Here is a 47,584-nt window from a genome sequence, read left to right as displayed (position 1 = left end):
AGGCCCTGGCCGCGATCGAGGAAGCCATCACGATCCGCCGCCGGCTGGCCGCCGACCGGCCCGACACCTACCTCCCCGACCTCGCCACGTCGCTGAACAACCAGTCGAACCGGTTGGGGGCTTTGGGGCGTCCGGAGCAGGCCCTGGCCGCGATCGAGGAAGCCGCCACGCTCTACCGCCGGCTGGCCGCCGACCGGCCCGACACCTACCTCCCCAACCTCGCCACGTCGCTGAACAACCAGTCGATCCGGTTGAGGGATGTGGGGCGTCCGGAGCAGGCCCTGGCCGCGATCGAGGAAGCCATCACGATCCGCCGCCGGCTGGCCGCCGACCGGCCCGACACCTACCTCCCCAACCTCGCCATGTCGCTGAACAACCAGTCGAACCAGTTGGGGGCTTTGGGACGTCCGGAGCAGGCCCTGGCCGCGATCGAGGAAGCCATCACGATCCGCCGCCGGCTGGCCGCCGACCGGCCCGCCGTCCATCTCACCGGCCTCACCCAGTCGCTGAACAACCAGTCGGATCTACTCCGCGCCATGGGCAGGCACGCCCAGGCACAGACGATCGACGACGAACGAGACCGCATCACCCACCCCGATCAATGATCAGAGGAGCGTTCGCGGAACACAGCGGCCAGCCACCAGACATGGACAGACCAGGCCAACTGGCTCTGCCAGCAAAGATCAACGCATTGCCCGGAACAGGCCGGGGCCATCCGGCGGGGACGAACGCCCAGCTCAGCGCGTGGTGTATGAGACATGGATGGGAGACGCTGGCGGGAAGGTGGAACCAGGCCAGCGGAGGCACCGACGCCGCGGCGGCCGATGCCCGCTCACACCGCCGCGATGACGGTGGCAGCGCTGCGGCCGAACGTCGGCAGCGGCGGCCACCCGTGACGGGTTCCGCACGAACCGCCACCGGAGGAGGAGCCGGCGCAGGTCTTCGTGGGCGCGGGCACTCTACTCGCCGTTGGCCTGACCGTCGACATGACCGGCTGGAGCGTCGCCCGGCCGGTCGGCTTCGTCGTCGGTTTGGTCGTCGGCTTGCCGGTTGGTTTGCTGGTCGGTTTGGTCGTGGGGGGCGCCGACGACGGCGACGGCGGATCGGGATCGGGTGAGCGGGTCTCACCAGGCGGCGTACGCGTCGGTTCGGGCGGCGCGGACGTCACGGACGGATGTGGTGCGTCTGCCGAGGGCGTCAGGCCAGGAGCCGGTTTCTGGCTGCCCGGCCCAGCGGGACCGGCCGAGCGTCCGGTGCCGCCGGGAACAGTGCGGCCGTCAGTCGAGGTGCCCAGTCCCCTGGGTCCAGCGGGACCGCTCACGGCTCCCGGGCCGCCGGGGACGACCCCCGATCCCGATCCCGATCCCGGCGGCGCGGGGGTGACGTCCGGGCTGATCCCACGGACCTGCGAGGCCGGCTCGCGCGACGGCGAGGAATCCCCGCGGCTGCCGGCCACGACCGCGACGACAACGGCGATCACGATCGCCAGCACCAACCCGATCACCCCGGCCAACACCCGGCCACGGCCCTCGCCGTGACCGGCGGACGGTGCGCGGTGGCCACCGCCGCCGCTCCTCGCCCACGACCCACGCCCACCACCCCTGCTGGGAGCACCACCCCCACCCCGAGCAACACCTGCACCGGGAGCGCCACCCGCACCGACGGCGCTGACGGGCCCGCCTGTGCCCGCCGTGACCGGCTTGTCCCCGGCCGGGCCGTCAGCGCCAGCGTGCCGACCGGCAGCGGGGGCGTCCGCGGTGCGTGGACGAGACGGGGCGATGATCGTCTGCTCGGAACCGGGCCGCACCGTCGCCGCGGATCCGGGCTCGCTCCCGCGTTCAGCCCGGCCATGTGCCCGCCCGGCCGGCCGGTGCGCCCCCGACCCGGTGATCCGGCCAGCGGGCATGGGCACAGGCACGGGCACCAGCTCGGTGTGCTCGGTGGGCGCGGTGTCCTCTCCCGACACCGGGAGGATCGGCACCGACGTCGGCGTGGTGATCGGCTCCTCGGGGCTGGACCAGGATTCGTCCGTCGACGCTCCCCCGATTCCCGCCTCGGCGCGTGGCGCCGCGCCCGCGGATCCACCGGACGGAAGCACCGGCGCCCGGATGGCCACCGGTGTGGTCACCGGCTCCTCGAAGGCGTATCCCGCATTGCCGGCACCGCCCGCACCGCCGGCACCGCCCGCGCCGCCCGCGCCGGCCCGGGACGTCGGTGGCTGTCGCGCGCCTTCCCGCGGCGGGGCCGGACGGTCTGCGCCTTCTCCGCTGCCCGCGCCCGCCCGGTCGGCTGCGTCTGCTCCTTCGGCCCCGCCCGCCCGTTGCCTCGGGCCCGCTCCGTCGGCCGCGCCCGCTCTGTCAGCTCCGCCTGCCCTACCTCTCCCGGTCCCTTCGCCGCCTGGCGTCGGCGGCGGCGGCGTCAGCAGCGCGGCAGCGGCCTCGCCCGGGATCGGCCGTGCCAGCCGCCAGGAGCCGACGGCCGGACGGGCCCGCGTCGGCTCGATCTCCACGCGCGGACCGGGCGCAAGCCGGAACGACGATGCGGATGCCGGTGCGGATGCATATGCATACGCAGAAGCGGGGACGGGAACAGCGGCCGGGACGGGAACGGCGGCGGCGGACAGGGAGCGAAGGCGGCTCGACGCCGGTGGCTCGTCCAGCCCGGGGCCGGCAGCGATACCCGTGAGGCTCGGCAGCAGCGACCTCAGCCGGTCGATGTCGGGCCGCTCCCGCGGATCCTTGGCCAGCATGGCGGCAAGCACCGCCCACAGGTCATCCGGGATGCCTGGCGGTCGCCCGGGGGCAAGGTCAGCATGCGCCCGCAGGATCGACAGCATCTCGCGCCCGGCGAACGGGGCGACACCGCAGAGCATCTCGAAGAGCATCGTGCCGGCGGCATAGACGTCCGCGGCCGGACCGACGATGCCGCCGTCGACGCTTTCCGGCGCCATGTACAGGGGCGTGCCGAGCATGCCTCCGGGCACGGTCAGGCGGGTCGCCGAGGCGCACAGCCCGGCGATGCCGAAATCGGAGACCTTGGGCCGAGACGTGCCGCCCTGACGGTCCAGCAGGACGTTCTCGGGCTTGAGGTCCCGGTGGACGATGCCGAGTCGGTGGGCGGTCGCGAGCCCGGTGAGGATGTCGACGATCAGCCCGACCGCCTCGGCGGGTGGGAGCGTGCGGCGGCGATACAGTTCCTGACGCAGGTCCGAGCCCTCGACGTACTCCATCACGATGGCCAGCTCGCCGCGTTCGGCGACCAGGTCGTGAATGGCCACGACGAACGGCGACTGGACCCGGATCAGGATTGCGCGCTCCCGCATGAACCGGGCGACGACGCCGGGGTCGGCGGTGAAATGCGGCAGTAGCAGCTTGAAGGCGAGGATGTTGCCCGCCTCGTCGTGGCCGCGCCACACCTCGCCCATGCCGCCCCGGCCGATCGGCGACTGCAGGACGTAGGAACTTCCCAGCCTTCTCACCACTGGCGTGCCATCACCACCTCGCTGCGGGGTTCCCCTTCGCTGGGGATCGGGGTCGATCCGTTCGGATCCACCCGGCCGGTCCGGTCGGCCTCACGACCACGTCACGGCCACTTCACGGCCGCATCACGGCCAACTTCACGGCCGTGTCACGGCAGCGGCCCAGCGCGGGCCGCATCCGGTCTCCCGTGTTCCGCGCACGCTCGTCGCCTCCCGCGTCAGCGTCGGCGGACGTCCTCCCGGCGTCCGGCGGCCATGGGCACCGGCCATGGACACTGACGGGTGCCCCTCGGTCCCAGGTGCGGTTCCGAGGTCAGGATGCCGGACGCCGCCGGCCGCGCGGGCCGGCACGGATATGGGTTTCATCACCGGGGGTGAGCGGCATCCTCCGGGCCACGAGAGGATGACCCGGACGGCGGCCCGCCGACGAACGGCGCGGCCGGTGGCCGCGGTGTGCCCACCCGGTCCGGCCCTGTCTTCCAGCGGTTTGAGCCCCGGCTCACCCGGTCTCGACGACCGTGCCCCGCAGGCGGCCGGGAACGGCGGGAGCGTGGCCGTGGCCGCGAGGGTGCGGGTGCGAGTGCCCCCGCATGCCGCGGCAACCCGAACGGGCGACCCACGAACGGGCTGCCACGCTCGGATCGCCGCGGGGGTGAGGCGTCCCGGCGGGAGGCGGTCAGGCCATCGACGAGCGCAGGTCGGCGGCCAGCCGCAGGGTTCGGGCCTGTTCCCGCGGGTCGCCGACCGGGCTGACGAGCAGTTCGGTCGCGCCCGCGTCCCGGTAGCGACGCACGGCCCGCGCGACGGCCGCCTCGTCGCCGGCCACGATCGTCTCGTGCACGCCGGTGAGGCCCTCACGTTCGAGAATCGCCCGGTAGGCGGGCAGCGTCCCGGCGAAGCCGAGTCGCTCGGCCACCGCGGCACGTACCCGGTCCGGGTTCTCGGTCACGCACAGGCCGACCGCGCTGACCACCCGCGGCGCGGGCCGGCCCGCGGCGTTCGCCGCTTTGGTGACGGCGGGCACTATGTGGTCGGCCACGGTCGCCGCACCCGTCCACACCGTCACTGTTCCGTCGGCGAGCTCACCGGCGGCCTGGAGCATCGTCGGCCCGAGCGCCGAGAGCAGCAGCGACGGCTCGCGGGTGGGGGGCACGTCGAGCCGGCCGGCCGCGGTGAGCGTCTGCCCCCGGACCTCGGCCGCCTGTCCGCGCAGCAGCGGACGCAGCGCGGTGAGGTACTCGCGGATGTGCCGCACGGGCCGGTCGTAGCGGTATCCGAAGACCCCCTCGATCAGCACCCTGTGGCTGGGTCCCACTCCCAGGGTGAGCTGCCGCGAGGTCACGGCCTGGACGGTGAGGGCCTGCCCGGCGAGCACGACGGGATGCCGCGGGTAGGTCGGGACGACGGCGGTGCCAAGCGCCATGTCGGGCACCGCCGCCGCACCGAGCGCGAGCAGTGTCAGCGAGTCCCAGCCGGTCAGCTGGCTGAGGAAGACGCTGTCGAGGCGGGCGTCGGCCGCCGCCCGGACCCGCTCGACGATGGTGTCCGGACTGGGCGGGTTGCCCAGGTACAGCCCGATCTTCATGATTACTCCAGAGGGGTCAGTGGTGACGCATGGTGGCGCGCCGCAGCTCACCAGCCTCGGGCCTGCGCGATGAATCCACGCTCAGCCGGTCGTGGCCCCGTCATGGGCGCCGATCCGAGCGCCCCAGTGCTCCGCGTGCAGGACCTCGGCAAGCGGACGGCGGGCGGCCCAGCCATGCCGCTCCAGATCGGGGCGGTCCTCCAGGTGGGTCACCGGGCCGAGGCACAGCCAGGCGACCGGACGGACCCGCGCCGGGATGCCGAGCAGCTCACGGACGAACGGCTCACGGTAGAAGGACACCCAGCCGACGCCGAGTCCCTCCGCGGTCGCCGCCAGCCAGAGGTTCTCGACGGCCAGGCACACCGAGTACAGACCGGCGTCGGCGATCGCGTGCCGGCCGAGGACCGCCGGTCCCCCGCGCGCCGCGTCATAGGTCACGACAAGTGACACCGACGACGTCAGCACACCCTCGATCCGGATTCCGGCGAACCGCCGCGAGCGCGACGCGTCCAGCGTCGCATCGAACACCGCCCGTTCGTGCCGCACGTGCGCGGCGAACTCCTCGCGGGCCCGGCGCCCGGTGACGACCACGAAGTCCCACGGCTGGCTCAGCCCGACGCTGGGAGCGGCGTGGGCGGCGGCGAGCACCCGGTCCAGGACATCCGGCGCGATCGGCGCTCCGGTGAACTCGCCCCGCACGTCCCGGCGTCGCTGGACCAGGTCGTAGAGCACGCGCGCGCCGGGCGGAGCGCCCCCGCCGGCCGGATCGGCACCGCCGGCCGGATCGGCACCGCCGGCCGGATCCCTGGTGCCACCGCCGGGCACCTCGGGTGTGCTGAGAACATCGGGTGTGCTGAGAACATCGGGGTTGTTGGACACGTCAGGCTCCCGCTGCCGGGCCGCCGGTGAGGGCGGCGCTGTGGCGGGGCCGGTCTTCGGACTCCCGGATCAACGCCGTGCCGTCCGCCTTCCCAGGCCAGCAGGACCCAGTGGCTGCGTGAGGACGCGTGGACGGCTGCTCCCCGGTCACCGCGGCGGGCCCGTGCCGGACTCCCACCGGCTTCCCGATTCTCCCCGGTGGCCCGGGGCACCCCGCTTACGTTGCCAGGGCGGACGCTACCAAGCGCTCGGCCACGGGCAGGCTTCCCCTCACCCGACCGGGCCGGCACCGGTGCGGACCGGACGCGGACCGGCCGGATGCGGTCCGGCTGGAATTGCCGATTTCGCACAGGCAGGTCTATCCTGCGGTCACTTTTCGCTCCGGTATGGTTCCTTCGAGCAGCCGGACCCACGGAGCGCGACTGGTCGGATAACGTCGGACGGGAGCAGCGTGACGGGCAGCCCGGGATTCCCGGCAGGGGGGTGCCACGTGTCGGGGGACGCGCCGAGAAACACGGGCAACGATCGGCCGTGCGCAGCCAGCCACGACGGGAACGCGGCCGCGGGTCACGCCCGTCACCTGATCGCGCGCCGACGGCGGATGCGATGACGTACCCGCGCGACCTGCCCGGACGGCCGATTCGCGCCCAGGATCCGGATGAGATCGGCCCGTACCGGTTGCGGCGGATCCTCGGCGAGGGCGGGATGGGCACCGTCTACTTCGCCGTACGTGACAACGACCCGCCCGTGGCCGTCAAAGTCATCCGGGCCAAGTACGCCTCCGCGCCCGGATTCCGCGCACGTTTTCTCCGGGAAATCCACAACGCCCAGCAGGTCCAACCGTTCTGCACGGCGGCCGTGCTGGACTATGACGACGGTCCGACGCCCTACCTGGTGACGGAGTATGTCGACGGCCCGGACCTTTGCCGCCAGATCACCTCGGGCGAGCCTCTGTCGGGAAACGACGTCAAACGGTTCGCGATCGGCGTCGCCAACGCGCTGAGCGCCATCCACAACGCCGGTGTCGTACATCGCGATCTCAAACCGGCGAACGTTCTGCTGGCGAGGTTCGGCCCGCGGGTCATCGACTTCGGCGTGGCCGCCGCCCTGGCCGGCCCCGACAACGCCCGCGACACCGGCGACCCCGACGAGTGGCTGACCCCGGCGTTCATGGCACCCGAACAGGCCCAGCGAGCCCGCCACCACGGCCGGTTCGACATCGCCCAACCCGCCGACGTGTTCGCCTGGGGCGGTGTGGTTCTGTACGCGGCGACCGGCCGGGCACCGTTCGGCGAGGGCACCTTCGCGGAGCTGTTCGACAAGGTCGTCTACGAGGACCCCAACCTCACCGGCCTGCCCTCCGACCTCGAGGCCATCGTCCGCCGGGCACTGACCAAGAACCAGTACCGCCGCCCCGACGCCCGCCAGCTGATCGCCAGCCTCCTCGGCGACGGCTCCGACCCCTTCGAGGAGAACAGCCCCGACAAGGACCGTAGCTGGGAGACGACGATCATCGCCCCGCCCCACGAGCGTCCTCCCCCCGAGACCGGCCCGGAGGTGAAGAAGTCGATACCGGTCGAGCCCCGCCGCCGGCGGCGCACGGTCGTCGTCCTGACGGGGGCCGCCGTGGCGATCGTGGGCCTGCTGGCCGTGCTGCTGCCCTCGTCGCCCACCTCGCCATGGCATCCGTCGGCACGGCTCGGGGCGTGCCCGACGGTCACCGTCTACACCGGTCAGCACGACACTCCTTACGACGCCTACGGCAAGGCCCTGGCCGCCCGGATCGAGGACCGTTACCCCGGGACCACCGTGAACGTGCTGTCCACCAACGGCACCGGCGACAACCTGCTGCGCCTGCAGGACCCGGCCGGCGCGACCTGCGCGATGGCCGTCGCCCAGCTCAACACCACGGTGGACGCCCGCTTCGGCGTCAGCCAGTTCGACAATGCGCCGCTGTCCGGCCTGCGCACCGTGGGGCCGCTCTGGTTCGACCTGCTCCATGTCCTCGTGCAGGCCGACTCCCAGATCACGGACGCGGCCCAGCTGTGCACCAGGACGATCTCCGCCGGGCTGAACATCTCCGGCACCGCGCAGCTCGGCAAGGTGCTGTTCAACAACGTGCTCGGCTGCGCACCGGCACAGGTGCCCAACGACCTGACCCATGGCCTGGCGGACCTGCGGTCAGGTCGGATCGACGGCCTGGTGTGGGCCGGAGGCGCGCCGACACCGCAGATCGTGCAGGCCCTCGGAACAGGGCTGCGGGTACGGATCCTGCCGCTGACGAAGTATCTCCAGCCGATGCAGGCCAACTGGGATGCCTTCTACCGGCCCCGTCTCGGCGACAGGTTCGTGACCGGGCAGGTGTACGAGCCGGTGGCCGTCACCTCCCGCGACTACTCCGGCGTACCCGCGGTGGACACCATCGGTGTGCCCAACGGGCTGGTGGTCGACCGCAGCGCCGACCCCGACCTGGTCACCTTCACCGCCCGCGCCCTGGTCGACGACCGCGCCGCCTTCGAGACGGCCCTGTGGGGCGCCGACAGCGGGCGCGGGTTCCGCACCGCCCGCGAGGCCATCTCGACCAGCTCGCTGTACTGCCTGATTCCCCTCGCCCCGGCGGCGCAGAGGTACTACGCGGACATCGGCGTGCGACCCGCCTGCGCCAAGCCCTGACCCAACGCACCGTCACCCAGCGAACGCCCGGGTGGTTCCCCACCGCCTGCCACCGTTGTGTGCTGGTGGGTGCTGGATGGTCCCGTTCGCGGCGCGTCACCCTGGTGGGGTATGCGACACTTGTGCCGCGGCCTTGACCTTCTGCCCTGTTGGTGACGCTTCGGCCGCCGGTTTCCGGCCACCGAGCGGAAGCCGTCGGGGACGAACGGGAGCGTCATGGTTGACTCCGCCCCAGGGTTACGGCTCGCCGACGTACGTGGGCTGAGCCTCGACAGGCTCCGGGACAGCATGGACAGCGCTCTCCGCGCGGGTGTCGAACATGTGCTCAGCGACCTGGGCCCCTGCTGTGTCCGAGCGTCGCGGGACACGGGGGACGGCGGCGGCGGCAGGCGACGGCTGCACTGATGCCCGCCGCGCCGCCCGGCCGTACACCCGACGGCTCGGAGGTCGGCCTGCATCGGCTGTCCGTCCTCGACGTCGACTCCCTGGCCCTGGGCGGGCTCGACCCCGCCGTCGTGCGGCGGCTGATGGCCGCCGAGACCAGCTACCGGCGGATCGCGGTCCGCGCCGCACTCGAGCTCCTGCGGGAGCAGCCCGCGACGCCAGGACCGCTCGCACCGGTGGACGAGGCCTGGGAGATCCTCGTCGCCGCCGAGCGCCGCGACCCCGCGGCGGTACGCACCGTCCTCGACCGACCGTTCACCGGGGCCTGGGCCGCCCGGCTGCTGCGCCGGCTGCGCGACCCGACGCCGGCCGCCGCTCCACTGTGGGTGGAGGTCGGGTACCTGCACACGCTGGCCGTGGCCGCCACGGTGCGCGCCGGGTGTGTCAGCACGCTCGCCGTCCCCGCCCGGCGTGGCGTCGTCCACCTTCCCTCACTCGGCCACGCCCACCTGGCGGGCCTCGAACCCTGGGACACCGCCACGGTCGTGTCGACGCGGACGCGGGTGCGGATCGTCGGCCCCCACGGTGACGTGGCCGTCCCGGTCCCCGACCACCCGACCACCCCGGGCGTCCCAGGTTCACCCGGCGACGCGCGCGGCCCGGATCCTCGGCCCGAACCGGATGATTCACGTGACCCGGATGATGCGCTCGGCCCGGACCGTTCGGCCGGTGCCGGGCCCGACCCGCCGGGCGAGCCGGATCCGACGCGGGGATGGCAGCCGACCCGTACCGTCGCCCCCGGCGTCGTCGTCGAGGATGCCGACCCGTACCGCGTGGCGAGCGGCGCCGCCGGGCCGGTGCGGCTGCCCGCCGCGGCGGTCGCGCGCTGGCAAGGCCAGCTCAGCGCGGCCCGGCAGGTACTGCGCGCGGGCCACCCCCGGACCGCGGCGGCCGTCGAGACGGCGATCACCGCGATCGTGCCCTTCCCGGCCGCGGCACGTTTTCGCTCGTTCAGCGCCACCTCGGGCGATGCCATCGGCAGCATCGAGATGTCCGTGCCGCATGACGCCGTGGACGGCGCGGCGACCCTGGCCCACGAGCTGCGCCACACCCTGCTCGGTGCCCTGTCGCATCTCGGTGCCCTCGTCGACCCCGCGGCCCCGCCCGAGCTGCTGCGCGCCCCCTGGCGGGACGACCCGCGCCCCGCTCGCGGCGTGCTGGAGGGGCTGTACGCCTACTTCGGCGTCACCGACTTCTGGCGGACGCGACGCCGTCGGTCCAGCGCCGGCGAGGCGATGCTCGCGCACTTCGAGTTCGCCCTGTGGCGCCGCGCGGTGGGCGAGACCGCCGTCGAGTTGCTGCGAACCGGTCCGCTCACGGCCTTGGGCCGCCGGTTCGTGACCGGCATCGCCACCACGGTGCACGGCTGGCTCGCCGAGCCCGTGCCGGCGCACGCCCGCCACCTCGCGGACCTCGCGGCGGCGGACACCCACGCGCTGTGGAACTCGCACCATCTCGGCGTGCCGATCCCGGTCGCGCGTCGCCTCGCCGCCGCCTGGACCTCAGGGGGGCGGATCGGGCTGGAGCCGGCCGCGACGGCGAGCCGCCTCGCGCCCGATCCGGCCGCTCGCCGGCTTGACACTCGGGCGTGCCTGGCTCGGCTGTGGCTCTCCGACCGCGATGCCCTGCGCCGCGTCGAGCGGGACGATCCCGGCCGCGTCTACCGTGGCGCGAGTGCCGCGGACTGCGCGCTGGTGCGCGGCGACCATGCCAGTGCCCGGGAGCTGTACCTCGCGCACCTGCGCCGGCCTGGCGAGAACCGACGGGCACTGGTGGGGCTGGCCCTTGCCGGCACGGGAGATCCGGCCGCGCAGCGGGTACTGCGGATGCGGCCGGAGCTGGTTCTCGCGGTCGCTCGCGAGGTCACGCGCCAGGGCGGCCCGGTCAGTTTCCCCGAGCTCGCCGCATGGCTCGTCCCGCTCGTCCCGGCCCCCTCCCCGCCCACAGACGGCACGGGCACAGACGGCCGGACGGGCATGGGCGGGACGAGCATGGGCGGCGGGGCTGGCCCCGGCGACGGCCCGCGACGCGCCTCGCCGACCGCGCCGCACGTGCCGGCGCCCAGGTAGTCCGTCGCCCCGGCACGGACCAGCCCGAGCCGGTCGCCGGCCCACAGTGGCCGGCGGTCAGCGCCGGCCGGGCGGTTCAGATCGGCATCGGGTCGATGTCGCAGTCCAGCCGGATCCAGGCGACGACCTGGCGGGTGGCCGGATGGTCCCGGCCGAGCACCGCGTCGATGCGGCTCAGCGTGGTGGCCTGTCGCTCGAGTGCGTCGTCGGTGCGTTCCAGCGCACGCAGGTCCGTCGCCAGGTTCGCCGCGATCGCCAGGGCCGTGGGGTGGCGCTCTCCGAGCGCCTGGGTCGACATCTCGAGACCGCGTTCGTCCCGGTCGAACGCCGCCGGGAAACGCCCCAGCGCGTACAGGTCGCTGGCCAGGTTCGTCGCGGCCGCGAGCGTGCTGGGGTGAGCCTCGCCAAGCCGTTCGGTGTAGGCCGCCAGCGTCTGCTCGTCGCGGTCGAGCGCCTCGTCGGCGCGGCCGGCGAGGCGCTCGATGACGGCCAGGTTGACCGCCGCCGCGAGCGTGTGCGGATGGGTCTCACCGATCTTCGCCCCATAGCGGCGCAGCGTCCGCAGACAGACCTCGCGGGCCTCGTGCAGCAGACCGGCGTGACGCAGGTCGATCGACAGGCCGAGCGCCGCGGCCAGCGACGACGGGTGCCGGCCGCCGTAGCGGTTGAAGAAGCGCTGCTCGACATCCCGGGACAGGACCAGGGCGCGCGCGTGGTCGCCGGCCTTGCGATGGGCCACGGCGAGGTAGCGGCTCGCGTGCAGCCGGGCGGGATGGTCCGCCGAGACGTCGTACAGGCGGCGGAACCGGGCGTCGAGGTCCTCATGGGCGGCGCGGGCACCGAGATAGTCGCCGAGTTCGCGGCGATCGAGGGCGATCCCGGTCAGGCTGGTCAGGCTGCGCGCGTTGTCCTCCCCGTACAGCCGCACGGAACGCGTCCAGGTGTCCTCGCCGAGGGCCGCGGACTCGGTGTAGCGGCCGAGCAGCCGCAGGCAGACCGCCACGTTGTGGGCGGCTCTGAGGGTCTGCGGGTCGTCCGGGCCGAACGCCTTGCGGGCCCGGGCGTGGGCGTCCCGGGCGATGCCGAGGGCCGCGGCGAAGTCACCGCGCCAGCGCAGGTCGGCACCCACATTCCCCATGAGGATGTTCGTCAGCTCGGCGTCCGGGCCATGGACCCTGGTCGAGAGCTCGTAGGTCCGCTGGTTCACTTCGGCTGCCTCGGCGTAGCGGCCGACGACCACCAGACCCCACCCGAACCGCAACCCGATCTGCAGCGTGTAGGGATCCTCCTCGCCGAAGTCGGCCTGCCAGGCCTCGTACACCCGGCGGGCGAACGCGACGCTTTCCTCGTGGTCTCCCCACGACCAGAGGTAGTCGCAGAGGTTGAGCAGAAGCTGGCGGACCCGGGGGTCCTCGCACCGCTCGGTGTTGGAGGCGATCATGTGCGGGTAGAGGTCGGCGTAGGTGCGCCACAGGGCGGGGTTGAACGGGTCGTTCGGGTCGCTCGCCGCGAGCATCACGTGTGCGCCGTGGCGCATGGTGCCCCGCTCCTGGGGCGTCATCCGGGCGATGAGCACCGCCTGGACGAGGCGGTGCATACCGATGGAGTTGTCCCGATGGTCGATGCGGGCCAGGGCGAACCGGTGGACGTCCCGGATCGCCCGGCTGAGCTTCACCGGGTCGCGCAGGGCCTCGTCCAGCGCCGCGGAAATGGTCTCGTTGTGGGCACGGGACAGCAGCTGGCGGGAGATCGGCGTCGGTGCGAAGGACGCGCACACCTGGAGCAGTTCCAGGGCGGCCGGGTTGCTCTGGGCGAGCCGGTCCAGGGACACGTTCCAGGCGGCGGTGACCGGGCGCGGGTAGTCCGCCGTCGGGGTGCCAAGCAGATCGGTCAGCTTTTCCTCGAGCAGCCGCAGGTACTCGTCGGCGGACATCCCGGTCTCGGCGCGCCAGGTCGCGGCGGTCTCAACCGCCAGCGGCAGGTCACCGAGCGCGGCGGCCAGCCGGTCGGCGTCGGTGCCGTCCAGTGGTCCGCCCCGGCTGCGCAGCAGCTCGATGCTCTCCTCCCGCCGGAACACGGCGACCTCGAGGGGCCGGCTCACGTTCGCCCAGCCGGGATCGCGCGAGGTGACCAGGATCCGGCCGGTCGGGGAGGCCGGGAAGTACTCGCGGACCGACTGGGGGTCGTCGGCGTTGTCGAAGACGAGCAGCCAGCGCGCGTAGGGGTCCCCCAGGCGCAGGGTCTCGACGACCTGGCGGACGGCGACGTTGGCCTCGGCGCCGGCATCGAGGCCAAGCCGTTCCCCCAACTCGATGAGGGCGTTGCCGATCTGCACGCTCTGCTCGGCCGGAATCCACCAGATGACGTCGAAGTCGGCCAGGTGGCGGTAGACGTACTCGGTGGCGAGCTGGGTCTTGCCGACCCCGCCCATCCCGTGCAGCGCCTCGGGCAGGACGGCGGCGATCCCGCCGGTCAGGCGCGCGTCGAGGGCGTCGAGAAGGTCGCGCCGGCCAGTGAAGTGGGGGTTGCGGGGCGGCACGTTGCCCCAGACCCGCGGCAGTGTGCCCGCCAGTGCGGCGGAGCGGGGGAACGGCGCCGACGGTTCGCTGCCGGGTGACATCGGTGGACTCGCCGCCCGGCTGCCGTGCCGGCCGTCAGCCACGTCAGCCACGTCGGTCGCGCCGCCGATGGTCCCGGACATCAGTCGACCCACCCCAGCGATACTACTCATCGTCTCTGTCATATCACTTTCAGTGTTTGATTGGCGGAGGGGTGTCGGGGCGTCGCTCACAGGTCGGCCATCCCGTACCGGTGGCGCCGGAAACGGGGAGTCGGGTCCCGGGCCATGGCCGCGCTCTGGGCCGGGCTCTGGGCCTGGATCGCGACTTGGGCCTGCGCCTGGGACTGTGTCCGGGCTGTGGCCTGGACCTGGGCCTTGGACAGGACCTGCGTCTGGATCTGGGTCTGGGCCGACCGCGCGGCGGATCCGATCGATCTCGGAGCGGGTCAGCTGGGACCGCAGAGTCGTGCGCAGGTCCGGATCGGGCTCGAAGGTCGCCCTGGCGGCGCCGGGCGCGAGCAGGCCGAAGGCGAGCACCTCCGACAGGTCCCGCCGGTGGGCGCCGGCGATGGTCGCGACCGTGCGCAGACCGCGGCGCCCCAGCGCCGGGACGGCGGCCAGCAGGGCGGCGAGACGCTGCGCCCTGGGCGAGGCGTACGCGCAGAAGTCCGCGAGGCGGTCGGCTGCCGCCGGCGAGACGTCCGGCGCGGGGCGACGGGGACCGCGCGGCCCGTCGGGGCCCGCGAGGACCGCCGCCGTCTCGAACCAGGTCGGTTCCTCGGCCGCGACGAACCGGGCCCATGGCGCGATCCAGTCCGCGTCGATCTCCAGCACCGGAACGGGCAGCACGGCCGAGCCCGGCTCCCTGTCCTCGTCCAGCCCTGGCCCGGCGTCCCCGCCACCACCACCGGCACCGCCGAGACCCGGGCCGCCCGCCCTCATCCGGACCCGGGTGGCCCGCAGGTCGGTCCGCGGCCACAGGTGCGCCGCGAGCACGTCGAGGACGGCCACCGGGCCCCCCGCGGCCCAGCCCCCGAGCAGCCGAGCCATCGTTCCCGAGTACCAGGCCGGGCCCACCCCGTCGGTGAGCAGCCAGATCACCTGCCGCGCCCCGGGGTCGACCAGGGTGGCCGGGGAGCTCCCGGCGGCGTCGTCGGGCTCGCCGAGCAGCCGCAGCGAGTCGGTCCGCCCCTCCTCGGCGGCCAGGTAGACGACGTCGACCTCCCGGAACACCCGCTGTGCCCGCAGGGTCCGCGCCAGGGCCGGGACCGCGTCGGACCACACCGCGGAGAAGGTCGGGTTCGCGTCGACCACGAGCGCGAGGCCCCAGCGGCCCCCCGCCCTCTCAGGCGTCTCGGGGGTCGTTCGGGCGGAGCCGTCCGTGCCGTGCTCGCGGCGCGCCCCGTGACCGGGATGTTCGTGGCGGGGCGACGGGATACGCAGCAGCGGCCGCAGGGCGTGGGTCAGGGTCTCCGCGAACCCCCGTTCGTTCCAGGCCGCGGGCGGCAGGCCGCCGCGAGGCGGCTCCCGCAGGTAGCGCAGCCGACTCGGCTTGTCCGCCTGGTCCTCGATCGCCCCGCTCGCGGAGCCGTCGTCGCCCACCGCCCCGTCGTAGCCCGCGGCACCGTCGTAGCCCGCGGCACCGTCGTTCGCGACGCCGTGGATGTTCGCGAAACGGTGGATCTTCACAAAACTGTGGCCGGGCGCGGCATCATGCCCGTGCGCGGCATCGTCGTGGCTCGCGGCGTCGTCGTGGCTCGCGGCATCGTCGTCCGGGGTCATGCGAACTCCCAGGAGCCGGGCTCGACCGGTGGCGCGGGGGCGGGGGCGGTGACGGCCGGCGCGGGGGCCCGCACCGAGGGGGCCGCCGTGGCCGAACCGGCCGGCTGCTCCCGCATCGGCACGGATGCCCGTCCCGCGATCCGGTGCGGGTCATCCCACAGCAGGGTGGCCGCCCGCCGGGACGCCGTGTCGCGGGCCCGGGCGGGATCATCGAGCACACCAAGATCGCCGAGCGGCTCCAGACGGGCCAGGTTCTCGGACCGGAAACGCTGCGGCAGGCCCAGGGGGTCGCCGTCGGTGAGCAACTCCAGCAGAGGTACGTCGCTGTCCGGCCGGTCGGGGTCGGGATGCTGCCACGCGGCAACCCCGAGCCCCGCCTGCAGCGCTCCGGCGAGCTGGCGGTGGGCAACCGTGTCCGGCGCGGGCGGCCCGCTGAGCGTGACCGCGGCGATCCGCTGGTCCACATCGAGCCCATAGGCGCCGATCTGGGCGACGTCCACCGCCCACACCGCGCCCCGTTCGGCGTCGGCGAGCGCGCTCCAGCGCTGCGACCAGCGAAACCGGGTCGCCTCGGGCCAGTGGGCACGGTCGTAGCTGCGCACGACCAGCGCGTGGTCCCGCAACAGGAGCCGACGGGCACCGCCGACCGGGCGGCTCCAGCCGGTCACGGGCAGGGCGAGGTGTTCGGTCGGCAGGACGAGCTCCACGGTCAGGTCGACGAGCTGCCCGGGCGGAACCTCGTCGGCGAGGATCTCCTCGGCCTTGTCGACGACCGACGCGGTGATGTCCTCGAAGTCCGCCAGCCTCGCCGGACGCTGGGGCCCGCGATGTGGCGCCAGCTCACCCGACCAGTGCAGCCACCAGGCCACCCAGTACAGGTCGGACCGCCCCAGGGGCTCGAACTGCAGGCAGAGCGCGCAGGCACGCCGCCCGCCGCCCACCGCGGGCGCACCGGCGGCGAGGCGGGCGCGGTTGAGCTGCGGGGTGAGGCGATCGCGATGGGCCCGCGCTCCCAGCCACGTCTCGACCCGGACCCGCGTCGGGGGCGTCAGCAGCTCGGCGCAACGCAGCAGGAACACGGCGTGCGGGGCGAGGGTGCTGCCCTGAGGCACCCGGCCGGCCGCCCACAGGAACAGCGCCCAGGCGTCCGGGCAGTGCTCCGGCGGCTGGGCCGGGTAGCAGGCATGCCGGAAGGCGCGTGCCGCCGCCCGCGCGGGCACCTCGCGCAGCTCGGCGCGCAGCGCCTCCCACAGGTCACCGGCCTGCTCGGCGACCTCCACCGCCTCCCACTCGTCCAGCAGGCACCGCAGGCGGCGCACCAGGACGGAACGCGGGCGCAGGTCCTCGACCGCGTCGACCAGGATGTGGGCGCCGCCGTCGAGATCGTCGATGCAGCCGGCCACGAACCGGAAGCACCAGTCCCGGGGAACGTCGAACTGCGGCACGTAGAGCCGGACGCCGGCACGCCGCTCGAACTGGTCGATGAGCAGGGTGCGCTGCGCCGGATCCAGCAGGCCCGAAATCCCGCTCGCGCCGCCATCGTTGCCCGCGCCGCCGTCGAGGATGTCAACGAAGCCGCGCAGCAGATCAGCGCGCAGCACGCCGCGCCGCGACGACGACGAACCGCGCAGGGCCACGACTCCCCCGAATGATCGCACCACGCCCACCGGCGGACGGCGCCAGTCGCGCATACCGCCGAATCTGGTGCACAGCGTAACGCCGCGGCCGGACCGTGCGGTTACCCCCGATGGCGGACAACCACCCGTCGCCGAATAAATCGCTCGCCTGACGGATACGGCGGGCACGATGATCTCGTCAGGACCCGTGAACGGCGAACACGGGACGGCCTGGGACGGGTGCGTCCGCGGCGTCGAGGGCCCGGGGACGCCCGTGCGCGACCGGCCCACGGCCAGGCAGGAACCCGGCCGCGGCGCAGGGGCAGGGGTCGCGGGAACCATCCGCCCCGCCGCGCGGCCGCGTCCGCACCTCGCCCCCCCGCCCAGAGCATCTGGAGCCGTTGCCCCGACGCCCTCGCCCTGACCCACGCCGTCGACCGACGACCGTCCCTCCACGTTCACCCGACACCACAGATAATGCAATACGCAGTCGGTCTGATACCCCCCGGGTCAGCGCCCGCATGGTCCATGCGGGCTGATCCATGCGGGCCCGGTCCATGCCGGGCCGGTCCATGCCGGGCCGTCGACGCGGACTCGTCGACGCGGGCGTCAGCGCCGGTCGCACCGGCCGTCGGGGTGAGCATCGCCGTGCGCCCCGCCGCGCGCGGGCAGGCGGGCGCAGGGCGGGCCGGCCGAGATCAGTTGTGCTGGTAGACGCGCAGCCAGTCGATGTCCAGGCTCGACGGGAACGGGGTGCTCGCATCCACACCCTTGCCCAGCGGCGCCCAGTCCCCGCCGACGCTGAGGTTGGCGAGCAGATAGAACGGCGCGTTCTTCACCGCGCCCGCGTCGTTGACCGTGCGGCCCACCTTCGCTCCGTCGAGATACCAGGTCAGGCCGTCTGGCTCCCAGTCCAACCCGAACACGTGCCAGTTCGCGGATGCGTCGGGGATGGTCGTCTGCTGCGGCGAGCAGGGGTGGCCGCAGACCCCGATGCCACCCCAGTGCGCCGTGAAGTGGTATTCGGTGGGCGTGTTGCCCGGTATCTCGAAGACGTCCATCTCCCCGGTGTCAGGCCAGCCCTTGCCGCCGCCGGCCGAAGACACCGGCAGCTCCCACACCGACGGCCAGAAACCGTTGCCACGGGGAATGCGCACTCGACTCTCGTAGTAGCCGTAGGTGTAGGAGAACGGCTTGTAGCCGGCCGGGGCGGGACCGAAGCTGGCCGGCCACGGCCCGGAGCTCACCATGCCGGACCGGATCTGCCCGTCGGCGTCGCGGGTGGCGGTCAGGTGCAGGGCCCCGTTCGCGACGCTGACGTTGGCGTTACCCGTCGCCGCGGTGTTGAAGATCTCCTTCTCGTTGTTGTAGGGCTTGCACAGCGTGCTGAAGCTCGGGTTGCACAGCGACCACTTGGTCTGGTCCAGCGTGGGGCCGTCGAAGTCGTCACCGAAGCTGAGCTTCCAGCCGGCCGGGCTCGTCGGCCCGGTCGGCTGGGTCGCTCCGCCCGAGGTAGCGGCCTTCGCCGACGAGGCGGACGAGGCCGGGGTCAGGGCGGGCGAGGCCGAGGGCGACGCGGCCGGGGCGGACGGCGACGGGGCGGACGACACAGACGGCGACGGCGTCGGGGTCGAGCCCGCGGCGGACGGCGTCGCGCCGACGCCCGGGGCCCACGCCGCCGAGGACGCGGTGGCGTGCGGGGCATCCGCCGCGACGGTCACGGCGAGGCTGCCCGTCGCGGTCGTCGTGCCCGCGGTGGCGGTGACGCTGACCGTGCCGTTGTAGCCGGCCGGGACGAGGAACCCCACGATCAGGCGCCCGTCCGCGTCGGCCTTGGTCGTTGTCGTCCCCTGCAGGTCGCCGGTCGTCGCGGACAGTGACACCGACGCGCCCGCCGGGAAGCCGTGCGCCCCGACCAGCACGATGTCCTGCTCGAACACCGCCAGCACGAGCCGGGCCGCCGACCCGGTCGCCGCCGCAGAGACCCCGGCGACAACTCCGGCCGACGTCTGCGTCACGGACGGCTGGGCCGCCGGTGTCGGCGGTGTCGGCGGCTGGGTCACCGACGGCTGGCTCGGCGTCGGGGAAGGGGACGACCCGCCGTCCGGCGCGGCGACGGCGGCCGGGGCCAACCCGAAGGCCAGCGTGAGCCCGGCAACCACCGTGAGGAGCATCGGACGACCAACCCGTCTTGCCATGCACACATAGTAGAGGAAAGTGCACCCTGCGCACATTCCCCTACCCGCGGGCGGATCCCTCATTGTGGGGCCGTTGTCGGATATCCGAGGAAGCGCGGGGAACTATGCGACGATTTATCCGTTTCGCCGTCGGGCCGTCGTCCTGATCCAGGTCAGTCGGGGGGGTCTCCGACGCCTACCCACTCGAGCACGAGCGGGAGCACGGCCCGCGGAACGGTGAAGCCGGTCGCGAGGCCCACCGTCTCGTCGTCGTAGCTCGTCTCCAGCAGATCGTCGATCCCGACGGGAATGAGGCCGCGGTCCTGGAAGGCGGCCACGATTCGCCGCACCGGCCTGGTGAAGCCACGCAGGCTGCGCCGCTGGTCATAGCCGCCAATCTGGTAAACCTCATCCCGGCTTATGAAGCCCCCCAGTTCGGCTGCCCGCCGCACAACCGCGGCCTGAACAGGCGCCTCCTCGAGGAGCCGGTCCAGGACCGCAGCGACCGCCTCCGCCGCCCATTCGCCGCTGACCTGCTGGGTGCGCTGGACATTTTCGACGTTTTCCAGGGATGCGGCAGAGATAGTGACGCCAAGCAGGCCGCGCGCTCGTTCGAGCAGGCCATCGGGTTGCACCATGAACAGGAAACGCCCAGTGGCCAGCGCCATCTCCCGGACAAGCTCGGGCCGGGGGCCGTGCGGCGCCTCCCTGACCCTGCGCCACCAGTCCTCTTTGACGTCGCCGGTGACGAAGAGCGCGTCGCAGTCGCGCCTCCCGGCCTCGTCCAGGATTTCACACCAGATGAGGTAGTCCCCGACCGGCGCATCCCCGGGTTTTCCCTTGTCGCGGTACCCGGGTGGAATATCCTCCCTGATCCGCTCGTGCCCCCGCGCGACGCGCTTGGCGAGCACGTCCTGCGCTGGTGGTGCGCCGACCCTGCCCGCGAGGACACCGGCGAGGCCCCGCACGACCGGATCGTTTGAGGAGTCCTCCAGGTACTGGGCTCCGTCAGCGTCATCGAACGCCGCGACCCGTTCGGCAACGGCGTCGAAACCGGCGTCCATGTCCGCCCGGAGCTCCGCTGCGTCGTGGACCGAGATGGATCGCCCCCGGGCCCATTCCTGGAGAAGCTGCGCGGCGCGTACCCGCAGCTTGTCCAGATCCGCGGTGAGGGCCAGAGTACCGCGCGGATCCCGCAGCACACCGTCCCTCGCCGCCCAGAACTCGGCCTTCACCTGGTGCGGCACCCACAACCGGTCACCGAGATTCGCCAATACCGCAAGCAGACTGTCACGACCTTCGGAACTGTACCGGTAAAGATTGAGCAGGACATTGGTGTCCGGCACCACGAGACCATCGGTGAACAGCGCGCGAAAATCGTCATGGGACGGTGTTCGATAGGCCTCGAAACCGTCGAAGAGACCGCATCCCGTGGCGGTCTGCGTCCCAGTAGGCGCAGTTCGCTCCGCCGCGGGAATCATCTCGTGCCGCCGTCCCGCATGGCCTGCGACGTCAGCCGCGCGCCGAGAGTGGCATCGACGATGCTACGGGCGATGTCGTCCTTCCGTGCTTTCGCCGGGATGCGGACACCGAGACCGGCGGCAAGTGCCCGCAACTCGGGCACGGTCCCGAGTCCCGCGGCGTATCCGGCCGCGTCCTCCCGGCTCGGCCGCGCCAGCAGAGCGGCTCTGACCTGGCCTGGGTCCAGCCGATCGCCGCTCGCAGAGCCGGTCGCAGGGCCAGTCGCAGAGCCGGTCGCCGAGCCCGTCACAGGGCCGGTCGCAGAGCCGGTCGCAGGGGTCTGAGGCCGTTTGCCGGCGGCTGGTGCCGGCAGGACGTTCGTCGCCAACGCCTCGACGACAGTCAGGCGGGCACGGCCGGCCGTCAGGTCGCGTACCTGCGTGGGCGTCAGCTCCGCCACCAGGCGGGCGACATGGTGCAGGACCAACGCCGCGAGGTCGGCGGCGGACTCAGGCATGGTCGACTTCTCCGATCCGATGGACGAACTGGGTCACGAGGGTGCGCATCTCGGCGACGTTCTTGTCCGGAGCCTGTTCGGACAGCACCATAGGAATGTTCTGCCCTGCGGCGTCCGCATAAAGGCTGTGACTCTCCCGGACCACGGTTTCGAACACGGGAATGCCGGCCCGCGGCAGGTTGATGAAGTTCTGCTCGACCAGGATCGGCACACTTCCATGAAAACGGACCATCGTGAAGACGATCCCGAGGATACGCGCGGAGACCCGGTCCTCGGGATCGAGCGAACCGATTTTCGACGCGGCATCGTCATAGGCGATCCGGAATCTATGGAAACGATCCATGAAGTGTTCGATCGCCACCGTGGAGAGCTCATCCGGCCGGGCCGGTATCAGCACGAAGTCACTGGCCACCAGCGCCGATCGCGTGAGCATGCCGAAGCTTGGCGGACAGTCGATGAGCACCAGCTCATAGGCATCCGGTGGCAGCCCCCGGAAAGCATCCCGCAGGCGCCCGAAAACACGCAGGTGGTCATGCCGCTCACGGGCGGCACCGTGGCGGGCGGCCGCGACCACGAGATCCTCTTCCACATCACTGAGGGTGAGATCGGAGGCGATGACATCCAGCTGGCCACGACCACCGACATAGAACTTGGCTTTGGCCGGGGTGTCCACCAGCTCGCGCGGATCCCGCGCGTGCCCCTCGGGACTCCATCCTTCAAACCAGTGCTTGATCGTACGGTAGGGCTGGAGGTACTCGCGCCACTGCTCCGGGTGGTAGAACGACAGGGTCAGGCTTGCCTGCGGGTCGAGATCGACCAGCAGAACGCGGTTACCGCGCCGTGCCATCTCCGCGCCGATGTTGGCGGTAAGGGTGGTCTTCCCAACACCACCCTTGTAGTTGACCACCGAAACGATCTTGATTGTGCCCCCCTTTCCACGATGCGTCGCCACCCTTCTCGAGCGTCCACGCGCGCAGCCAGCACGCGGACGCAGGCGGGCGCGCGGCGATCACGAAATTCCACCGCTAACGTTTATCACGAGCCGTGGGACCGACGGATGGGGGACAGTACTGACAGCCGCGTTCGCATGGCCACATCTGTTCATCCGAACGGCTTGTGCCACGGTGACCCAGGCAAGGGGCGTTGCCAGGATCCTTCTCGTGGATCTCCGGCTCGCGGCCGGGTTCACCCGGCGAATCTCACTGTCCGTGATGGTTTTCGGGAGCGGTGGCGCTGCTGGTGCGCGGGGATGTCGCTTCTACCGGGCCATGCGTCCGATTTGCCCCTTCGTAACCCTGTAGAAGCGACACGGAGGTTTTCCAGGGCCGATCCGTCGCCACGCACGGCAGCGAGGGGGACTGGGCGAGAATCGGACGAAAACCGGCCGGTCTGCTGTGATGGACCATCATGATCCGCGAGAGAAACCCTAACCACCCGCGCGAGCTGGACGATCAGCGCGATCCGGGCGAGCAGCGCTGGCCAGGCGCCAGCCCGCGGCTCGGTCGCGGTCACGCCAGAACGCGGCGTAGTGGCCGTCGCGGGCGAGCAGCTCGGCGTGCGACCCGCGTTCGACGACCCGCCCGTCGGCCAGCACGGCGATCTGATCGGCGCGCACGACGGTGTTCAGGCGGTGCGCGATGACGAGGACCGTGCGTGCCGTGGCGAGTTCCGCCAGCGCCGCGTGCACGGCCGCCTCGTTCTCCGGGTCGAGCGAGGCGGTGGCCTCGTCGAGCAGCACGATCGGCGCGTCGCGGCACAGGGCGCGGGCGATGGCGACGCGCTGGCGTTCACCGCCGGACAGCAGCCGGCCGCCTTCCCCGACCCGGCTGGCCCAGCCATCCGGCAGCCGGGCGACGACGGCATCGACCCGGGCGCGCCGGGCAGCCTCGCGGACCTGCTCATCGGTGGCATCCGGATTGCCGAACCGGATGTTGTCCTCGACGGTTCCGTCGAACAGGTAGACGTCCTGGAAGACGAACGCGAGGTGGCGCAGCAGCTCGCCGCTCGCGAGGTCCCGGACGTCGACCCCGCCGACGCGCACCGTGCCCGCGCCGACGTCGTGGAAGCGGGCGATCAGCCTGGTGACGGTGGTCTTGCCGCTGCCGGAGGCACCGACCAGTGCGGTGGTACGCCCGGCCGGGATCGACAGGCTCAGCCCGCGCAGAATCTCCGGGCCGTCCGGATAGGCGAAGCGGACGTCCTCGAGCTCGACGCCGATGCCAGCGGCTTCCCTGCCGACATCACCGAGCCCAGCGCCGACATCAGCGAGCCCAGACCCGACATCACCGAGCCCAAGCCCAGTGCCGACGCCGGCGAGGCGGCCGTCGGCCAGTCCGGTGCCGCCCGGGTGCGGGGAGGGTTCGGGCAGCGGGGCGACCGTGAGCAGCCCTTCGATGCGGGCGGCCGACGACTGGATACCGCGCAGGGCCGCGCCGAGTCCGACGAGGGCGTCCAGGGGGCGCAGCATACTGATGCCGAGGACGACGAGGGCGATCATCCGGGCCGGGCCGAGCTGGTCGTGGGTGGCCAGGGCGACGCCGGTGAACAGCAGCGCGGTGAAGGCGAGCTGCAGGCCGAGCTCCCCCAGGTACTCACCGGGCAGCGAGGCGATGACCTGGCGACGTGCCGTGCGGTGCTGGGTGGCCAGGGCCCGGTCAAGCTCCGCCCGCCCGGCCGCGCTCTGCCCGGCGGCGCGCAGCGTCGGCTGGGCGCCGGCGAACTCGACCAGCCGGGCACCGGCCTCGGTCGTCGCCGCGTGCTCGGCGGCCTCGGCCCGAGCGGACAGGCGTCGCCCGAGCGTGAGCGCGAGCAGCACCACCGGGATCGCCGCGAGCGACGCGAGGCCGATCCGCCAGTCGCAGGCGAACAGGAACACCGCGACGGTGGCCGGGGTCAGGATCGCCCCGAGCAGCGCCTGGGCGAGGAAGACGGTGCTGGCCACCCGGGCCACGTCGGCGGTGACCAGCTGCGGGACCGCGCGGGCGCCGGGTGCGTCGTACCAGCCCAGTGGCAGGGTGAGCAGCGTGTCGCCGATGCGGGTGTACAGGTCGCGTCGCCAGGCGGTCGACAGCCGCAGCGACCGCGAGCCCAGGTAGTAATGGGCCCACCAGCCGACGACCGCAGCCGCGGCCAGCGGGATCACCCAGCGGGCGGCGGTGGCGGTGTGCCCGCGCAGCAGCGCCGTCAGTAGTGGCGCCAACACCCCGAACGCCACGCCCTCACTGACCGCGTAGCCGCTGATCGCCGTCAGATAACGGACGAGCGGCGCGCGCTGCGTGGTCGGTACGAGTCCGTGCAGCGGCCCCCTCATCGCCGACCCCCCACACCATCGACGTCGGTGACAGCGGTGACAGCGGTGACAGCGGCATCGGCGGCCTCAGCGGTGACGGCCGGGTCGGTGCGCGTGGTCGCCGGGTCGCCGTCCTGCTGGGCGGCCCAGAGCGCGGCATACCGCCCGCCGGCGGCGAGCAGGTCCAGGTGGCGTCCCCGCTCGACGAGCCGGCCCTCGTCGAGGACGAGGATCTGGTCGGCATCGGTGATCGTGTAGAGCCGGTGGGCGATGACGAGCAGGGTACGGCCGACGGCGAGCTCGGCCAGCGCGTCCTGGATCGCGGCCTCGGAGTCGGGATCGGCGAACGCGGTGGCCTCGTCGAGCAGGATGACGGGGGTGTCGGCGAGCAGCGTGCGGGCGATCGCGACCCGCTGCGCCTCCCCACCGGACAGGTGCGCGTCCTCGCCGACGACCGAGTCGTAGCCACGAGGCAGCGCGCGGATGCGCTCGTCGATCGCGGCGGCGCGGGCGGCGGCGTGCACCGCCTCGTCGCTCGCCGCCGGCACGGCGAGCGCGATGTTGTCCCGGATCGAGCGGGCGAGCAGGACGGAGTCCTGCAGCAGGAATCCGACGTGCCGGTAGAGCTCGTCGCGGTCGATCTCGCGCAGGTCGACCGCACCGAGGCGGATGGCGCCCCCGGTGACGTCGGCAAACCGCGCCACCAGCATCGCCAGCGTCGACTTGCCGGCACCCGACGGCCCGACCAGCGCCGTCACCGTCCCGGGCGCCAGCGTCGCGCTCACCCCGGCGAGGACCGGATGGCCGTCCGTGTAGCTGAACCGGACATCGTCGAGTTCGACGGTCAGCGGCGTGCCGGGCCGGCGGGCCAGGCCCGGTTCGACGGCGCTCTGCGGCGGTTCACCCAACAGCTTCACGATCCGACCGGCCGCATCCCGGGCGGAGTCGCGCAGGTCCTGGGCCAGGTAGATCGGGGTGAGCTGCTCGAACAGGCCCACCCCGAGCAGCGCGAAGGCGACCAGGTCGACCGGGTCGGACCAGCCGGCGCCGACGAGCGCGACCCCGAGCGCGGTGGTCACGAAGACCACGGTGGCCGGGGAGACGGTGGCGCGGGCGACGCCGCGGGGCCGCAGGAAGATCCGCTGTGCCTGCTCGTCGGCGTCGACGTACTCGGCGGCGGCGGCGGTGAACCGCGGCGCCCGCCCGTGCCGGGCGAAGGCCTTCAGCTCGGCGATGCCCCGCACCGTCTCCAGCACCGCCGCGGTGAGCTCGGTACTCGCCGCGGCCATCCGCTGGGTCTGGTCGGCCGCCCGGACCGTCAGGCGCATCCGGATGCTCTGGGCGAGCGCGACCAGCGCGATCGTGACCAGGGCCAGCGGCCAGTCGACCCAGAGCAGGTAGCCGACGACCACCGCGGGCCCGGCCACCGCCGCGGCGAGGTCGGCGCGGGCGTGGGCGATCGCGTGGTGCAACGTCGCGACGTCGTCCTGCACCACCGAGCGCACCTGGCCCGAGACCCCGCCCGCGAACCAGCTCAGCGGCAGCCCGCCCAGCTGCCCGGTCAGCCGGCGGCGCAGCAGGTAGGCGAGGTCGGCGTCCGCCAGATGACTGAGCAGGCTGGCCGCCGCGTACAGCACGAAGCGGGCGAACAACAGGCCGACGGCGAGCCAGGCGAGCCCCCACACCGAACGCACCGAGCCGTCGAGCAGCCGCCGGCCGATCTCCACGAGCACGACCGCCGGCGTCACCGCCAGGACCGCGGCCAGCGCCTGCAGGCCGGCGGCGACGGTGATCCGCGTACGCACCGGCCGCCGCAGCGCGGCGAGATCCTCCACCATCATCGCCACCCGCGAGCCGGGCGCCGGCCCGGACCGACCCATGACTGCACTCGATCACCCCTCACCGAGCCACCGGCCTCCCGGCCCGCCGGAAACCGTACAAGTGAGGTATACCTAAGCATATGGCGAGGTCGGCCGGGTGCGCGAAGTCCGCATCCGCGGCCCGGCGGGCTACTGGCCGAACGTGTAGCGCAGCCGGGCGTTGATGAGCTCGTTGATCCGCCTGCGCCGCGGGGCGACCTCCTCCGCATCCCGCTCCACCGGTGACAGCAGAGCCCAGGCGAGGGTGGTCTCCTGGCCCGTCGGGGTGAGGTCGAAACGAATCCGGTCGTCCGGATGCGCCGGCCACAGCGTCGACCAGACCACCAGGACGGGTCTCGTGGCCGTAAGCACCCGGGGCGCGGTCTCGTCCGCACGCAACTGGAGCCACGGGCGCCGGGGATCCCGGTTCGGCGCCACCAACGCCTCCCAGACCACCCACGGCGGAGGCGGCTGATTGCGACGCCGACCCGCCAGCGTGTACATGCCGCGGACGCTATCCAACCCTCCCCGCCGCAGCACCCCATTTTTCCGCCACGTCCCGCCGTCCGATGTGGACCGGTACCGGTACCGGTACCGGGGACGGCTGGCGGCGGGCCGTTCCTGGACGGCGGCGCTGGATGGGCAGTTCCAGCAGGTAGTAGGAGGCCGTCGCCAGTGCCACGGAGATCAGGGCGACGACCACGATCGCCAGCCATCGGCCGAGCGCGCCGGAAAGATCAGTGCCCCAGTAGGCGACGACCGGGAAGTGCCACAGGTACAGCCCGTAGGAGATCCGGCCGAGCCAGGCCAGCGGGGCGACGGCCAAGCCCCGGAACAACCAGCTGGAGGTGGCGCCGAGTTCGAGGGCGAGCACGAGGAGCCCGGCGACGAGCGCGACGGCGGTGTAGCCGCCGTGCGACAGCCAGCTCGGATTCGGCCCCCAGTCGGCCGGCACCGTCAGTGCCCCCACCGTCAGCAGGGCGAGCGCCAGCGGGCCGAGAACCGGCAGCGCGGACCTGACCCGGTCAAGCCGACGCCGCCAGGCAAGACTCCCGGCGTCCTCACCGGCCGCGCCGGTCCGCGCCACCCGCAGCCAGGCGGCCAGCGCACAGCCGACCAGCAGGGCATCCGCGCGGGTGTCGAGGGCGAAGTACATCCGCCGGCCCGACGCGCCATGCGCGATCAGCAGGTCACGCCAGAGCAGCACGGCGACCGCTCCGGCGAGCAGGACCGCCGGCAGCCGCCGGGCAAGGCGCCCCCACCGGCACAGCACGACCAGCAGCAGCGGCCAGAGCAGGTAGAACTGTTCCTCCAGGGACAGCGACCAGGTGTGCCCGAGCCAGCCGGCACCCGTGCTCTGGTGGGTCACCTGAAGGTAGTTGTTCACGTACAGCATCGACGCCGCGAGGCTGCGCAGGAACTCGGAGCGCGCGCCGTCCGCGCCTCCCGCGCCGTCCGCGCCGAGGCCCAGCAGGACGACCGACGTGGCGCCGACGAGGACCAGCAGCAGGAACGCGGGCAGCAGCCGGTAGACGCGCCGCAGGTAGAACCGGGCGAACGACACCCGCCCGCTGCGGTCCCACTCGGCGAGCAGCTGCCCGGTGATCAGGAATCCACTGAGCACGAAGAACACGTCGACCCCGAGATGTCCGCCGCGCAGCGAGTCCATGTGGAACACCAGCACGGCCAGCACCGCGAGCCCCCGGACGCCGTCCAACGCCGGGTTGCGCCCCCCGCGCCGCGCGTCCGGGCCCGCAACGTCGCCCCGCGCGGACCGGCCCCGCCCGGCACCGGCGCGCCCGGCACCGGCGCCCATGGCTCGGCCACCGCGCGGGAACCGGCCCCGTGGGGAGAGTCCCCGCGGATAGGGGATCCGCCTGACCATGCCGCGCCTGGCCTGGCGCAGCCCAGCGGGCGACCACGCCGGGGAGGTGCCGCCGCGGTCCCTCCGCGACACCCACGGCAGGCGGGACGGCCACCGCCCTCGGGACGCCTGCGGCCGTTCGGATGCCCATCGCCGCCGGGACGCCTCAGCAGGACGCACGGCCCGCGGCGGGCGAGAGGCCCGGTCCGGAGGTGAGTCGCCGGGAGTCGGACGCTCCCCGGTCTGGCGTGACACGTCCCGCGTGGCCACCAGGGTGCCGACCGCTCCCCCGTCGACCGCACCGCGCGGGGCCTCGGCCGGCACCGGTCCCTGCGGCCCGGACCTGCCCTGCTCCGCGCCGCGTGGCCCGCCGAGCCGGTCGTTCCCCTGCCGCGTCATCCACGCTCCCCTCGCCGACTGCCTGATCCGCCTGCCCTTCGTCCTGCGCTCCTGCCTATCCCGCCAACCTTTTAGTTCCCTGTCAGTCCTGACCGGCCTGGACACGCCCATCTCCGCGAGGGACCCGACTGGGCACACCCCCGCCAGCACATCCGCACGACCCGAACTCTCTGGAACACACAGGAGCCGCCTCCCGCGCCTACCCGCGTGGCCGACCCCGGTTCACCGTCACGCGCCCGGTCCACCCGGGTCGGGGGAGCGCACCGGCGACGCCGACGCCGACGCCGACGCCGGCACGACGGCCACCTGTGCCCGGTGGAAGGTCGGGTTCTCGGCCTGGTCCGCGACGGCCCGGGCGAACTGGTCATGGCCGAGCGCGCCGGTGGCCTGGTCCCGCCCGACCGGCGGCCGCGCGAGAACGGGACCCCGCCCGTCCGCGGCCGCCTCAGGCCCCAGGCCCGCGGGCGGCGTGACGATCAGCCAGTCAAGCGCCCCGCCGTGGCGGCGCAGCGCGGGCAGCACCCGGTCGTGCGCGCGGGCGAAGGGCAGCAGCGGCGGCGGGAACAGGTCGGCGTCGTCCATCACCCGGGCACCGGCGGTGAGCGGCAGGGTGGCGAACAGCCCGATCGTGAGCAGCCGGACCGGCGGCTCGGGCCGCGTGGCTCCCGCCACGGCCCGTACGACGTGTTCGTAGTACGCCTCGTCGAACCCGTCGAACGTGGGCGGCGGCGCGGTGAACGGCGTGACGGCGAGGACGACGACGTCGGCGGTCCCCAGGACACCGACCAGGTCGGCGCCACGGGTGACGTCGGCCTCGGCGAGATCGAGACCGAGCTCACGCAGCCCGGCGTGCCGCCGCTCGTCCCGCACGACGCCGAGCACCGCATGGCCACGGGCGACGAACTCCCGGCTGACGGCCCGCCCCACCCGGCCCCCGGCGCCGAGCACCGCGACCCTCAGGGGAGCGCTGACCGTACGTTCCGTATCGATGTTCTCCATGGCGCGACAAGGTAGGCGACCCCACGCCGGTTACCGCAACGTGACCGGCGCTGGCCGCGCCGGCGGCGCTGGCCGCGGAGACGGCGGCGACTGGCGGCGACTGGCGGAAAGGGTCGGTTACCGTGGCGTGGTGGATCATGTTGCTGACAGCCCGACGTTCGACCCGGCCTGTCCGATGAGCGCCTTCCCGCTGCGGATCGGCGAGAAATGGACCGCGATGATCGTCCTGAGCCTCGAGACCCGCCCGCGGCGGTTCACCGAGCTCAGGCAGATCCTCACGCCGGTGAGCGCGAAGGTCCTCACCGACACGCTGCGCGCGATGGAACGCGACGGCATGGTGACCCGCCACCTGTTCGACGAGAACCCGCCGCGGGTCGAGTACCGCCTGACCGGTCTTGGCCGTTCCCTGCTGCAACTGATCGATGCCGCCCGTGCCTGGGCCAGCGACAACCTGGATGACCTGCTCACCGCCCGCGGCCGGAACGGCACCGCGCTGCCCGTCGACCGCGAACTCGCTCCCCGTTGACCTCACCGGACCGACGCGGAAACACCGTGACGACACATCGGCGGCGGCAGTAGCACCGGTCAGGTTGGCACCGGCGGGAACCGGCACCATCGGCGACGGCCGTCAGGCGGAAAGCCCGACCAGCGCCGCGGGCGTGTCCAGATCGGCGAAGGCGGCGGCATAGCGTTCGGTGAGGGCCAGGGAGATCTCGTGCCGCTGCCAGCCGTCGGTGCCCAGCGTCGACAGCCAGATCGCGAGGCCGTAGGCGGCCGACGCCCGGTAGCGCAGCCAGGCCAGGTCGATCGACGGCCGGGCCTGTTCGGGAAGGTCGAGCGCGTCCCGGTACTCGGCGATCAGGGCACGCTCATGCTGACGCCGGTCCTCGACGGTGAGCGCGCCGACGAGGAAGTAGCCGACGTCCTGGCACCAGCCTCCCCGGTGCGCGACCTGCCAGTCCAGGAAGCCGACCTGGTCGCCCGGCAGCACATAGGTGTTGCCGATGTGGGCGTCGCCGTGCAGCAGCGTCACCGGGTCACGGCCAAGCGTGCCGACGTACCGCGCCCACAGGTCGACGACCTCGTCACCGCTGTGGGCGGCCACCCGCGCGGGCAGCACGTTCACGCCACGTTCGAGGCCGCGGGGGACGAACGTCCGCAGGCCGGAGGAGAAACCGTCGGTCGGCTCCCAGGTCTGCATCCAGGCGAGTTCCGGATGCGTGGTCGCGGAGAATCCCCAGTACCGGCTGTGCAGCCGGGCCAGGCCGCGCAGCCCGTGCGCGACCTGGTCGGCGGTCATCGGACGGGTGGAATCCCGCGGGTCGGCGCCGCGACGGGTCACGTCCTCCATGACCAGGGTGAAATCCAGTGCCGGCCGGTCAATGACCACCCTGTACATGAGCGGATGGTCGACGGGGAGCGGCACCCGCGAGGCGAACAGGTCCGGTTCGATGAACAGCGTGCCGTTGCGCAGATTGACCGCGGCATGGGCACGCTCGGCGCGTTTGAGGAAAACGGTGCCCGGTCCGGAGCCGGCCGCGTAGGTGAGGTCGAACCGGGCCCGCCGATTCGTGCCGTCGTCTCGCATGGCGAGGTCGACCCGGCTTATCTCCGCGTCGGGATGGTGCTCGGCCAGCGCCTCGGTCATCCACCGCGCCGTGATGTCCGCCCAGCCCGTGGCGGCCGCTAAGGCACCCGGGCGGGAATCCGCCGTCCTGTCCGCCATCGGATCTCCTTCGCCCCGGCGCCACGCGGCTTCTCACGCGCTGTCCACTGAAGACGCAGGCACGCCCGGACCGGACAGCGGCCGATCCGGCCAAACGGAGCGTAGCGCAGCGGTCCTCGGCATGCTCCCGCTGATGTATGGATGGCCGACACAGAGGTCTGCGGCACTGGTGTCAGGGTCGTCGCGTGCCGTCAGTCCGCGCGATAAAGGTCCGCGGCGTGCCGAAGCCTCTCGTACGGAGCCTGACAGCGGGTCACCCGCTGCTCCCAGCCGGCTGGCGGCCGGATCAGGGGGGCGGCCCTAGACTGATCAGGGTGGCCGTCCGTCTCACTCTGCTGGACGGGGTGAGCTGGGAGGGCACCCCAGTGGTCGGTGATCGGCCGAGGGCCCTGCTCGCGGCACTCGCGGCGGAGCCTGGGCGGCCGGTGCGGGCCGAGCGGCTGGTCGAACTGATCTGGCGGGGCACCCCACCGGCCAACGCCGCCAAGGGCCTGCAGGTGGTCGTCTCCCGCACCAGGACGGCCTGCGGGGCCGATGCGGTCCTGCACGACAGTGAGGGCTACCGGCTCAACCTCGCGCCCGACCAGGTCGACAGTGCGCTGCTCGCCACCCTGGTCGCCGAGTCCGGCCGGCTCCTGCTGGCCGATCCTTCCACCGCCGCCAGGCGGACCCGCGAGGCGCTGGCGCTCGCCGACTCACTGCCGCCGGCACCGCCATCGCCGGACGGCAGGGTTGCGCGTGACGGCCGGCTTCCGGCCGATGAGCGGGGGCCGCTGGCCGACCGGCGCCGGGCGGCTGGGCACGACCTCGCGACCGCGCGGCTGCTGCTCGCCCGGGCGCTCAGCCGCACCGGCCAGCATGCCGAGGCCTTCCCGATGCTGAGCGCGGCCCACGCCGAGCATCCCGAGGACGCGGATCTGCTCGCCGACCTGCTGCGCAGCGAGGCGGCGGCGCGCGGGCCCGCCGCGGCCCTGGAGCGCTTCGAGCACTACCGTCGCGACCTGCGCGAACGCCTGGGGACCAGCCCCGGACCGGCGCTCACCAGGGTGCAGCGTGATCTGCTCGCTCTCGACCGGCCCGAGCGCGCCGGGATCCGCCATGACGCCACTCCCCTGCTCGGCCGTCAGCACGACATCGACCAGCTCAAGGCGCTGTTGGTCCGCTCACGGGTCGTGTCGATCGTCGGGCCGGGGGGACTGGGCAAGACCAGGCTGGCGAACCTGCTCGCCCGCGACAGCGAGCTGCCCATAGTGCACGTGGTCGGCCTGGTCGGCATCAACGCGCCCGAGGACCTGCTGGGCGAGATCGGCTCCGCGCTCGGGGTACGCGACTCGATCGGTGAACGCCGGGTGCTCACCCCCGCGCAGCGCGCCGACCTGCGCACACGGATCGCGGCGCGGCTCTCGCGGGGCCCGACCCTGCTCCTGCTGGACAACTGCGAGCATCTGCTCGCCGCGGTCGCCGAGCTCGTCGCCTTCCTCGTCGCGACCGTCGCCGACCTGCGGGTCCTCACCACCAGCCGGGCCCCGCTGGCCATCGGCGCCGAGCGGGTCTACCTGCTCGCGGAGCTGGCCCGCGGCGACGCGATCGAGCTGTTCGGCCAGCGCGCCGCGGCGGCCCGGCCCAGCGTCCGGCTCGACCGCGAGGTCGTCGGCCGCATCGTCGACCGGCTCGACGGGCTGCCGCTCGCGATCGAGCTCGCGGCCGCCCGGGTGCGGGCGATGTCGGTGCAGGACATCGACCGGCGACTCGCCGACCGGTTCACGTTGCTGCGCGGCGGTGACCGTTCCGCCCCGGACCGCCACCGCACCCTGCTCGCGGTGATCGACTGGTCCTGGAACCTGCTCGGCGAACCCGAACGTCGTGCGCTGCGCCGGCTCGCGCTGTTCTCCGACGGCTTCACCCTCGACGCGGCCGAGGAGGTCCTGGGTAGCGCGGAGGGTCTGGGCGGCACCGAGGTCCGAGGAGAGGCCACCGGCACGGTCGACGCGGTGAGCCCGGTCGACACGGTGCAGGACCTGGTCGACCAGTCGCTGCTGAGTGTGCGCGAAACGGCCGGCGGGATCCGCTACCGGATGCTGGAGACCGTCCGCGAGTTCGGCCGACTGCGCCTCGCCGAGGCCGGCGAGCAGCCGCGGGCCCGGCAGGCACTGCGGGCCTGGGCGATCGGCCACGCCAGCCGCCACGGCCCGGACCTCGTCACCGAACGGCAGTTCACGGCGATCGACGCGGTCGCGGCCGAGGAGACGAACCTCGCCGACGAGCTGCGGGTCGCCCTCGTCGAAGGAGACGGCGAGACGGTCGTCTGGCTGATCGCGGTTCTTGGCACGTTCTGGGAGATCCGCGGCGAGCACCTGCGGATGATGGCGCTGCTCGACGCGGTCACCGCGCTGCTGACGAGCTGGACGCCACCGCCGCGGCTGGTCTCGCCGGCGCTGTCGGCCGTGGTCGTGGTGGCGCGCACCGCCCTGTTCATCGGGGATGGCAGGTTCCCGGCCGCGGCGCGCGCCCTGCTGGCGCGGCTGGGTCGCGAGGCTGACGCCGATCCGGCGTTGGCGGGCTCGGCGCTGCCGGGTTCGGCACGGGTTCTGCTCGCGCTCGACCCGGCGCGGTCCGCGGACGCCGAGGCGGAGCTCGCACGGCTGGCCCGGGACGCCGATCGGCCTACCCGGCTGACCTGCCTGGTCTGGATCGCGCACCGGCGGGAGAACTCCGGCGCCCCGCGGGCGGCGGCCGCGGCGGCCACGGCGGCCCTGGCCCTCGCCACCGCGCAGGACGGCCCCTGGGTGTCGGCGCTGTTGCGCACCCGGCTCGCCGAGTTGTCGATGCAGCTCGGCGATCTGGCCGCCGGCCGTTCGCACGCCCAGGCCGCCCTGCCCGTCCTGGAGCGCCTCGGTGCCCGCGACGATGTGGCGCAGATGTACGTCCTGCTCGCGATCGACGCCATCAACGACGGCCGGCTCGACGCGGCCGACGGCTACCTAGCCCGGGTCGGTCTGCCCGACGACTCGCCGAACGGCGGCGCGATCATGGCGGAGATCGGCCGGGCGGAGCTCGCGATCGCCCGTGGGGAGGTCGCCGACGGCCTGCGCCAGCATCTGGGAGCGGCGCGGCGGATGCGACGGATGCGGCTGCCCGGCGTCGAACCGACCGGTGCCGAACCCTGGGCGGTGGTCGCCGATGCGGTGAGCCTGTCCGCGTTCACCTGGCATGCCGACGGCGCCGAGGATCTCGCGATGGGCCGTGGCCTGTTCCGTCGTGCGCTGGCCCGCGGCGTCACCGCCCTGCGCCTCGGCTCGGACACGGCCGACTATCCGGTCTATGGCGGGCTGCTGTACGCGCTCGGCGCCTGGGGCCTGCGCCGCGGCGACGGCCGGCCTCCCGCGCCGACGCCGCGGGAGGCCGTGGAGCTCGTCGCCCTGGCCAGCCGGTTCTCGTACGGGACGATGATCCCGTCGATGTCGTGGTCACGGGTGGAGGCCCTCGCCGAACGGCTGCTGCCCGGCGCGCTGGGCGTGGCCCAGGCCGATGGGGCGCGGCCGTTCGAGACGGCCCGTGTCCTCGTCGAACGGCTGGCCGCCAGGCAACCCGAGGGCGCCGCCGACCTTCCATCGGACGATCATGACCTAGAGGCTGCGACGGTAGGTGAGGACCGACAGCGGCAGGAAGATGACGATCACGACGAGGCCGGTGAGCAGCGTCCAGCCGACCTGCGCGGTGAGCACGCCGTTGTTGGCCAGATCCCGGGTGGCGGAGACCAGATGTGACACCGGGTTGACCTTGGTGAAGGTCTCCAGCCAGCCCGGCAGCGTCTTCGCCGGGACGAACGCGTTGGACAGGAACGTCAGCGGGAACAGGATCATCATCGAGATCCCCTGGACGCTGCGGGCGCTGCGGGCGATCGTGCCGATCCAGGTGAACGCCCAGGCGATCGACCAGCCGGTGATGACCGCGAGCACGATCGCGCCGAGCACGCCGAGCACCCCGCCGCCGGGCCGGTAGCCGAGGATCAGGCCCATCGCGTAGGTCAGGGTCGCCGCGATCAGATAGCGGACGAGGTCGGCGACCATCGGACCGGCCAGCGGCGCGACCCGGGACATCGGCAGCGAGCGGAACCGGTCGAAGACCCCCTTGTCCATGTCCTCGCGCAGCTGCGTGCCGGTGGCCATGCAGGTGGTGAGCACCGTCTGGGCGACGATGCCGGGGATCAGCAGCGGCAGGTAGCTGTGCACGTCGCCGGAGATCGCGCCGCCGAAGACGTAGGCGAACATGGCCGTGAACAGCAGCGGCTGGAACGCCACGTCGAAGAACTGCTCCGGGTTGCGGCGCATCTTCTTCAGCGCCCGCCAGGCCATCGCGAGGGTCTGGGTGACGGTCTCACGCAACCCTACGCGGGACTTGGCGCGGGCCACGGCGGCGGCCGGGTCGACCGGCGGGGCCGGCTTCGGGCGGACGAGGGACGGTTCGGCGAGGACGGTGCTCATCGGGCCACCTCCGTGGCAGAGTCGTCGAAGCTGGCAGAGCCGTCGAAGCTGGCAGAGCCGTCGAGGCCGCTGGTGCCGTCGAGGCTGCTGGTGGACTGGCCGGGGACGGTCGCGGCCGGTCCGTCGGCGGTGCCGTGGCCGGTGAGGGCGAAGAAGACCTCGTCCAGGGTGGGCTTGGCGACGCTGACCGAGACGATGCTGACGGCGGCCTCGCGCAGCGCGATGAGCACGTCGGCGGCCCGGTCGGCGACGGCGAGCGCAACGTTGAGCCGTCCCGACTCAGGCGTGGCGACCGGCTCCTCGCCGAGGACCCGCACGATCACCGCGCGGGCGAGCGCCTGGTCCGCGCCGGGGGCGAGTTCGAGCTGCAGGGTCGAGTCGCCCACCTGGGACTTCAGCGCGTCCGGCGTGCCCTCGGCGACCTTGCGGCCCTGGTCGATGACGCAGACCCGGTCGGCGAGCTGGTCGGCCTCGTCCAGGTACTGCGTGGTGAGCAGGACGGTGCAGCCATCGTCGACCAGTTCCCGGATGGTGTTCCACATCTGGCCGCGGGTACGCGGGTCCAGGCCGGTCGTCGGCTCGTCCAGGAAGATCAGTGGTGGGCGGTTGATGAGGGAGGCGGCGAGGTCGAGGCGGCGGCGCATTCCGCCGGAGAACTCGGAGATCCGCCGCTCGGCGGCCTCGGTGAGGCCGAACTGCTCCAGCAGCCGGCTGGCGGTGGCGCGGGCGGCCTTGGAGCTCAGTCCCTGGATCCGGCCGAACAGCCAGAGGTTCTCGGCGCCGGTGAGATCCTCGTCCACCGAGGCGTACTGGCCGGTCACGCCGATGAGCTGGCGGACCCGGTGGGGCTCGGCGGCCACGTCGACGCCGAAGATCTCGGCCCGTCCGCTGTCGATCGACAGCAGCGTGGCCAACATCTTGAGCGTCGTCGTCTTGCCGGCGCCGTTGGGGCCGAGCACGCCGAAGACCTCACCGGTGCGTACCTCGAGGTCGATCTGGTCGACGGCGCGCAGCTCGCCGAACTTCTTGACCAGGCCGCTGGCCTGGACCGCGGGCATGGTGGTCAAACTGTTCCTTCCATGGATACGGACGGGGATGCCGGCCGGTCGATCATCATGACCGCCGGGCCGAACAGGACGAAACGTTAGGGATCGCTGGTATCACCAGCCCTACACGCCGGTTTCACCCTCCTGCGGCCCGGTAACGCGCAGCCGCCAGCCGCGCCTGACCTGAGATCCGGCGGGCGGTGGCGACGGATCTCAGGTCAGGCCTGGGTGAGGCCGTCGAGGAGATGTTCGAGGGCGGCCGTCATCTCGGTGCGGGCGGTGTCAGGGTCCTCGGCGCGGGCGATGTAAAGGGCGGCCTCGTCGCTGGCGCCCATGAGCAGGTGGGCGAGTGGGCCGACCGGCTGCGTCCGGATGCGCCCGGTGTCCATCCCCCAGGTCAGCACGTCGCGGACCATGCCGAAGACGTGGCGCTGGCACAGCTCGCGCCACTCGGCCCAGCCCAGCACGGACGGCCCGTCCAGCAGAACCACGCGGTGCACCTCCGGCTCGACGCAGATCCGCAGCCAGATCCGGGCGGCCTGGCGCAGCGCCACGACCGGATCGGTGGAGCCTGCGGCGGCCACCTCGGCGGCGATGCGGGCCGCCACATCCGCCTCGACCGCCTCCACGACCGCGGCGAACAGCGCGGTCTTGTCGACGAACTGGTGGTAAAGCGCCCCGCGGCTCACCCCGGCCGACGCCACGAGCGCCTCGGTGGCGACCGCGGCGAAGCCCTGCTCGGCGAACAGCCGCCGCCCCGCCGCGACCAGCGCCGTCCGCGTGGCCGCGGACCGGTCCGCCTGCCGCCGCCGCGGTGGCTTCGGCTCCGGATCCTGCGCCCGGTCCGAGGCTGACGCCCGGTCCTCGGACAATGTCCGGTCCGTAGCCAATGTCCGGTCCGAGGCCGATGTCTGATCGACGCCCGAGGACTGGTCGGGGTTGGGCGATGCGGGCACGCCCCGATTCTGCTCCGTCCGGACACCGATTGCTTTACATACAGTCTGTCCGTATGTTTTTTGCATGGCTATCTCGACGCCCTCCCCGCCCGTCGATGTCCTCGACCTGCCGCATGGTCCGATCTCCTACCGAGTGGCCGGGCCGCGCGACTCCGGCCGGCCGCCGGTGGTGTTCCTGCACGGGCTGCTCGTCGACGGCCAACTGTGGTCCGCCGTGGCTGCCCTGCTCGCCGAGCAGGGCCTGCGCAGCTACGCGCCGACCCTGCCGCTCGGCTCCCACCCCACGCCGATGCGGCCCGACGCCGACCTCACCCCGCGCGGAGTCGCCCGGCTGGTACTCGATTTCCTCGCGGCGCTTGACCTGCGGGACGTCACGCTGGTCGGCAACGACACCGGCGGCGCGATCATCCAGTTCGTCCTTGACCTCGACGACCCCGACGACCCCGAAGGCGCGGGCCCGTCCCGCGTCGGCCGGGTGGTGTTGACCAACTGCGACGGGTTCGACACGTTCCCGCCGTTCCCGTTCACCCTGCTCGTCCGCGCGTTCCGCCACCCGGCGCTGGTCGCCGCGCTCGTACCCGGGCTGCGTTCGACGCGGCTGCGGCACAGCCCGCTCGGCTTCGGCCCGCTGGCCAGCGGCCCCTTCGACCCCGAACTGACCCGCGCGTGGGTCACGCCGCTGGCACAGGCGGACATCCGCCGCGACGCGGCGAAACTCGCTCGCGGCATCGACCCAGCCGGGTTGCTCGACGTCTCGACCCGCCTCCCGAAGACCGAGAAGCCGATCCACATCCTGTGGGGCGACGCGGACCGCTTCTTCCGCGTCGACCTCGGCCGCCGGCTGGCCGCGGCCTTCACCGACGCGACCTTCGACACCGTCGCGGGCGGCCGCACGTTCCTCCCCCTCGACCACCCCGACCGCGTCGCCGCCGCCATCCTCAACGCGGCCTGAGCTCATCCGCCACTCGCGGCAACCCGGCGCCCCGACCGAGAACTCCGCCGGCCGGTTCCCCCCGACCCCACGCAGCCTCCCCTCCCCACCGTCGCGCCACCCACCCCTGCCCCTTGCGCCAGCAGCCCCCTCCCCCACCACAGTCACCCCTCGTGACGGCAATACCAGGGTCAAGATCCAAGCAGGTCGTAACGGGGGTGTTCGTGTCCGATTTGCCCCCCACAACGACCTGTGTAGGCGGATCTTGCCCGGCGATCCGCGGCCAGCGTAGCGATCATGGACTGCGGGGGGCGGGGGGCGGGGACCCGCGGACCACGACGAACACACCCGCCGCAGCCCGATCGCGCGCGAACCCCAACCCGCGGTCGGAGCTCCGCAGGTCGCGGATCGGAGGTCCGTAGAGTGGCGATCAGCCGTGCGCTCCCGGGGAGGTGGTGGCCGATGACCCGCTCCTTCAACACGACCGGACCCTGCGACGTGATCAGCCACTACATGGTCCCCGCGTCCGGCCGGCTTCCCGAGGTACCTGGCCTGGTCCAGGACGGGAAGTACTTCGTGCTGCACGCTCCTCGCCAGACCGGCAAGACGACGACGATCCAGGCCCTTGCCGCCGAGCTGACCGCAGGCGGCCGCCATGCGGCGGTCGTGCTGTCGATGGAGGCCGGCCGGCCCTGGCCGGAGGACGTCGGCGCGGCCACCCGGGCGATCCTCACCCGCGCGCGCCGTACCGCGCGCACCGCCCTTCCGCCCGACCTGCGCCCGCCGCCCTGGCCCGACGCCTGGGACGAGGGGCTCCTTTCCGAGGCGTTCGCGGTCTGGGCCGAGGCCTGCCCAAGGCCCCTCGTGCTGTTCCTGGACGAAATCGACGCGCTCGCCGGGCGGACCCTACTGAGCGTTCTCGGCCAGCTGCGCGACGGCTACCGAGACCGTCCGCACGGTTTCCCCTCGTCCATCGCACTGTGTGGGCTGCGGGACGTACGCGAATACCGCATCGCCTCGGACAGCAATCCGGCCAGACTGACGTCGCCGAGCCCGTTCAATATCAAGGTCACGTCGCTGCGGCTGAACGACTTCACTCTCGACGAAGTGCGGAGCCTCTACGGTCAGCACACTGCCGATACCGGCCAGCACTTCACTCCCCAATCCGTCGAGTACGCGTTCGCCTCGACAATGGGCCAGCCATGGCTCGTCAATGCCCTCGCCCACGAAATCGTTGACCGGATGAAGGTCGCGCCGCCCACAACGATCACTGTCGATCATGTCGACGAGGCCACGGAACGCATTGTCGTCGCGCGGGAGACGCACATCGATTCGCTGGTCGACCGGCTGCGAGACGCTCGGGTCCGACGGGTCATCGAGCCCGTGCTCGCCGGTACACAGGTCAGGTTCGACCCGTTTTCCGACGACCTGGCATACACCGCCGACCTCGGGCTGGTCCGCCGCACCACGTCCACCGTGGAGATCGCCAACCCGATCTACCGCAACGTCATCACCCGGGTCCTCGCCGACGGCCTGTTCGAGGGCGTCAACGGCGCGCCGCAACCACGTTCGTTCGTCCTGCCGGACGGGCGGCTCGATCTGGTGGGACTGCTTTCCCGCTTCACGGAGTTCTGGCACCGAACCGAGGACCTCCTGACCGCCGACCAGCCCTACCGTGAGGTCACCCCGCACATCACACTGTTGGGCTACCTCGACCGCGCGGTGAACGGCAGCGGTTTCGTGGACCGCGAGTACGGCGTCGGCCGGGGCGCCCTCGACCTGCTGATCCGCTGGAACCACACCGGACCGGACGGCGGACCGGCCGTGCAGCGCGAGGCGCTGGAGGTGAAGACCCACCGCCCCGGCGACGCCGACCCGGCGCCCGCCGGTCTCGCCCAGCTCGACGGCTACCTGCTGCGTCTCGGGCTCCCCACCGGATATCTGGTGATCTTCGACCAGCGCCCTGCCGAACACAAACGGGTGGGCACGGACCTGGGCTTTACGAGCGCCACCAGCCCCAGCGGCCGACCCGTCACCGTGCTGCGGATCTGAGCGGCCCTCACCCGACCGGGAAAGCGACCCTCATCCAACCGGGAATCAGACCTTTCTCCGGGTCACTCTGGTGTTTCTGAGCAGCGGGAGAAGCTGGGTGCCCTGGCGCTCGACCTCCCGAAGGTAGGGAGTGTCGGACAGGACGAAGTGGGTGATGCCGAGGTCCGCGTACCGGCGCAGGGAGTTCGCGACGTCCGCGGGCGAGCCGACCAGCCAGGTGGTGCCGGCGCCCTCGCCGCCAACCCGGCCCGGCGCGGTGTAGAGGTTGTCGTCCAGAACCTCGCCGCGGTGGGCGAGGTCGACCAGCCGCTGCTGGCCCACCGCGTGGGCGGGATCGTGGCGTCCGGGGTGCCCCGCGTGGTCACCCTGACGCGCGGCCAGGTCGGCGACCTTGGCCTCGGCGTCGGCCCAGGCCTGTGCGGTGGTGTCCCGCACCAGCGTGGTGATCCGCAGCCCGAACTCCAGCGGCGGGTGTTCCCGGCCCAGTTCGGCGCTCAGCGTTCGCAGCCGCGCGATGCGTTCGGCGATACCGGCGAGCGGCTCACCCCAGAACAGCTGGACGTCCGCCTGCGTGGCCGCCACCCGCTGGGCGGCCTCCGACGCTCCGCCGAAGTAGAGCGTCGGATGGGGACGGCCCGCGCGGGCCTGGACCCGGGAGGCGACGGTCGAGCCGGTCACCTGGAAGTACTCGCCGCTGAGAGTGACCGACTCGTCGGTCCACAACCGGCGGACCAGCCGCATGAACTCGGCGGTGCGGGCATAGCGCTGGGCCTGGCCCGCCTCGTGGTCGCCGTAGGCCGCGAGGTCGTCCTGACCCGAGACGATGTTCACCCGGACCCGACCACCGGTGAGCTGGTCGAGGGTGGCCGCGGCGGCGGCGAAGTGCGCCGGGCGCCAGTAACCGGGACGGATGGCGATCAGCGGCTCGAAGCTGGTCGTGCGCATCGCCAGAGCGGTGGCCACGGTGAAGGTGTCCGGCCGGCCCCAGCCGGCGCCGAGCAGCGCACCGCGCCAGCCATGCCGCTCGACCGCGACGGCCTGCCGGGTCAGCGCCTCCAGGCTGTTGTGGCCGGCCACCTCGTCGTCGCCACGGTGCCCGGCCTGGACCTCGTTCGGGATGTACCAGAGGTACTGCGCCGCAGTCATCCGGCGTCGGCGGGACGGACGTCGGCGGAATGGACGTCGGCGAGACGAGCGCCGGCGAGACGAGCGTCGGCGGGCAGGGTCGGTGGGGCGGGCAGGGGCCGGCTCGGGATCTCCCGGCGCAGCACGGGCGCGATCGCGCTCTGGAAGAGCTCCATCGTCTCGCGATGCTCGGCGGCGGTGAGACCGTCCGCGTCGGCGTGCAGGTGCATCACCTCGTGGCCGAGGCGCTCGTGGTACCAGTGCACCTTCTCGATGATCTGCTGGGGGCTGCCGACCAGGATCGAGCTGCGCTCGAGCGCGTCCTCGAGGGTCGGGAAGACCGGTTCCTGCCCCATCCGGCGCAAGGCCGCCAGCCGCGCCTCGAAGATCGGCCGGTAGCGGGCGACCGCGTCCTGGGAGCGGGGCGCGCCGTAGTACCCGGCGCTTCCCGCGCCGACGAGGATGTCCGCCGGGTCGTGCCCGTAGGCCACCCAGCGCTCCCGGTAGTACCGCACCAGCGCCGCGTACGGCTCGACCGGGTTGGTCACGTTCGCCGAGAACAACGGGTCGCCGTAGCGGGCCGCGAGATCCACCGACGCCTCGCTGGTCGCGCTGCCATGCCAGATCCGGATCTCCGGCTGCAGCGGCCGCGGCCAGGCCTCCGCCTCCTCGAGCGGCGGCCGGAACCGGCCGGACCAGGTGACCTTCTCCTCCCGCCACAGCCGGCGGAACAGCTCGTAGGACTCGCGGTTGCGGTCCCACTGATCCGCCGCCGTCACGTGGAACAGCTGTGCCTGCGCCGCGCCGTTGCCCTTGCCGACGATCAGCTCCAACCGGCCGCCGGAGAGCTGGTCGAGGGTGGCGTAGTCCTCGAAGGCCCGCACCGGATCCAGCAGGCTGAGCGTCGTGACCGCCGTGAACAACCGGATCCTCGACGTAAGGGCGGCGATGTGACTGAGCACCACCGGCGGGGACGAGGAGATGAACGGCCGCTCGTGCCGCTCCCCCACTCCGAAGCCGTCGAATCCCAGCTCCTCGGCCAGCACCGCGCCCGCCACCACCTCCTGGAACCGGGCCGTCGTCGACGGGAGCACGCCCGTGCGCGGATCAGGCGCATGCACGATCAGGGTGATGGCCAGGAACTTCATGCCCTGCTCCCCACCCGGTCAGCGGCTCTGGGTGTGCACGAGCGAGCCGGCGATGGTCTGCGGCCTGGTGAACAGCGCGAGCAGCGGGCATTCCTCCTCGACGACGCGGAACAGGGTCTCGATCTCCTCGCCTGTCGCCGGGGACGTCACGCTGGCCTGGTAGGTGATGTCGTGCGGCTCGCGGGGGGTGTTCTCGAAACCCGGCCGGCCGGCCCGGGGCTCCATCTGGCCCTCGACGTCCACCCTGATCTCGTCGAGGGGAATCGCCAGGCGGGCGGCGACGATCTCGAAGACGTGGGTCAGGCAGCTGGCGAACACACCGAGGACCAGCTCGGGTGAGCTGGGCCCGAGGTCGTCACCGGCGAAGTCCGGCGGCGAGTCGCTGAGGATCTGGTGGTCCCGGATCCGGATCCGCCGGACCCCGCTGCGCCCGCCCGCGACCCCGCCCGCGACGGAGTGCGCCCGCAGCACCGCCGGGCCCGGCAGGGTGCCCGCGGCGATCGCCTCCTCGCGGGCCAGCACGGCGGCGCGCTTGTGGACGAGGAACTCCCGCAGGCCAGGGCTCGCACCGGCCGGGGCGGACCCGACCGGTCCGCCGCCGTGGCCGTTGTCGACCTCGCTGGTGGATGTCCCGGTGATCGACGTACCGGTCGTCGGCATGACGATTTCCTCCAGACGCGGTGGACCAGGCAGGTGTCCCTGCGATGTTCCCTGATGCCACACCACGCCGACGGGCTGACGCAACAGCCGGCAGCACTGCCGTAACATGGCGACAACAAATCGTGGGGATTCTCCGCCGCCGATCCGGGCGACCGCCCCTGCGGCCTGACCCGCCGCTACCCTCGGGGCCAGTGGCGACAGGTGGCTACGCAGACCTAGCATGCGGCGATAAATTCAGGCATTTTGATCGGAAAGCGGCAAAATTTCGGGTCGGCTCGGTCGCCGACGCAGGTCCGGGCCCGCAGGACATGGGAAGGACTCGGCATGACACGCCACTCCGCGGAGGCAGCCTTACCTGGTCCGCGGACCAGGCCGCTGACCATCGGAGACCGAGCCTTCCTGCACTTCAGCCGGCTCCATCCCGGCGAGTTCCTGGAGACCGGGTTGGTCCTGTGCATCGACGACCCGACGCTGACCGTCACCGACGTGCGCGCGCACGTGGCCGAACGGCTGCGCGAGGCACCGGCGCTCACCGAGCGTCTGTCCCGGCCGAGCTCGGCCGAGAGCGACCAGGAGACCGTCTGGCGTCGCGCCGACGACCTGGATCTCGACTACCACGTCGTCGAGGAACGGCTGCCCACCGGCAGTGGGGACGAGGGTCTGCGGGCGGCGCTGGGCCGAATCGCCCGGCGACCCCTGGACGAGCACCGCCCACTGTGGCGCGTCTGGCTGCTGTGGGGGCACACCCCCGGCGGGGTCGCCGTCGTCTACTGGCTAAGCCACACCCACCAGGACGGCAGCGCCGTGCGTCAGGCCCTGCACCTGCTGTTCGGGCCCGACCGCGAGCCGTCGCTGCGCACCCTGCCGACCTTCCGCGCGCCGCACGCACGGGACTACGCCCGGATGGCCGCCGGGGCGCTGCGTGGGATTCCCCGCACGCGCCAGCTGGCCTCCTGGGGCGGCCCGCCACGCGGCGAGGCCCGCCACACCTGGGCGGTCACCGAACTCGAGACTCTGCGTGGCATCGCCCGCCGGCACGGGGTCACCGTCAACGACGTCTTCCTCGCCGCGCTCGCCGGCGCGCTGCGGGCATGGTCGCTGCCGGAGTGGACGAACGGCGGGCGGCCCATCCACGTCTCGATGCCGATCGCGCTGCGCGAGCAGGGCGAGGGCGAGCTGATGTCCAACTTCACCTTCGGGGTTCGGGTCCCGTTGCCGTGCGCGGAGCCCAACCCGCTGCGGCGGGTCGCCCAGACGGCGGCGTACACCCGCCGGGCCAAGGCGGGCGGCAGCGTCGCGGTGGTCGGGCGGCGCCTGCTGGACAGGCCGCCACCGGGCACCACGTCACCCCGGTTCCTGGCCCAGGCCGCCGCCGCCAGCACGCGCGTGAAGGAGGTCGCGCTGACGGCGAGCAACGCCGGGACGGCCCGCGGCCCCTACACGGTCGCGGGCCGGCAGGTCAGCCTGGTGATCTGCCTGGCGCCCCTGTTCGCCGGCCGGCAGCATCTCTCCGTCGCGCTGTTCGGCCTCGGCGCACAGGTCTGCGCGGGGTTCACGGCGAGCGCCAGTGTGCCGCGCCACGGTGAGCTCGCCGACCTCTGGCTCGCCGAACTCACCACCCTCGGCGGCCCCGTCCCCCGCCGCGCACCCGCCGCCGTCTGACCCCACGGCCGTCTGACCCCGTTGGCGACCAGCTCGGCCGTCACCGTGAGGCCGGGCCACATCCCCGCCTCACGGGGCATGGGTCCGGCACCCGCGATCGACGCACCGGCATCCCACGACGGGGAGCAGGGAGCGGGGAGCGGGCGGCCAAGTGAGATCCAGACGTCCTGGTTGGACACAGGCTCTGCACCTGGCCAGAGCAGCCAGCGACGTCTGATACCGACATCGGCCAGCGTGCCTATGTTTCCTTCTGCCCACTTCCGGCGGCGAGGGTGAGCAGCAGCGCGAACAGCGTCGTCAGCGGCCCGAGGATCGGCGGCTGGTGAGCGTGCCCCGACGCCGTCGGGACGGTGGGGCCAAGGCCGGAGAACCATTCCAGCGCGAGGATCAGAATACCGACCGCGAGAAGAGGCAGGGCCGCCAGAAACAGCTTGTAACGCACCGTCGACCGGCCGGCGAGCGCCCGGCGCGTGACGAGCACCTCAGCGAGGCCGACGATGGGCCCGCCGCGCGTGCCAGCCTCCGGCTTCGGCCGGGCCGCCGGGCCGCCGGGCCGGGGCGCCCGGCGTCCGAGGTGGCGGCCGGCGGGCCGGCGGGCACCAGGAACGTCGGCGATCTGGATCGAGGTGTCGAAAGTAACATATCAGCCACCTGGCGCATCTTCGGTAAAACCCGGCGGTTCGCCGCGTGCGTCTCCGCCGAGGAGCGGTATCAGCGCGCGGCCACCACCGAGCGGCCGCCTCGACCGTGCCTGAACCTATGCTGGACGCCCGGCGGATCCATCACGATCATGACGGCAGATGACTCACGATCATGACGGCAGATCCGTCATACGATCAAGGATGAGTATATTCTGAGCTGCCCAAACTTCAGCTCATCGATCGTTTGAAAAGCAACGCTAGCGGCACGGCCGGAGGTGTTCGTGGAACTTCGCCAGCTCAGCCTGGATCTCTTCCCCCGACATGCCGCCAGGCTGGTGTCCACCGCGCTGACGGACACCCGCGTCGTCGTGCTCAACGGCGCGCGCCAGGTCGGGAAGAGCACCCTCGCCCAACTCGCGGTGGAGCGAGCCGACGGCGCGCGCTCCTACTATCTCGACGAGGAACCGACAAGGGCCGCCGCCACCGCGGACCCGATCGGATTCCTCCATCACGACGGCCTGTTAATGATCGACGAGGTCCAGCGGGTGCCGGAGTTGCTCCTTGCGATCAAGCGTGAGGTCGACCGCAGTCAGCGGCCAGGCCAGTTTCTCCTGACCGGCTCCGCCCGGCTGTGGGGACTACGCGGAATTCCCGACACGCTCCCCGGCCGCTCCGAGACGATCGAACTCTGGCCGCTCGCCCAGGGAGAGATCGGCAGCGGACCGGACGGATTCGTCGATGCGGTTTTCTCCGCCTCCGACATCTCCGTGGATGCGGGAGGCCTGAGACGCCAGGACTACATCGAGCGGGCGCTGCGAGGCGGCTTTCCGGAGGCTGTCCGGCGCACTGACCCGAGGCGCCGTGGGCGATTCTTCGAATCCTATATCTCGGACCTGATCGCCCGCGACGTCCGCCAGATCGCCGACATCCAACGGACGGCCGAGATGCGCCGGCTCGTCCAGGCGCTGGCCGCCAACAGCAGCGGGCTCGTCGTGCCGGCTCGCCTGAGCAACGACCTGAACGTCTCCGCGTCCACGGTGGCCCGGTACATCGAGGCGTTGGAACTGGTCTATGTGATCCGCCGGATACCCGCCTGGTCCAGCAACCTCACGACCCGCGCGGTCGCGACACCCAAACTGATTTTCGTCGATTCGGGTGTCGCCGGACACCTGACCGGTATGACCTCGCGACGCGCGTCGCATCCGACCTCGCCGGTCGGTCCGCTGCTGGAGAACTTCGTCCTCGGTGAAATCGCCCGCCAGCTCACCTGGGCCGAGGAACCGATCTCGATGTTCCACTATCGCGACCGCGACCACAACGAGGTCGACGCCGTGCTCGAACGCGCGTCGGGCGAGGTCGTGGGCATCGAGTTGACATCCTCCCCGGCCTGAAGGCCGGGGATTCCCTTCCTCACGGTCGGGTTTTCCTGTTTCACTGACAGATGCCTCCCCGCTCTAGGAGCGGGGCGGTCTCACTCCGTCTCCGCAGGCGATCACGGCGAG

At 72.6% G+C, this 47,584-nt stretch carries 30 protein-coding genes, 1 pseudogene and 1 riboswitch; of the genes and pseudogenes, 9 read left to right on the top strand and 22 right to left on the bottom strand.

Going from position 1 to position 47,584, the window contains the following annotated elements; genetic code table 11:
• The coding region (locus MXD95_RS20800) for a tetratricopeptide repeat protein (protein ID WP_250642358.1) at positions 1-605 on the top strand (605 nt) is incomplete at its 5' end.
• 227 nt (positions 606-832) lie between these two features.
• Here the strand turns inward: MXD95_RS20800 and MXD95_RS20795 are convergent.
• The 3 genes from MXD95_RS20795 to bluB form a co-directional block, all read right to left on the bottom strand.
• On the bottom strand, positions 833-3,478 hold the full coding sequence (locus MXD95_RS20795) for a serine/threonine-protein kinase (protein ID WP_250642357.1): 2,646 nt from the start codon (positions 3,476-3,478) through the stop codon (positions 833-835).
• Positions 3,479-4,154: 676 nt separating this feature from the next.
• Positions 4,155-5,063 carry a TIGR03564 family F420-dependent LLM class oxidoreductase gene (locus MXD95_RS20790; RefSeq protein WP_250642356.1) on the bottom strand — a complete coding sequence of 303 codons (909 nt, stop codon included), beginning with the start codon at positions 5,061-5,063 and terminating at the stop codon, positions 4,155-4,157.
• A gap of 81 nt (positions 5,064-5,144) precedes the next feature.
• Positions 5,145-5,795, bottom strand: coding sequence for a 5,6-dimethylbenzimidazole synthase (bluB, locus tag MXD95_RS20785; RefSeq protein WP_250642359.1), 651 nt, complete (start codon positions 5,793-5,795; stop codon positions 5,145-5,147).
• Positions 5,796-5,972: 177 nt separating this feature from the next.
• Positions 5,973-6,173, bottom strand: a riboswitch (cobalamin riboswitch).
• Positions 6,174-6,548: 375 nt separating this feature from the next.
• On the opposite strand from bluB, the gene MXD95_RS20780 reads away from it, so the two are divergent.
• The gene (locus tag MXD95_RS20780) at positions 6,549-8,615 is read left to right on the top strand and encodes a serine/threonine-protein kinase (protein ID WP_250642355.1); all 2,067 of its coding nucleotides are present in this window, start codon (positions 6,549-6,551) and stop codon (positions 8,613-8,615) included.
• Between the two features lie 404 nt (positions 8,616-9,019).
• Positions 9,020-11,128, top strand: a complete 2,109-nt coding sequence (locus MXD95_RS20775; RefSeq protein ID WP_250642354.1) for an HEXXH motif domain-containing protein — start codon at positions 9,020-9,022, stop codon at positions 11,126-11,128.
• Between the two features lie 76 nt (positions 11,129-11,204).
• Here MXD95_RS20775 and fxsT read toward each other — a convergent pair whose 3' ends face one another.
• From fxsT to MXD95_RS20720, 11 genes are all read right to left on the bottom strand, one after another.
• Positions 11,205-15,470: an FxSxx-COOH system tetratricopeptide repeat protein gene (gene fxsT, locus MXD95_RS20770; RefSeq protein WP_250642353.1), complete on the bottom strand. Its 4,266-nt coding sequence runs from the start codon at positions 15,468-15,470 to the stop codon at positions 11,205-11,207.
• Positions 15,467-17,161 carry an effector-associated domain 2-containing protein gene (locus MXD95_RS20765; protein WP_250642352.1) on the bottom strand — a complete coding sequence of 565 codons (1,695 nt, stop codon included), beginning with the start codon at positions 17,159-17,161 and terminating at the stop codon, positions 15,467-15,469. The genes fxsT and MXD95_RS20765 overlap by 4 nt, the downstream gene beginning before the upstream one ends.
• A 623-nt stretch (positions 17,162-17,784) precedes the next feature.
• Positions 17,785-19,260 (bottom strand): glycoside hydrolase family 16 protein, encoded by a 1,476-nt coding sequence (locus MXD95_RS20760; RefSeq protein ID WP_250642351.1) that lies wholly within the window; start codon positions 19,258-19,260, stop codon positions 17,785-17,787.
• 176 nt (positions 19,261-19,436) lie between these two features.
• Positions 19,437-20,609: a PIN-like domain-containing protein gene (locus MXD95_RS20755; RefSeq protein ID WP_250642350.1), complete on the bottom strand. Its 1,173-nt coding sequence runs from the start codon at positions 20,607-20,609 to the stop codon at positions 19,437-19,439.
• Positions 20,610-20,740: 131 nt separating this feature from the next.
• Complete coding sequence (locus MXD95_RS20750; RefSeq protein ID WP_250642349.1) at positions 20,741-21,241, bottom strand: Rho termination factor N-terminal domain-containing protein; 501 nt, start codon at positions 21,239-21,241, stop codon at positions 20,741-20,743.
• Entirely contained in the window at positions 21,234-22,148 is a 915-nt protein-coding gene (locus MXD95_RS20745) for a ParA family protein (RefSeq protein WP_250642348.1), read from the bottom strand. Before MXD95_RS20745 ends, MXD95_RS20750 begins: the two co-directional genes overlap by 8 nt.
• Before the next feature lie 519 nt (positions 22,149-22,667).
• Positions 22,668-24,551 (bottom strand): ABC transporter ATP-binding protein, encoded by a 1,884-nt coding sequence (locus MXD95_RS20740; protein WP_250642347.1) that lies wholly within the window; start codon positions 24,549-24,551, stop codon positions 22,668-22,670.
• Positions 24,548-26,410, bottom strand: a complete 1,863-nt coding sequence (locus MXD95_RS20735) for an ABC transporter ATP-binding protein (RefSeq protein ID WP_250642346.1) — start codon at positions 26,408-26,410, stop codon at positions 24,548-24,550. Before MXD95_RS20735 ends, MXD95_RS20740 begins: the two co-directional genes overlap by 4 nt.
• A 129-nt stretch (positions 26,411-26,539) precedes the next feature.
• Positions 26,540-26,893, bottom strand: a complete 354-nt coding sequence (locus MXD95_RS20730) for a hypothetical protein (protein WP_250642345.1) — start codon at positions 26,891-26,893, stop codon at positions 26,540-26,542.
• 10 nt (positions 26,894-26,903) lie between these two features.
• Positions 26,904-28,205: an acyltransferase family protein gene (locus MXD95_RS20725; protein ID WP_250642344.1), complete on the bottom strand. Its 1,302-nt coding sequence runs from the start codon at positions 28,203-28,205 to the stop codon at positions 26,904-26,906.
• Between the two features lie 675 nt (positions 28,206-28,880).
• On the bottom strand, positions 28,881-29,651 hold the full coding sequence (locus MXD95_RS20720; RefSeq protein WP_250642343.1) for an NAD(P)-dependent oxidoreductase: 771 nt from the start codon (positions 29,649-29,651) through the stop codon (positions 28,881-28,883).
• 130 nt (positions 29,652-29,781) lie between these two features.
• On the opposite strand from MXD95_RS20720, the gene MXD95_RS20715 reads away from it, so the two are divergent.
• Positions 29,782-30,177: a winged helix-turn-helix transcriptional regulator gene (locus tag MXD95_RS20715; RefSeq protein WP_250642342.1), complete on the top strand. Its 396-nt coding sequence runs from the start codon at positions 29,782-29,784 to the stop codon at positions 30,175-30,177.
• Between the two features lie 102 nt (positions 30,178-30,279).
• Here MXD95_RS20715 and MXD95_RS20710 read toward each other — a convergent pair whose 3' ends face one another.
• Complete coding sequence (locus tag MXD95_RS20710) at positions 30,280-31,377, bottom strand: protein kinase family protein (RefSeq protein ID WP_250642341.1); 1,098 nt, start codon at positions 31,375-31,377, stop codon at positions 30,280-30,282.
• Positions 31,378-31,514: 137 nt separating this feature from the next.
• Here MXD95_RS20710 and MXD95_RS20705 point away from each other — a divergent pair.
• Positions 31,515-32,846 (top strand): annotated as a pseudogene (locus tag MXD95_RS20705) (BTAD domain-containing putative transcriptional regulator); the annotation flags it as partial.
• A 2,157-nt stretch (positions 32,847-35,003) separates the two neighbouring features.
• Here MXD95_RS20705 and MXD95_RS20700 read toward each other — a convergent pair.
• From MXD95_RS20700 to MXD95_RS20690, 3 genes are all read right to left on the bottom strand, one after another.
• A complete protein-coding gene (locus tag MXD95_RS20700; RefSeq protein WP_250642340.1) occupies positions 35,004-35,861 on the bottom strand; it encodes an ABC transporter permease in 858 nt (285 codons plus the stop codon).
• Positions 35,858-36,928 carry an efflux ABC transporter ATPase subunit, DrrA-related gene (locus tag MXD95_RS20695; protein ID WP_250642339.1) on the bottom strand — a complete coding sequence of 357 codons (1,071 nt, stop codon included), beginning with the start codon at positions 36,926-36,928 and terminating at the stop codon, positions 35,858-35,860. Before MXD95_RS20695 ends, MXD95_RS20700 begins: the two co-directional genes overlap by 4 nt.
• Before the next feature lie 197 nt (positions 36,929-37,125).
• On the bottom strand, positions 37,126-37,863 hold the full coding sequence (locus tag MXD95_RS20690) for a TetR/AcrR family transcriptional regulator (protein WP_250642338.1): 738 nt from the start codon (positions 37,861-37,863) through the stop codon (positions 37,126-37,128).
• Positions 37,864-37,927: 64 nt separating this feature from the next.
• Between MXD95_RS20690 and MXD95_RS20685 the strand changes: the two genes are divergently transcribed.
• The gene (locus MXD95_RS20685) at positions 37,928-38,815 is read left to right on the top strand and encodes an alpha/beta fold hydrolase (RefSeq protein ID WP_250642337.1); all 888 of its coding nucleotides are present in this window, start codon (positions 37,928-37,930) and stop codon (positions 38,813-38,815) included.
• 441 nt (positions 38,816-39,256) lie between these two features.
• Entirely contained in the window at positions 39,257-40,846 is a 1,590-nt protein-coding gene (locus MXD95_RS20680; protein ID WP_250642336.1) for an AAA family ATPase, read from the top strand.
• Positions 40,847-40,891: 45 nt separating this feature from the next.
• Here the strand turns inward: MXD95_RS20680 and MXD95_RS20675 are convergent, their stop codons facing one another.
• Genes MXD95_RS20675 through MXD95_RS20665 form a run of 3 tightly spaced genes read right to left on the bottom strand, consistent with a single transcriptional unit; the run spans position 40,892 to position 43,779 of the window.
• Positions 40,892-41,992, bottom strand: coding sequence for an LLM class flavin-dependent oxidoreductase (locus tag MXD95_RS20675; protein ID WP_250642335.1), 1,101 nt, complete (start codon positions 41,990-41,992; stop codon positions 40,892-40,894).
• A complete protein-coding gene (locus MXD95_RS20670) occupies positions 41,989-43,119 on the bottom strand; it encodes an LLM class flavin-dependent oxidoreductase (protein WP_250642334.1) in 1,131 nt (376 codons plus the stop codon). The genes MXD95_RS20675 and MXD95_RS20670 overlap by 4 nt, the downstream gene beginning before the upstream one ends.
• Positions 43,120-43,137: 18 nt before the next feature.
• Positions 43,138-43,779, bottom strand: coding sequence for an OsmC family protein (locus MXD95_RS20665; protein ID WP_250642333.1), 642 nt, complete (start codon positions 43,777-43,779; stop codon positions 43,138-43,140).
• Between the two features lie 324 nt (positions 43,780-44,103).
• Here MXD95_RS20665 and MXD95_RS20660 point away from each other — a divergent pair, with 324 nt between their 5' ends.
• Entirely contained in the window at positions 44,104-45,441 is a 1,338-nt protein-coding gene (locus MXD95_RS20660) for a wax ester/triacylglycerol synthase domain-containing protein (RefSeq protein WP_250642332.1), read from the top strand.
• Positions 45,442-45,679: 238 nt separating this feature from the next.
• Here the strand turns inward: MXD95_RS20660 and MXD95_RS20655 are convergent, their stop codons facing one another.
• Positions 45,680-45,922, bottom strand: coding sequence for a hypothetical protein (locus MXD95_RS20655; protein WP_250642331.1), 243 nt, complete (start codon positions 45,920-45,922; stop codon positions 45,680-45,682).
• Between the two features lie 441 nt (positions 45,923-46,363).
• Between MXD95_RS20655 and MXD95_RS20650 the strand changes: the two genes are divergently transcribed.
• Positions 46,364-47,473, top strand: coding sequence for an ATP-binding protein (locus MXD95_RS20650; protein WP_250642330.1), 1,110 nt, complete (start codon positions 46,364-46,366; stop codon positions 47,471-47,473).
• Positions 47,474-47,584 lie beyond the last annotated feature (111 nt).

Source organism: Frankia sp. AiPa1 (genome assembly GCF_023243075.1).
Classification (GTDB): domain Bacteria; phylum Actinomycetota; class Actinomycetes; order Frankiales; family Frankiaceae; genus Frankia.
The sequence above is the reverse complement of the archived record's forward strand: the minus strand, read 5'-3'. Positions and strand labels throughout refer to the sequence as shown.

Excerpts from the sequence above, each read along its gene's own strand:
- MXD95_RS20725 (WP_250642344.1), bottom strand. The coding sequence starts at position 28,205 with ATGGGCGCCGGTGCCGGGCGCGCCGGTGCCGGGCGGGGCCGGTCCGCG.
- fxsT (WP_250642353.1), bottom strand. The coding sequence starts at position 15,470 with ATGACCCCGGACGACGATGCCGCGAGCCACGACGACGCCGCGAGCCAC.
- MXD95_RS20665 (WP_250642333.1), bottom strand. The coding sequence starts at position 43,779 with ATGCCGACGACCGGTACGTCGATCACCGGGACATCCACCAGCGAGGTC.
- MXD95_RS20750 (WP_250642349.1), bottom strand. The coding sequence starts at position 21,241 with ATGCCTGAGTCCGCCGCCGACCTCGCGGCGTTGGTCCTGCACCATGTC.
- MXD95_RS20760 (WP_250642351.1), bottom strand. The coding sequence starts at position 19,260 with ATGCTCCTCACGGTGGTTGCCGGGCTCACGCTGGCCTTCGGGTTGGCC.
- MXD95_RS20660 (WP_250642332.1), top strand. The coding sequence starts at position 44,104 with ATGACACGCCACTCCGCGGAGGCAGCCTTACCTGGTCCGCGGACCAGG.
- MXD95_RS20730 (WP_250642345.1), bottom strand. The coding sequence starts at position 26,893 with ATGTACACGCTGGCGGGTCGGCGTCGCAATCAGCCGCCTCCGCCGTGG.
- MXD95_RS20670 (WP_250642334.1), bottom strand. The coding sequence starts at position 43,119 with ATGAAGTTCCTGGCCATCACCCTGATCGTGCATGCGCCTGATCCGCGC.
- MXD95_RS20735 (WP_250642346.1), bottom strand. The coding sequence starts at position 26,410 with ATGGGTCGGTCCGGGCCGGCGCCCGGCTCGCGGGTGGCGATGATGGTG.
- MXD95_RS20685 (WP_250642337.1), top strand. The coding sequence starts at position 37,928 with ATGGCTATCTCGACGCCCTCCCCGCCCGTCGATGTCCTCGACCTGCCG.
- MXD95_RS20740 (WP_250642347.1), bottom strand. The coding sequence starts at position 24,551 with ATGAGGGGGCCGCTGCACGGACTCGTACCGACCACGCAGCGCGCGCCG.
- MXD95_RS20720 (WP_250642343.1), bottom strand. The coding sequence starts at position 29,651 with ATGGAGAACATCGATACGGAACGTACGGTCAGCGCTCCCCTGAGGGTC.
- MXD95_RS20790 (WP_250642356.1), bottom strand. The coding sequence starts at position 5,063 with ATGAAGATCGGGCTGTACCTGGGCAACCCGCCCAGTCCGGACACCATC.
- MXD95_RS20675 (WP_250642335.1), bottom strand. The coding sequence starts at position 41,992 with ATGACTGCGGCGCAGTACCTCTGGTACATCCCGAACGAGGTCCAGGCC.
- MXD95_RS20775 (WP_250642354.1), top strand. The coding sequence starts at position 9,020 with ATGCCCGCCGCGCCGCCCGGCCGTACACCCGACGGCTCGGAGGTCGGC.
- MXD95_RS20710 (WP_250642341.1), bottom strand. The coding sequence starts at position 31,377 with ATGGCGGACAGGACGGCGGATTCCCGCCCGGGTGCCTTAGCGGCCGCC.
- MXD95_RS20765 (WP_250642352.1), bottom strand. The coding sequence starts at position 17,161 with ATGCGCGACTGGCGCCGTCCGCCGGTGGGCGTGGTGCGATCATTCGGG.
- MXD95_RS20780 (WP_250642355.1), top strand. The coding sequence starts at position 6,549 with ATGACGTACCCGCGCGACCTGCCCGGACGGCCGATTCGCGCCCAGGAT.
- MXD95_RS20700 (WP_250642340.1), bottom strand. The coding sequence starts at position 35,861 with ATGAGCACCGTCCTCGCCGAACCGTCCCTCGTCCGCCCGAAGCCGGCC.
- MXD95_RS20680 (WP_250642336.1), top strand. The coding sequence starts at position 39,257 with ATGACCCGCTCCTTCAACACGACCGGACCCTGCGACGTGATCAGCCAC.